The organism is Roseicyclus marinus (genome assembly GCF_036322625.1).
GTDB lineage: Bacteria > Pseudomonadota > Alphaproteobacteria > Rhodobacterales > Rhodobacteraceae > Roseicyclus > Roseicyclus marinus_A.
The window spans coordinates 2,542,927-2,597,751 of sequence record NZ_AP027266.1 but is presented as its reverse complement, the minus strand read 5'-3'; the positions used below and the strand labels follow the sequence as shown (position 1 = coordinate 2,597,751).

The following is a 54,825-nucleotide window of genomic DNA, read 5'->3' as shown; positions in this document are numbered from 1 at the left end:
ACTGCCGCGCAAAGCCCGCCTTCAGGAACGCCTTGAGGCATCCAAGCAGGTACCGCCGCCGATAGCCCGTGCCGCGCCACGGATAGTGGAACAGCGCCTTTTTCGAATAGAACCGCCGGTAATTGTTCATCACCCGGTCGAGCAACTCGTCGCGGTCCATCGCCTCGGGCTTCATGATGGGCGTGACGAAATTGTATTTCGAGAAATCGAAAATCTCGACCTTGTCGCCCAGCTCTTGATAGAGTGGCGTGAACGGCCAGGGCGTGTACATCGCCCAATTCGCCAGATCCGGCTGCCAATCCCAGGCCATCTGGTAGGTTTCTTCCAGCGTCTCCGCCGTCTCGTTGTCGAGGCCGACGATGAACTGCGCCTCGGTAAAGATATCGGCCTCCCGCAGCAGGCGGATCGCCTCCTTGTTCTCCTCGACCTTGGTTTCCTTGTTGAACTGGTCGAGCTTGAGCTGCGCCGCAGCCTCCGTCCCGAGGCTGATATGCACCAACCCCGCAGACCGGTAGAATTTCAACAGGTCGCGGTCGCGGTAGATATCCGTCACCCGCGTGTTGATCCCCCATTGCACGCGGCGTGGCAGGTCGCGCCTGATCAATTCCTCGCAGAACTGGATGAACTTGCGCCGGTTGATCGTCGGTTCCTCGTCGGCCAGGATGAAGAACCCCACGCCATGCTCGTTCACCAGCTTTTCGATCTCGTCCACCACCTTGATCGGATCGCGCACCCGGTAATCGCGCCAGAATTTCCACTGGCTGCAGAAGGAACAGGTAAAGGGGCACCCCCGCGCCATGTTGGGGATCGCGACCTTCACGCCGAGCGGCACGTAGATGTACTGGTCCCACTTCAAGAGCGACCAATCGGGCGTGATCGCATCCAGGTCCTTGACGGTCGCGGCGGCGGGTGTGGCCACGATCTCGTCGCCCTCGCGATAGGCGATGCCCTTGATCGCCGCGCGCTGATCGGGCCAGCGGCCTTCGGCATAGGCCCGGATCAGCTCGACGATGATCTCCTCGCCCTCGCCACGCACGATCACATCGACCTGCGGCGCCTCGGACAGAACCTGCTTGTACATGAAGGTCGCATGGATGCCGCCCAGGATGCGCAGCGCGTTCGGCACCACCTCCTTGGCGATCTGCAACGTTTCCTCGGCCACGTAGATCGAGGGCGTGATCGCGGTCGTGCCCACGACATCGGGCTGGATCTCGGCCAGCTTGACCCGCAAATCCTCGGGGCTGACATGATCGGTCATCGCATCGATGAAATGGATATCGGTAAAGCCCGCCGTCTTCAGCGCCCCCGCGATATAGGCGACCCAGGCGGGCGGCCAGTTGCCCGCGATTTCGGCCCCTCCCGAATGATAGTTGGGATGGATGAGACAGATTCGCATGGCCGCACTCCCGATATGTCAGGAAATTGGACCACAAATACTGTCAACTTGGATTGACACAGATCAAGTTTCCGCCCATCGCCCCGCCCTCCGGTTTTTTTCCCGGCCTGTTTTTGCTACACTGGATCCCGCAGGTTTCGGCAGGTCACAAACGCGAGGGGGAAACGCGATGTGGGACCGGGTTCTTGACCGTATGCTGCGCCAATTCTTCGTGGCCGGCGCTTTGGACATTCTCTATCCCGACGGCACATGCCGCCGCTACGGACCGGGGCAGGGGGCGGCCCTGCGCATCACCCTGACCGATCCCGCCTTGCCACGGCGGCTGGTCCTGTCCACCGAACTGGCGCTGGGCGAGGCCTATATGGACGGCACCCTCGTGATCGAGGGGGATGATCTGGACCGCTTCTTTACCTTGGTCTCGACCAATGCCGCGCAAAGCGATGCGGGCTGGCGGCGCTGGGCCTTGCGGCTCCGGCGTGCGAAACGGGTGCTTGACCAATACAACCCCGCCCATCGCGCGCGGGAAAACGTCGCCCATCACTACGACCTGTCGGGCGAGCTCTACGATCTCTTCCTCGATGCCGACCGGCAATATTCCTGCGCCTATTTCACCGATCCCTCCCTGACCCTCGAACAGGCGCAAGACGCCAAGAAACACCATATCGCGGCCAAGCTCTGCCTCTCCCCCGACATGGAGGTGTTCGAGATCGGCTGCGGCTGGGGCGGCATGGCGCTGACGCTGGCGCAAGATTACGGGGTGCGGGTGCTGGGCGTGACGCTCTCGCGCGAACAGCACAAGGTCGCGACAGAACGCGCCGCCGCCGCGGGCCTGTCCGATCGCGTCCGCTTCGAATTGCGCGATTACCGCGCGGTCCGGGGCAGCTTCGACCGGGTCTTGTCCATCGGCATGTTCGAACATGTGGGCGTGCCGCATTACCGCGAATATTTCGACGCTGTCCGCGACCGGCTGCGTCCCGATGGGGTGGCGCTGATCCACACGATCGGGCGCATCGCGCCGCCGGGGGCCACCAGCCCCTGGATCACGAAATACATCTTTCCCGGCGGCTATGTGCCCGCCCTGTCCGAAATGTCCTCGGCGGTCGAGGAGGCGGGCCTTTACCCCACCGATCTGGAAATCTGGCGGCTGCATTATGCCGAAACGCTTCGCCACTGGCATGACCGCTTTCTGGCCAATCAGGGTCGCGCCCGCGCGCTCTATGACGACCGCTTCTGCCGGATGTGGCGCTATTACCTGAAAGCCTCCGAACACACGTTCCGCCACAACCGGCAGGCGGTGTTCCAGATGCAGATCGCCCATCGCCCCGATGCGGTGCCGCTGACGCGCGATTACCTCTATCCCTCCCCCGCCACCCGCCAGATGCGCGCCGCGTAGGGTGCGCCTTTAGGCGCACCATGCCCTCTGGCCCAGATCGCGCACCGGCCAACCGCCATTCGCACCTTGCACCCGGTCTGTCCCCGTCTATAAGGCAGGCAATTTGCGCCAAGCCGTCCGGGGGTCGAGATGCCGAAGAGAACCGATATCCAATCCATCATGATCATCGGTGCGGGGCCCATCGTCATCGGACAGGCCTGCGAATTCGACTATTCCGGCGCCCAGGCCTGCAAGGCGCTGCGCGAAGAGGGTTACAGGGTCATCCTCGTCAACTCGAACCCCGCGACCATCATGACCGATCCCGGTCTGGCCGACGCCACCTATATCGAACCCATCACCCCCGAGGTCGTCGCCCGCATCATCGAAAAGGAACGCCCCGACGCGCTCCTGCCGACCATGGGCGGCCAGACCGGTCTCAACACCTCGCTCGCGCTTGAGGAAATGGGTGTGCTCGAGAAATTCGGGGTCGAGATGATCGGCGCCAAGCGCCATGCCATCGAAATGGCCGAGGACCGCAAACTCTTCCGCGAGGCGATGGACCGGATCGGCCTCGAAAACCCCAAGGCCACGATCATCTCCGCGCCCAAGCTGGCAAACGGCAAATACGACATCAAGGCCGGTCTCCAGATGGCCATCGACGCCATCGAATACGTGGGCCTGCCCGCCATCATCCGCCCCGCCTTCACCCTTGGCGGCACCGGCGGGGGCGTGGCCTACAACCGCGAGGAATACGAATACTACTGCCGCACCGGCATGGAAGCCTCGCCCGTGGCCCAGATCCTCGTCGACGAGTCGCTTCTGGGCTGGAAGGAATACGAGATGGAGGTTGTCCGCGACAAAGCCGACAACGCCATCATCGTCTGTTCCATCGAAAACGTCGATCCGATGGGCGTGCACACGGGCGACTCGATCACCGTGGCGCCCGCGCTGACGCTCACCGACAAGGAATACCAGATCATGCGCAACGGCTCGATCGCCGTCCTGCGCGAGATCGGCGTCGAAACCGGCGGCTCCAACGTGCAATGGGCGGTGAACCCCGCCGATGGCCGCATGGTCGTGATCGAGATGAACCCCCGCGTCTCCCGCTCCTCGGCGCTGGCCTCCAAGGCGACGGGCTTCCCGATTGCGAAAATCGCCGCGAAACTCGCCGTGGGCTACACGCTCGACGAACTCGACAACGACATCACCAAGGTCACGCCGGCCTCCTTCGAGCCGACCATCGACTATGTCGTCACGAAAATCCCCCGCTTCGCCTTCGAGAAATTCCCCGGCTCCGAGCCCACGCTGACCACCGCGATGAAATCCGTGGGCGAGGCGATGGCCATCGGCCGCACCTTCCACGAATCCGTGCAAAAGGCGCTGGCCAGCCTCGAGACCGGCCTCACCGGTTTCGACGAGATCGAGATCCCCGGCGCGCCCGACGAGGCCTCGATCATCAAGGCGCTCTCGCGCCAGACCCCCGACCGTTTGCGCATCATCGCCCAGGCCATGCGCCACGGTCTGTCCAATGACACGATCCAGCACGTCACCAAGTTCGACCCCTGGTTCCTGTCGCGCATCCGCGAAATCATCGACACCGAGGCACAGGTGCGCCGCGACGGCCTGCCCGTGACCGAGGAAGGCCTGCGCGCCCTCAAGATGATGGGCTTCACCGATGCCCGCCTCGCGAAACTGACGGGGCGCGAGGAAAGCAACATCCGCCGCGCCCGCCTCAATCTCGGCGTCACCGCGCAGTTCAAGCGCATCGACACCTGCGCCGCCGAATTCGAGGCGCAGACGCCCTACATGTATTCGACCTACGAACACCCCACCATGGGCGAACCCGAATGCGAGGCGCGCCCATCCGACCGCAAAAAGGTCGTGATCCTGGGCGGCGGTCCCAACCGCATCGGGCAGGGAATCGAATTCGACTATTGCTGCTGCCACGCCTGCTATGCGCTGAGCGACGTGGGCTACGAGACCATCATGGTCAACTGCAACCCCGAAACCGTGTCGACCGATTACGACACCTCCGACCGGCTCTATTTCGAACCGCTGACCTTCGAACACGTGATGGAAATCCTGCGCGTCGAACAATCACGGGGCACGCTGCATGGCGTCATCGTCCAGTTCGGCGGCCAGACGCCGCTCAAACTCGCCAATGCGCTCCATGATGCGGGCATCCCGATCCTCGGCACCACGCCCGATGCCATCGACCTCGCCGAAGACCGCGAACGCTTCCAGCAGCTCGTGCAGCGGCTCGGCCTGAAACAGCCCGAAAACGCCATCGCCACGACCGATGCACAGGCGAAAGCGGCGGCCGAGGCGCTGGGCTATCCGCTGGTCATCCGCCCCTCCTACGTCCTGGGCGGCCGCGCGATGGAAATCGTGCGCGACACGGCCCAGCTCGACCGCTACATCCGCGAGGCCGTGGTCGTCTCGGGTGACAGCCCCGTGCTCCTCGACAGCTATCTCGATGGCGCGGTCGAGGTCGATGTCGATGCGCTTTGCGACGGCGAAACCGTCCATGTCGCGGGCATCATGCAGCATATCGAAGAGGCGGGCGTCCATTCCGGCGACAGCGCCTGTTCGCTGCCGCCCCACACGCTCTCCGACGACATCCAGTCCCGGATCATCGAACAGACCAAGGCGCTGGCCCATGCGCTCAATGTCGTGGGCCTGATGAACGTGCAATTCGCGGTCAAGGATGACGAGATCTACCTGATCGAGGTGAACCCCCGCGCCTCGCGCACCGTGCCTTTCGTGGCCAAGGCGACGGATAGCGCCATCGCCTCCATCGCCGCGCGGCTCATGGCGGGCGAGAAACTGTCGGCCTTCCCGATGGCCAAGCCCCATACGCCCGTGGATGACGCAACGCCCATCATCCCCGGCGATCCCATGTCGCTCGCCTCCTACCGCACGCCGTGGTTCTCGGTGAAAGAGGCGGTGATGCCCTTTGGCCGCTTCCCCGGCGTCGACACGCTGCTCGGCCCGGAAATGCGCTCGACGGGCGAGGTCATGGGCTGGGACCGCACCTTCGCCCGCGCCTTCCTCAAGGCGCAGCTGGGCGCGGGCACCCGCCTGCCCGAGGACGGGACCGTCTTCGTCTCCATCAAGGACGCCGACAAGGGCCCGCTTCTGGTCGAGGCGGCGGAAATCCTGCGGTCCCTGGGCTTCTCGCTTCTGGCCACGCGCGGCACGGCGGATTTCCTCAAATCGCACGGCATTCCGTCCGATGTGGTGAACAAGGCCTACGAGGGCGGACGCTCCATCGTCGACATCATCAAGGATGGCGGGGTGCAACTGGTGCTCAACACGACCGAAGGCGCGCAAGCGGTGGAGGATTCACGCTCGATGCGCGCGGTGACGCTGGCCGACAAGATCCCCTATTTCACGACGCTGGCCGCCAGCCACGCCGCAGCCCTGGCCATGCGCGCCAGCCGCGAAGGCGAGCTTGCGGTGCGGTCGCTCCAGGCGTGATCCCGTAGGGTGGGTGAAACCCACCATTGCCCCGTAGGGTGGGTGCAACCCACCAATGCCCCGTAGGGTGGGTGAAACCCACCAAAGCCCCGTAAGGTGGGTAAAACCCACCACCCCCCGCGCGTCGCAGGGTGGGATCCACCCACCCTACGCCCGCAAATCTCCACCCCCGTAGGCCGGGCTTCAGCCCGGCACCCGAGCGATCCTCAAAAGCGCCGCAAACAGAGCGGAGGCGCAATTGTGCATGTGCTTACCCGGTCGTCTCATCGCAAAGCATCATATCGCCGGCGCTTCCGAAGGGCTCGCAATTCAGGCCACACTCATACATGCCATCAGTCGCGCCCGTTTGGCGGAGATAGCTTCGGGCGGCCAGTCGACAGTCTTCTAGCATGTCATATTCATCGAGGTGGACATGGGTGAGCAAGCTTGGAGCTTCCGGGTAGACCGTAGCCAGCCAACGATCCGGTGTCAGGAGCGTCCAAGCTACAGCTGTTCCAACCGCAAGCAAAAGGAGCAATGACGCTCCCCTCACTCCGGTCGCCCCTTCAGGAACCCCACCGCCCACTCCGGGTCCCCTTCCTTCCCCCGCTCGGCAAAGAACTGCGCGGCACCAACCGCGCCCACTTTCTCGGCCAGCGCCAGCGCGATGAACTGGTTCAGGGAAACGCCGTCCTTCTCGGCGAACTCCTCTGCCGCCCGCTTGAGCGACTGCGGCAGGTTCAATGACACCCTCGCCTTCATATCATCAGCCTCCGTTTCGCCTCGCCCGGTGCCAGAACGTCGACTCCGAACCTCGGCGGCACCTGTCCGAAGTCCCGCAAGTTGTGGGTGACAATGGCCTCCGCACCTGCGTTGACCGCGGCCTCCAATACCATTTCGTCCTGCGGGTCGCGTAACTGTGGCCGCCACTGGAACCCGATCTCGACCGGCACCACCACCCGCGCGACCGCGTCGAGGAACCGCCCGACCGTCGCGCGATCCAGACCGGCCTCCAGCAGGAACTCCGCCCGGCCCAACACATCCTCGTATTCGAAGAAAAGCGGCACAGAGCACATCCAGTCGAAGCGGCCCTCCAACCCCGCGATCAGGATCAGGTTGCTGGCACCGGTCCTGCTGCGGATACCCGCGACCAGCACATTGGTATCGAGCACCAGCTTCATGGCGTCATATATAGCGTAACATTACCAATGGCGCAACTCACTCCCCCAACCGCGCGTTCCGTTCCGCGCTCTCCCGCGCCGTGTCGCCCCAATCGGGCATCGGCATCCGCCCGGTCGCATTCTCCCGGAACGGTTCGATCGTCGCATCCCCGTGCAACAACCCCGACAGCTTCGCATGCATGAAGGCGCGCAGCACATCGTTCATCCGGGGTTGATAGCCCGGACCCATCGACTTGAACCATTTCACCACATCCGCGTCGAAGCGGACGGTGAGCTGCACCTTGGCGCTGTCCCGCCGGTCCGCGATCTCGTGCCAGTCGGGCGGGATGCGGCTTTCGATCCAGATGCGCGAATGCATGTCCCATTCGAACCGGCGCATCGCGTCGACGAGGTAATAGTGATGCTCCCGCTCGCGCGCATTCAGCCGTTTGTCGGTATCCGCCATTCTGCCCCCCAGACTTTCGACGGGGGCAGATTCCGACAAATCGGTTAAAATTCGCTGTAGGGGCGCTGTCGTGACAGATGCACGACAGCTTCCCTACAGGGTCACGACGGAAATCCTGCGGCGGGTCGCAGTTACCTGTGCGCCGCGTAAATCTCGACCACGCGGGCCACGGCGGCCTCCAGCGACAGCTCCTCGCTCTCGCCCGTCTTGCGGCTCGTCAGCTCGACCACACCGGCCCCCAGACCCCTTGGTCCGACCGTGATCCGCCAGGGCAGACCGATCAGGTCCATGGTCGCGAATTTCGCGCCCGCCCGTTCGGCACGGTCGTCGTAAAGCGGCTCCAACCCCTTGGCGGACAAGGCTTTGTAAAGATCCTCGCAGGCCGCGTCACAGGCCGCATCGCCCTGTTTGAGGTTCACGATCCCGACATGGAAAGGCGTCACGCCCTCGGGCCAGATGATGCCGTTCTCGTCATGGCTCGCCTCGATGATCGCGCCGACCAGACGGCTCACGCCGATCCCGTGCGAGCCCATGTGAACCGGCACCCGGCCGCCTTGGCCGTCATCGACCAGGGCGCCCATCGCATCGGAATATTTCGTCCCGAAATAGAAGATCTGGCCAACCTCGATCCCGCGCGCAACCCTTTGACGCTCCACAGGAATCTGGGCGAAAACCTCGGGGTCGTGGGTCTCGTCGGTCCGGGCGTAACGGGATGTGAACTCTTCCAGGACAGACTGGCATTGTTCGACCGAATCGTAATCGATCTCCCGGTCGCCAAAGCGCAGATCGGTGATCTCGCTGTCGTAGAACACTTCGCTCTCGCCCGTTTCGGCGAGCACAAGGAATTCGTGGGTGTCGTCGCCCCCGATCGGCCCCGAATCCGCGCGCATCGGGATCGCCTGCAGGCCCATCCGCTCGTAGCTGCGCAGGTAGCTCACCAGGTGGCGGTTATAGGCGTGAAGGGCGTCTTCCTTCGTGAGATCAAAGTTGTAGCCGTCCTTCATCAGGAACTCGCGCCCGCGCATCACGCCGAACCGCGGCCGCACCTCGTCGCGGAATTTCCACTGGATGTGATAGAGCGTCAGCGGCAGATCCTTGTAGCTGCCCACATGCGCGCGGAAGATGTCGGTGATCATCTCCTCGTTCGTCGGACCGTAGAGCATGTCGCGGTCATGCCGGTCGCGGATGCGCAGCATTTCCGGGCCATAGGCGTCGTAACGCCCCGATTCCCGCCACAGATCCGCCGATTGCAGCGTCGGCATCAGCATCGGGATATGGCCCGCGCGGATCTGTTCCTCGTGCACGATCTGCTCGATCCGCTTGAGCACCTTGTAGCCCAGCGGAAGCCAGGAATAGATGCCGGCGCTCGCCTGCTTGATCATGCCCGCGCGCAGCATCAGGCGATGGCTGACGATCTGCGCCTCGGAGGGCGTTTCCTTGAGAACGGGCAGGAAATAACGGCTCAGACGCATGGGAAACCCTTTGGCCAGATGTGTTGGCCGACGCATACGCCAAAGGGTTTCGCCTCACAAGGCGGCGATCCCCAAAGGGGTCGGCCATCCTGCGCAAAGCCCTGCAAAAAAGCCCCCGGATATCTCCGGGGGCCAGTCCAACAGGGAGGATCGGCGTGACGAGGGATCACGCCGGGGCAAGTGACCCGGAACCGAAGATCAGGACACTGAACACAACGAGCACGAGGAACACGAGGGATACTGCAAGGGTATTCAGAACACTCATTACGATGTCTCCGGTCCGGGTCACCTGCCAGAAGCTCTGCAACTGCCGTGCCAAGCCTCAGCGAACCCTAGACCGAAAAGTCCTACCGAAGTGTTACGCCCCGCCCTTGACGATGGGGACGACACCCATGGCCGTGGCAAGCGCCTTGAACCGGGCCTGCGCCACTTCGCCAAACAGGTCGCGACCCGCATCGGTGTGCAGCGTCAGGATCAGTTCCTGGCGCTTGGAGCGAAAAGCGAGCGTCCCGTGATCGGATGGATTGGCCACCGCGAACATCGCCCCGAACCGCATCGCGCGGCCAAGGATTTCGGCCTCCCGCACCTGCGCCTCGGGCAAAAGATCAAGCAGGGCAGGGTCGAACCCTGTTCCCGTCCGGCTCGATTTGTAGCGGTGCAAGAGCGCCAGACCCAGATAGACCCGTTCCGCATGGGTCATGCCGCCAAGGTTGGCGCGGGTCGCATTGTCGAAACAGACCTCGGCCCGGTAATCGGGATGCGCGCGCCAGCTGACATCATGCAACAGGCAGGCGGCGCGGATCAGGCGTTTCTTGTCGGCACGGGCGCGCGGGAACAGCGGCTCGACAAAGCGGTAGAGCTGGCGGCCAAAGCCCGGCATGCGCGCCGATTGCGCCTCGGAATGGCGGGCGGCCTCGATCAGGGGATCGCGCTTGCGCAAGGCCTCGGACATCTGTTCATACAGCAGCCCCTCGCGGATGCCGTAGGAGGATACGGCGATTTCGCGCGGCTTGAGCTTGCGCACCAGAACGCGCAGCACCTCGGCGGCATGGGGGACAAGGCGCATCCGATCCATGCTTGTGCCGGTCGAATTGCGCAAAGCCTCCAGATCCGTCTTGCCGATATACTTGATCGTGTCGAGAATGCCCTGCGGCGTCATCCGGTATTCGTGGAGCACCTTGAGCGGATAGCCGCGCCGTTCCATGTCGATGCGCGCAATCGCCCGCCAAGACCCGCCGACCAGGAACAGCCGCTCGCAGCTGTCGTCGAATTCCTGTGACAGCTTGGCGACCTCGGCCTTGATATGGGCGCGCAGCGCCTTCTTGCCGCCGGTGATGCCCATCAGCTTGAGCGGCCCCAGATCCGATGTGGCCCGGCGCCCGACCTTGCCGCTGCCCTCGAGCTCGGCCAGTTCCATGGACGATCCGCCGATGTCGCAGATCAGGCCCTCGGCCCCCGGCCACCCCAACAGCACGCCCTGCGCCGACAGCCGCGCCTCTTCGGTACCGTCGATGACGCGAATCTCGAGACCGGTTTCCCGGCGCACGGCCTCCCGGAAATCGGGACCATCCTCGGCGTCGCGCACGGCGGCTGTTGCCACCGCCAGAAGCGGCGCGACCTTCGCCGCCTCGGCCAGACGGGCAAAGCGCTTGAGCGCGACCATCGCGCGTGCCTTGCCCTCGGGGTTGAGCCGGCCGGTTTCGGAAAAGCCGGCCCCAAGCCCGCAGAGGATCTTTTCGTTGAAGAAATAGGCCGGGCTGCGGGCGGCACCGTCAAAGATCACCATGCGGACCGAATTCGATCCGATGTCGATCACGCCGACGCGTTGCAGCGATTGCGCCTCGGGCCCGTCGAAGAGCGGTACGCCGAACGGTCCCCATTCGGGGTGATGTTCGGGGCCGCCGGGCGGCGTTTCGGCGCGCATCTGCCTGACCATGCGGCCCTTTTGCACGGGCCACCCGCAGGCGTCAATCGCGCGCTTGTGCCGGTCAGTCGTGACTATGCGTCAGGTCGGGCACATCCTTGGCCCCCGCCGACCCCCGCCCGGAAAGCGAGGGGTTTTCCATGAAGAAGCGATGGCAGGAAAACGGGTTCTCGATGACGGACAGGTCGGGCCGCTGAAAACTGCCATCGGGTTGCAGCACCCAGCTTTGCGCCACATCGGCCAGATTGGCCGCCATGATCTGGCTGACGATCTGCGCCTTGACGGTGGGGTTGCGGCATTCGACCAGCGTTTCCACGCGACGGTTCAGGTTGCGGCCCATCCAGTCCGCCGAACTGATGTAGACGCGCGCCTTTTTCGACGGCAGCCCGTGGCCATTGCCGAAACAGATGATCCGCGAATGTTCGAGGAACCGGCCCACGATGGATTTCACGCGGATGTTTTCCGACAGACCCTTCACGCCGGGCCGCAGGCCGCAGATGCCGCGCACCACCAGATCGATCCGCACGCCCGCGCGGCTTGCCTCGTACAGCGCGTCGATCACATCGGGGTCGATGACGGAATTCATCTTGACCCAGACCATGGCGGGTTGGCCAGCCTTGGCATGGTCGATCTCGGCCTTGAGCCCGTCGAGGATCGTGGATTTCAGCGTCAGTGGCGAGATCGACAGGTTTTCCAGCCGCTCGGGTTCGGCATAGCCGCCGACGTAATTGAAGACCTTGGTGGCATCCCGCCCCAGCGCGTCGTCGCAGGTGAACAGGCTCAGGTCGGTGTAGATGCGCGCGGTGATCGGGTGGTAATTGCCGGTCCCGAAATGGGTATAGGTGACCAGCCGGTCGCCCTCGCGGCGCACAACGGTGCTGATCTTGGCATGCGTCTTGTAGTTGATGAAGCCGTAGATCACATGCGCGCCCGCGCGTTCCAGCTTGCGCGATTGGCGGATGTTGGCGGCCTCGTCGAAGCGGGCCTTCAGCTCGACCAGTGCCGTGACGGATTTCCCGTTTTCCGCCGCCTCGCACAGCGCGTCGACGATGGGGCTTTCGTTGGAGGTGCGATAGAGCGTCTGCTTGATCGCCACGACATTGGGATCGCGTGCCGCCTGGCTCAGAAAGCGGATCACCATGTCGAAGGTTTCATAAGGGTGGTGCAGCAGCATGTCCTTTTGCCGGATGGCCGCGAACATGTCGCCGTCATGGTCCTGCACCCGTTCGGGCACCCGCGGCGTGAAGCTGGGCCAAAGCAGGTCGGGCCGATCATCCACCACCAGTTCCTTGAGCCGGACAAGGCCGATCATCCCCTTGACCTCGACCACTTCGGTATCCTTGACGTGCAACTGGTGCACGATCTCGGCCTTGAGGTCGGCAGGCGCGCCCGCGCTGATCTGAAGCCGCACCACCTCGCCCCGGCGGCGGCGCTTGAGCGCGGTTTCGAATTCGCGCACCAGGTCTTCGGCCTCTTCCTCGACCTCCAGATCGCTGTCGCGCAAAACGCGGAACAGGCAGGATCCGGTCAATTTGTAGCCCGGAAACAGCGCCCCGATATGCAGGCGCAGCAGGTCTTCGAGCGGCAGGAACCGCATCTGCCCCTCGGGGGCGGGCAGGCGGATGAAGCGGTCGATCTGGCCGGGAATGGGCAATAGAGCCTGAAGCACACGCCCGTCCCGGTCCCGCGTCAATTGCAGCGCCAGCGCGATCCCTTCGTTCGGGATGAAGGGAAAGGGATGGGCCGGGTCGATCGCGAGCGGCGACAGAACCGGGAAAACACGGGCGAAAAACGCCTCCTCCAGGTGCTTTCGGTCGGCGGCCGTCAGTTTGGACTGGCTGACGACGCTCAGGCCATGGGTTTCCATCTCGGCCCGAAGCGCGTTCCACGCCGCCTGTTGATGCTGCATCAGGCGGCGCGCATCGGCGTTGATCAGCTTGAGCTGTTCGGCAGGTGTGCGGCCATCGGCGGCGGGGGTCATGTTGCCCTCTTGCGCGAGTTCGCGCAGGCCCGCGACGCGCACGGTATAGAATTCATCGAGATTGCCCGCCGAGATCGACACGAACCGCACCCGCTCCAGAAGCGGCACACGCGGGTTCCCTGCCTCTTCCAGTACGCGCCAGTTGAAGGCGAGCCAGCTCAATTCGCGGTTGAAGAAGCGCTGCGGCCCCGTGATCTGCGCCTCGGGCAGGGTCACGGGTTCGGGCAGGGGGGCGGTCAGAAAATCGGCGAAACTCATGCGCTTGAGCCTAGTGCGGTTCGGTGACGGTTGCGTGACACTCGGGCACCATGATGCGCCGGGGGCAAAGTGGCGTCGAGAGGCGATCGGATCACGCGCCCAGACGCGCGATCACCGCCTTGACATGGCGCAACCCCGGTTTTTGCTTTGCGGCCAGCGCCTCGGCATCGAGGGCGGCGACGAACCGTTGCACGTAATCCAGCGAACGTTCGATCCGGGGCAGGATATGGGCGACCAGCGCGGGCGTCAGCGCCATCTGCCGGTCGGCGGACAGCTTCACCAGAACGGCGGCCATGAGCGCGTCATCGGGGGGCGACAGGGTCAACTGGCCCGCCTGCTGCATCCGGCTCTGGAGGTCGGGCAGGCTCACGCCCCAACGGTTGGGCGGTGCGCGCCCCGTCACCAGCAGCGCGCAACCCCCATTGGCACAGGCATTGTGCAGGTGAAAGAGCGCCTCTTCGGCCTTGGGCAGACCTGCGATCTGGTCGGCATCCTCGACCACCAGCGCCCCGCTTTCGGCAAGGGCTGCGGGATCATGGCCGGGCATGTCCGCGCCTGCGATGATCCGCGCGCCTGTCTGGGTGGCGAAGACATGGGCCAGATGCGTCTTGCCCGACCCCGCAGGCCCGATCAGGAGCATCTTGCCCCCCGGCCAGGCGCGCCAGCCATCAAGCCCCGCAACCGCCGCCGCATTACTTTGGCAGACAAAGAAATCCGCGCGCCCCATCGCTGCCCGGAACGGCAGGTCGAGCACAAGTTGACGTGGCATCAGGCGTCGTCCCCGTCACCTTTGGCCAAGCGGCCCGCCAGCCCCTTGTAGAGCAGTCCGGCCTTGTATTGCTCGATGGCAAAGCGCACCAATACCCCGATCGCCGCCGCGACCGGCACCGCGACCAGCATGCCAACAAAGCCGAAGAGCGTGCCGAAGGCCGAAAGCGCAAAGATCAGCCAGACCGGGTGCAACCCCACCGAACTGCCCACCAGCTTGGGGGTCAGGATATTGCCCTCGACCATCTGGCCGATCTGGAAAATCGCGGCGACGGCGACGATCAGCCACCAATCCCCCCAGAACTGAAAGAGCGCCAGCCCGACCGACAGCGCCCCGCCCACCAGCGCGCCCACGTAGGGAATGAAGGTCAAAAGCCCCGCAACCAGCCCCACGACCAACCCGAATTGCAGCCCCACCACCATCAGCGCGACCGCGTAGAATGTGCCGAGGATCAGGCAAACGGTGCCCTGGCCCCGGATGAAGCTTGCCAGCGTCCGGTCGATCTGGCCGGCCAGCATCCGGATCGTATCGGCATGATCGCGCGGCAAAAGCTCGTCGATACGGGCAACCAGCCGGTCCCAGTCGAGCAGCATGTAAAAGGCCACGACCGGCACGACGACGAGAAACACCAGAAGGTTCACGACACCCGCCGCCGAGGTCAGAAGCTGTTGCAGCAACTCGCCCCCGCGCGCCTGGATCGTCTCGCCGATGGAGCCCAGCGATTGGCGCAGCGGCGAGCCATTGTCCATCAGCTGCGGAAAGCGTTCGGTCAGCCATGTCCGCAACTGGTTGAACAGGTCGGGCGCAGCCTGGATCAGATCGTTGCTCTGCTGGATCAGGAGCGGGATGATCACCAGGAGCGCAAGAATGACGACCCCGAGCAGGAAGACGAAGATGAGGACCGTCGCCAGCACCCGGCTCAGGCCCATCCGTTCCAGCCGGTCGGCGACAGGATCGAGAAAATAGGCGATGGCCGCACCGACGAGAAAGGGCAGGATCACGTTCCCGAGCGCCCAGAGCAGGAACAGTAACACCGCCGTGGCGATGCCCCAATAGGTCACTTGCTGTCGGACGGGCAGGGCCATGCGCTCTCCTGTTACTGGCCCCTAGATGCGTCACGCTGGGCCACCGGGCAAGGGGTGCCGTTCGGCAGGGTGCGGAAAACGCGTGTTTTCCGGTCGGGAAAACTGCGGTTTTCCCGACCGAAAACCTGCAGTTTTTCGCCCCTCAGGCCGCGCGTGCTGCGCGGATCAGTGACAGGATATCCTTGGCCGCATCGGGGATGTTCGTGCCGGGGCCAAAGATCGCCTTGACCCCTGCCGCCTTGAGGAAGTCGTAATCCTGCTGCGGGATCACGCCGCCACAGATCACAAGGATATCACCCGCCCCCTGCGCCTTGAGCGTCTCGATCAGCTTGGGGGCCAGTGTCTTGTGGCCTGCGGCCTGCGACGAGATGCCGATGACGTGGACATCGTTGTCGATGGCATCCTGCGCCGCTTCCTCGGGCGTCTGGAACAAGGGGCCCACATCCACGTCAAAGCCGATATCGGCAAAGGCCGTGGCGATGACCTTGGCGCCCCGGTCATGGCCGTCCTGGCCCATCTTGACCACGAGCATCCGGGGGCGGCGGCCCTCTTCCTCGGCGAATTTTTCCACGTCGGCCTGGATCGCGGCAAAGCCCGCATCGCCGTCATAGGCCGCGCCATAGACACCGGCGAGCGTCTTGACCTCGGCCCGGTGGCGGCCGAACACCTTTTCCATCGCCATGCTGATTTCCCCCACGCTGGCCCGCGCACGCGCGGCTTCGACCGCGGCCTCGAGCAGGTTGCCACCCTCTTTGGCGCGCCGTTCCAGTTCGGTCAGCGCGCTTTGGCAGGCGGCCTCGTCGCGGCCCGCGCGCACGCGCTCGAGCCGGGCGATCTGGTTGTCGCGCACCTTCATGTTGTCGATGTCGAGGATGTCGATCGGATCCTCGACCTCCTTGCGGTACTTGTTCACGCCGACGATCACCTCTTCGCCGCGGTCGATCATGGCCTGACGGCGGGCGGCGGATTCCTCGATGCGCAGCTTGGGCATGCCGGTGGCGACCGCCTTGGTCATGCCGCCCATCTCCTCGACTTCCTGCATCAGCGCCCAGGCCTGTTCGATCAGGTCGCCGGTCAGCGCCTCGACGTAATAGGAGCCCGCCAGCGGATCGACGACGCGCGTCACACCGGTTTCTTCCTGCAAGATCAGCTGGGTGTTGCGCGCGATCCTGGCCGAAAACTCGGTCGGCAGCGCGATGGCTTCGTCCAGCGCGTTGGTGTGCAGCGATTGCGTGCCGCCCAGAACCGCGCTCATCGCCTCGTAGGCGGTGCGGATCACGTTGTTGTAGGGGTCTTGTTCCTGCAAGGACACGCCCGAGGTCTGGCAATGGGTGCGCAGCATCTTGGAGCGTTCATCCTGCGCGCCGAACTCCGTCATCACCCGGTGCCACAGCGTGCGGGCCGCGCGCAGCTTGGCGATTTCCATGAAGAAATTCATGCCGATGGCGAAAAAGAACGACAGACGCCCCGCGAATTTGTCCACGTCCATGCCGGCGGCCACCGCCGCGCGGACATATTCGCGCCCGTCGGCCAGCGTATAGGCCAGCTCCTGCACCAGGTTCGCCCCCGCCTCCTGCATGTGGTAGCCGGAGATCGAGATCGAGTTGAATTTCGGCATGTTGTCCGAGGTATAGGCGATGATGTCGGAAATGATCCGCATGCTCGGCTCGGGCGGGTAGATATAGGTGTTGCGGACCATGAACTCCTTGAGGATGTCGTTCTGGATGGTCCCCGACAGCACGCGGCGGTCATGACCCTGTTCTTCGCCCGTGACGATGAAATTGGCGAGGATCGGGATGACCGCGCCATTCATGGTCATGGACACCGACACCTTGTCCAGCGGGATGCCGTCGAACAGGATCTTCATGTCCTCGACGCTGTCGATGGCGACACCGGCCTTGCCCACGTCGCCCTCGACCCTCGGGTGATCGCTGTCATAGCCGCGGTGGGTGGCCAGATCAAAGGCGACCGACACGCCCTGTTGACCTGCCGCCAGCGCCTTGCGGTAGAAGGCATTCGATTCCTCGGCGGTCGAGAAGCCGGCATATTGCCGGATCGTCCAGGGGCGGCCTGCATACATCGTGGCCTTCACCCCGCGCGTGAAGGGCGCAAAGCCGGGCAGGCTGCCCATATGCGCCAAACCTTCGGTGTCGGCCTCGGTGTAAAGCGGCTTGACCCTTATGCCTTCCAGCGTGTCCCAGCTCAGGCCCTCGGGGTCTTTGCCGCGCAGCTCCGCTGCGGCCAGGCTGCGCCAAGCGTCAAGATTGCTGTCCGTCATCGGTCGATCCTCTTTTCTGTCCTGTCAGGCGCAGGGGGCACGCCCCGGCTGCCGGTGTCGGGCTGGTCCGGTCGCTGTCGCGGACGGCCCTTCGTGCTATTGTCATGCCCTTGCGGCAGCGCTGGTCGCATCTGTCCGAAATCCTTCGCTTTCCCGGGGCGAGTGCCTATATCCGATGGGAACGGAGGATGAATGCGACCGATCTTTCTTGCCCTTGCGGCATCTCTGACCATCGCGGGCCAGACCCCCGCCCAGACCGCCAATGACACGATCGCGGCCGCCGAGACGGGCGAGACCGGGATGGACGCCATTGGCCCGTTGGAAGCCCGCGACGCGACGCTGCTCACGCTCGAGGAATTCCAGTGGGTGGCGCGGCCCATCATCATCTTTGCCGACAGCCCCAACGACCCGCGCGTCGCCGAACAACTGGCCTTGCTTGCCGCGCGTCCGGCCCCCTTGCTGGAGCGCGATGTCGTCATCCTGGTGGATACCGACCCGTCGGCGCGCTCGGCGATCCGCACGGAATTGCGCCCGCGCGGCTTTTCCATCGTGGTCATGCAAAAGGACGGTGCCGTCGGCTTCCGCCGCCCCAGCCCCCGCGACGTGCGCGAGATCATTCGGGGCATCGACAATTTCTCGTTCCGGCAAGAAGAGCTGCGGATGGGGCAATAAGACCCCATCCCATCGTCGATATGCGGCAGGCGCTTGGTCACGGCGTCACTCGAACTCCATGATCACTTCGTCCACGGCCAAGCTGTCGCCCGGTCCGCATTTGATCGCAGCGACCACGCCCTTGCGCTCGGCGCGCAGGATGTTTTCCATCTTCATCGCCTCGACGGTGCAGAGCGTCTGACCTTCCTGCACTTCCTGTCCGACCTCCACATCGATGCGGACGATCAGCCCCGGCATCGGGCACAGCAGCAGCTTGGAGGTGTCGGGCGGCAGTTTCTCGGGCATGCGCCGGGCCAGTTCCGCCTGGCGCGGGCTGCGCACATGGACCTTGAGATCCGCCCCGCGCGTCCGGATACGGAAGCCGCCGGAAATCTTGCCGACCTTCAGAACCAGCGGGCTGCCATCGACCATCAGGCGGGCAAGGCTGTCGCCCGGCGTCCAGTCCGATGTCACGCGCATCGCGCGCCCGTCGTCAAAGGTCACTGTCGATCCGTCATGGTCGGCGGCGATGACCACCGGGAAATCCACCCCCTGCAAGGTCACCATCCAATCGGTGCCGACGCGGCGCTCGTGGTTGTCCATCCGACCCGACACGCGGGTGCGGCGAATTTCGGCCACGCGGTGCATCGCGGCGGCAGCGGCGGCCACGCGGGCCAGCGACCCCTCGTCCAGCGTCACGCTCTGGAAGCCGTCGGGATATTCCTCGGCGATGAAGGCGGTGGTGATGTTGCCGCTGGCAAAGCGATCGTGGTCCATCACGGCCGACAGGAAAGGCAGGTTGTGGCCGATCCCTTCCACCTCGAACCCGTCCAGTGCCACGCGCATCGCCTCGATCGCGCCTGCGCGGTCCGGTGCCCAGGTGCAGAGCTTGGCGATCATCGGGTCGTAGAACATGCTGATCTCGCCGCCTTCGAAGACGCCGGTATCGTTGCGCACGGCGGTTGCGCCCACCGGCGCTTCGCCCTGCCATTTGCCGGTATCATGCAGGGGACCTGCCTGAACCTCGACCGGCGGGCGGTAGCGGGTCAGCCGCCCGATGGAGGGCAGGAAGTTGCGATAGGGATCTTCGGCATAAAGCCGGCTTTCCATCGCCCAGCCGGTCAGCTTGATGTCGTCTTGGGCAAAGGGCAGCTTTTCGCCCGCCGCGACGCGGATCATCTGCTCGACCAGATCGACGCCGGTGATCAGCTCGGTCACGGGATGTTCCACCTGCAACCGGGTGTTCATCTCGAGGAAATAGAAATTCCGATCCCCGTCGACGATGAATTCCACCGTGCCCGCGCTGGTGTAGCCCACGGCCTGTGCCAGTGCCACGGCCTGTTCGCCCATGGCCTTGCGCGTGGCGGCATCGAGGAAGGGGGAGGGCGCCTCTTCGATCACTTTCTGGTTGCGGCGCTGGATCGAACATTCCCGTTCGCCCAGGTAGACGCAATTGCCATGCTTGTCGGCCAGCACCTGGATTTCGATGTGGCGCGGCTGGGTGACGAATTTCTCGATGAAGATGCGGTCATCCCCGAAAGAGGATTTCGCCTCGTTCTTGGAGGCCTGGAAGCCCTCGCGGGTTTCCGTCTCGTTCCAGGCGATCCGCATCCCCTTGCCGCCGCCGCCGGCGCTGGCCTTGATCATCACCGGATAGCCGATCTGTGCCGAGATCTTCACCGCCTCGTCGGCATCCGCGATCAGGCCCATGAAACCCGGAACGGTCGAAACGCCCGCTTCGGCGGCGATCTTCTTGGAAGTGATCTTGTCGCCCATCGCCTCGATCGCGGGGCTGGGCGGGCCGACGAAGGCAACGCCCGCCGCCTCGAGCGCCTCGGCGAATTTCATGTTCTCGGACAGGAAGCCATAGCCCGGATGCACCGCCTCAGCCCCGGTTTCCTTGATCGCGGCCATGATCTTGTCGATCACGATATAGCTTTCGGATGCCGGCGGCGGGCCGATGTGGATCGCTTCATCGGCCATCTTGACGTGCAGCGCGCCGCGGTCGGCATCGGAATAGACCGCGACCGTCGCGATCCCCATCTTGCGCGCGGTCTTGATGACGCGGCAGGCGATCTCGCCCCGGTTGGCGATCAGGAGCTTCTTGAACATGGTCACTGTCCCTTCCTTGCGGGGCTTTTGCCCCGTTCTGACGCAAAGAAGGCCACCGGGGGTCTTTCGCCCCGGTGGCCTTGTGTCGTGATGTCATGGATCGGCCCGAAGGCCCGTTGGTTCAGGCTTTCAGCAAAGACCGGCGTCGTCGCACAGCGCGCCACCGGCCGCGCCGAGGATGATGCCGGTGCCGATGCTGCCGTCAAAGGCTGCGGCGGTAAGCCCACCGGCCGCCGCACCGATTCCGGCGCGTTCGAGATCCGATGTGACACAGCCCGACAGCGCAAGCGCCGCGGCAAAGAGGGTTGCGGGAATATAGGTCTTCTTGATGGCGCGCATTCTGCGTCAGCTCCTGTCGAATTGCCTCGTGCCGCGCAGGATAGGTCCAAATTGCGCGGTGAGATAGCGGGGCCCGGCCTGCCCCCGATCTGCCTGCCGGAAAAAGGCGGTCGGCGCAGCAGGCTGGCCGACCGCATCGAAGGGGAAGGGTAACACGTCTTGTCGTCGTCGACCGCCATGGAATTGGGGACAGGGGCCGACACGACGACGATGCCACGAAAACCGGCCTGCGAAAGCCGGTTTTCGGGCCCTTGGCCGCCATGCGCGCGAAACCGCGCAACCCCGTATCCCGCTGGCAAGATCATGCCGAGCCATCCTCCCAGAAACCGTCGCCTTCGAAGGCCTCCGGGAAAGAGGCGCGCGCGCGTGGCTCGTCGATCATCAAGAGCGCCTCGTAGCTTTCGGGATCGAACGGGTCTTCGGCGGGGATCACCTCGCGGCCAAAGAGCCACGACAGCCGCCCCGCATCGAGATTGCCGCGCTCGAACGGCTGGTCACCGAAAAAGAGCCACAGCGCCTCCATGAAGGCGGCATCGGCGCGACGGTCTGCGGGTTTGCGGTCGGGATAGCGTTGGCGGGCGATCAGCTTGGTCGCGCCGTCCTTGTTCGCACGGCGGATGGTGAACTGGTAATCGGTGCCGGGGAAACGGCCCGGAAAGCCACGATGCTTGATCATGCCTGCGCCCCCGCCTGATGGGGCGCGGTCCGGGCAGGCGGTGCCGCCCGCCCGGGTTCTTGGCCTTCAGCGATACTTGTTCGACACCGTGTCTTGGGTGATCGGTGCGGGTTCGATGAAGATGATCTCTTCCTGCTCGGGCGCCGGAGCGGCGCAAGCTGCGACGCCTGCCACAAGGCCCAGGGCAAGAAGAGCTTGGATGATACGTGCCATCCCGCTCTCCTTTCGTATTGGGCCGCATCCGTCAGCGGGGCGGAGGCGGCCAGAGGTGCAGCCGAAAAGTTCCGACTGGCACCAAAGATACCCCGCTCTGCACTTTCTCCACAGGGTTTTCCACAAGCCGCGCGGCGTTGTGGCCGGGTTGCATCAAACCGCCGGGGGCTTGAGGATCGTTCCGCAAGATATTGTGGAAACATCAGAAAAGCTCCCAGATACAGTCGGCCCCAAGAAGCCGGTATTGTTCGAAAACCTGCAGGATCGCCGGGTCCGGCGTGCCGCGCGCGACAGGGGCCGCCATCATCTCGACCACCACGATATCGGGCGCCGAAGAAACGCTTGCCGCAGCAGGCAGCCCCCATGTCGCGCAGGCCCAATCCATGTCGGCGCGCAACGCGAAAGGGTCGGTCAATGCCTGCGCAAGCTGCGGTGCGATCAGGCGCACCACGGCCAGGCTTTCGCCCGACCACGGGTTTTCCTCGAACACCACGGCCTCCAGCGCCACGGTCATGCCTGACGGGGTCACGACCTCGCCCACGGGCCAGGGATCGGCCAGCGCGGCCGTGGGGCCAAGCGCCAAGGCGCCGACAAGGCCGAGGGCGGGCAACATCACGGGGCCGCCCCGGCGGGTCTGCGCGCCACGCAATCGATCTCGACCAAGGCACCGACGGCGAGCGCCGTCACACCCACCGTGGTCCGCGCCGGACGGCGGTCGGCGGGGAAAAAGCTTTGGTAGGTCTCGTTGAAGGCCGCGTAATCGCGTTCGAATTCCGTCAGATAGGCCCGCATCTGCACCACGTGGGACAGGTCGAGCCCCACGCCCTTCAGCACGATTTCGAGGTTGCGCATCACGGCCCGCGTCTGCGCCACCACGCCGTCGGGCAGGGGCGCATCGGGGGCTGTGGGATCGGTCGGCATCTGGCCTGTCAAAAGAACCCAGCCATCCGCCTCGACCGCATGCGAAAACGGCGCGACGGGGCGGGGGCCACCAGTGATCATGTGAAAGATGGGGTCAGTCATGCATGGCTCCGTAGGGTGGGCAATTTGCCCACCATTCCTGATGCGGTGGGCAGATTGCCCACCCTACAGCGGAATGTTGTCGTGCTTTTTCCACGGCATCTGCTTGCGCTTGGTCCGAAGCTGCGCAAAGGCCCGGCAGACCCGTTTGCGGGTGGAGCGCGGCTGGATCACCTCGTCGATGAAGCCACGCTCGGCCGCGACGAAGGGATTGGCGAAGCGATCCTCGTATTCCTTGGTATGGGCCGCGGTCTTTTCCGCATCACCCAGATCGGCGCGATGGATGATCTCGACCGCTCCCTTGGCCCCCATCACGGCAATCTCGGATGTGGGCCAGGCATAGTTGATGTCGCCACGCAGATGTTTGGACGACATCACCACGTAAGCCCCGCCATAGGCCTTGCGGGTGATCACGGTCACCTTGGGCACCGTCGCCTCGCCATAGGCAAAGAGCAGCTTCGCGCCGTGCTTGATGACGCCGTTGTATTCCTGGCCCGTGCCGGGCAGGAAACCCGGAACATCGACAAAGGTCAGGAGCGGGATCTCGAAGCAATCACAGAACCGGACAAAGCGCGCGGCCTTGCGGGCGCTGTCGATGTCCAGAACGCCCGCCAGCATCATCGGCTGGTTGGCGACCACGCCGACCGTCTGCCCCTCGAGCCGGATGAAGCCCGTGATGATGTTCTTGGCAAAGTCTTCCTGGATCTCGTAGAAATCCCCTTCGTCCGCGACCTTCAGGATCAGTTCCTTCATGTCGTAGGGCTTGTTGGGATTGTCGGGGATCAGCGTGTCGAGGCTTTCCTCGATCCGGTCCGGGCTGTCGTAGAAGGGGCGCACGGGCGGCTTTTCGCGGTTCGAGAGCGGCAGGAAATCGACCAGCCGCCGCACTTCGGCCAGCGCCTCGACATCGTTTTCAAAGGCGGCATCGGCCACGCTCGACTTGCGGGTATGGGTGGTGGCGCCCCCAAGTTCTTCGGCGGTGACCTGTTCGTTGGTCACCGTCTTGACCACATCGGGGCCGGTCACGAACATGTAGGAGCTGTCCTTCACCATGAAGATGAAGTCGGTCATGGCCGGCGAATAGACCGCGCCGCCCGCGCAGGGGCCCATGATCATGCTGATCTGCGGCACCACGCCCGAGGCTTCGATGTTGCGCTGGAACACCTCGCCATAGGCGGCAAGGGAGGACACGCCTTCCTGGATGCGCGCGCCGCCCGAGTCGTTGATGCCGATGACGGGCGCGCCGTTCTGCATCGCCATATCCATGATCTTGCAGATCTTGGCGGCATGGGTTTCCGACACGGACCCGCCCAGAACGGTGAAATCTTGCGAAAAGACGTAGACCATGCGGCCGTTGATCGTGCCCCAGCCGGTCACGACGCCATCGCCGCGGGGCTTGGATTTCTCCATGCCGAAATCGGTGCAGCGATGGGTGACGAACATGTCGTATTCTTCGAAGGACCCTTCGTCGAGCAGCAGCTCGATGCGCTCGCGCGCGGTCAGCTTGCCCTTGGCGTGCTGCGCATCGATCCGTTTTTGGCCGCCACCCAGCCGCGCTTCGTTGCGGCGATGCTCGAGCTCTTGCAGGATGTCCTTCATCCGTCTCCCCTTCCGGCTGGTCTGGCCCCTCGTCGTGATCAGCCTTAGCGCAGGCGGGGCCGGGTTGTCGCGGACCCTAAGGCCGCAGGGGCCGCGCAGGCGAGTCCGAATGCGCATATTTGCAAATATGTTTGCCGTGCGCGGGATCATTTAGCAAAGCTGCGAATTCACCCCCGGCTCCCCCTCGCCGCAACCCCGGCGGTGGAGTACATGCGCCCATCACCCCAGCCCGAGACCCGCCATGCCGCAGATCCCCGTGCCCGTCGCCACCATCGGCCTTCTGATCCTGTCCAACATCTTCATGACCTTTGCCTGGTACGGCCATCTGAAGTTCAAGACCGCGCCGCTTCTGGCGGTGATCTTGATCAGCTGGGGCATCGCCTTTTTCGAATATCTTCTGCAGGTGCCCGCCAACCGGATCGGGCATGGCCATTTCTCCGCCGCCGAGCTCAAGACGATCCAGGAGGTCATCACCCTGACCGTCTTCGGCATCTTTTCCGTTGTCTACCTGCGCGAACCGTTGGCCTGGAACCACCTTGTGGGCTTTGCCCTGATCGCGGCGGGGGCCTTCTTCGTGTTCCACCGCTGGACCTGAGCGCACAGCCGCCCGTGCAGGCCCGCACGTCGCACGGGCTGGACCCGGGGCGCGCTTGGGCTTAATTCCGTTGCCATGGCAACAATCTCTCCGGTGCGGTTTCTCGATCGCGCGACCCCGCCCCACATCTTCACGCTGATCGTTCTGACGGGTCTCGGGGCCTTGTCGATGAACATCTTCCTGCCGTCGCTGCCGCAGATGACCGAGCATTTCGCGACGGATTACCGGCTGATGCAGCTGTCCGTCGCCCTCTATCTCGCGGTGAATGCGGCGCTCCAGGTCCTGATCGGCCCGATTTCGGATCGCTACGGGCGGCGGCCCGTCCTGCTCTGGGGGGTGGGGGTTTTCCTGATCGCTACGCTCGGCTGCCTTTTCGCCCCCAATATCGAGGTCTTTCTCTTTTTCCGCATGATCCAGGCGGTGGTCGTTGTCGGCCTCGTCCTGGGGCGGGCGGTGGTGCGCGACATGTATCCCGCCGACCAGGCCGCCAGCCAGATCGGCTATGTGACCATGGGCATGGCCGTGGTGCCGATGATCGGGCCCGCGATCGGGGGCGTGCTCGATCAAAGCTTTGGCTGGCAGGCGAATTTCTGGCTGCTGTTCGGGCTGGGGCTCTTGGTCTTGCTGCTCACGTGGCGTGATCTGGGGGAAACGGCGCGCGCGACCTCCAGCAGCTTTGGCGCGCAGGTCCGCGAATACCCGGAACTTCTGCGCTCGCGCCGGTTCTGGGGCTATTGCCTTGCCGCCGCTTTCGCCTCGGGGGCGTTCTTTGCCTATCTCGGCGGGGCACCCTATGTCGGGTCCGAGGTCTTTGGCCTGTCGCCTGCCGCCGTCGGTTTCTATTTCGGTGCGCCAGCGTTGGGGTATTTCTTCGGCAACTGGATATCGGGCAAGTTTTCGGTGCGTGCGGGCATCAACGCGATGATCCTGTGGGGAACGATCATCTCGGCGGGCGGGCTGATCGCCTCGCTGTTGCTGTTCTTGCTGGGGTTCAAGACGGCACTTGTCTTTTTCGGGTTCATGACCTTCGTGGGGCTGGGCAACGGCATGGTCCTGCCCAATGCCACCTCGGGGATGCTGTCGGTGCGGCCACATCTGGCGGGCACGGCCAGCGGTCTGGGCGGCGCGATCATGGTGGGCGGCGGCGCTGCACTTTCGGCGCTGGCGGGCATCATGCTCACCGGCGGCAACGGGGCCTATCCGCTGATCTGGATCATGCTCGTCGCCTCGGTCCTTGCCGTCCTGTCGATCCTCTACACCATCCGCCGCGAGCGCGAGGTGCAGGGCTGAGGCTTGCGCCAAGATTTGCAAAGCGTCACACTGACCTTGCAAATCAGATCGGAGGCGCGATGTCCCCCGCCAAGCTCTATGTCGGCGCCAAGCTGCGCGAGATCCGCACGCGGCTTGGCCTGACGCAAAAGGATTTCGCGGCGAAACTTGCCGTGTCGCTGCCCTATCTGAACCAGATGGAAAACAACAACCGCCCGGTCTCCACCGCCGTGGTGCTGGGCTTGGCGCAGGAATTCGGCGTCGATGTCACCGAATTGCGTGCGGGCGATGCCGAGCGGCTGGTGTCGGACATGCGCGAGGCGCTGGCCGATCCGGTCTTTGTCGATGCCACCCCGCCGCTTGCGGACCTCCGGCTTGCGGCCTCCAACGCCCCGGCACTGGCCCGTGCCTTTCTTGACCTGCACCGGGCCTATCGCCAGACGCATGAACGGCTCGCCAGTCTTGACGAGGCGCTGGGGCAGGACCGCCGCGCCGCCCCCTCCCCCTGGGAGGAGGTGCGCGATTTCTTTCATTACTGCGACAATTACATCGACGCCGTCGACCGCGCCGCCGAACGCTTTGCCGGGCAGGCGACGGGCGATCTGGCCTCGCATACCGAAACCGTTCTGGCTGCCATGGGCATCACGCTCAGGCTCGAGGCGGGGCAGGGCGTGCGCGCCTATGATCCCGCAACCCGTGTCCTGACGCTCAGCCCCCGTGCGGCACCCGAAACCCAACGCTTCCAGCTTTTGCACCAATACGCGCTCTTGGGTCAGGCCCAGCTGATCGAGGCGACGCTCGATCTGGCGCGGTTCCAATCCGACACCAGCCGGGAAATCGCGCGGATCGGCATGGCCAATTATTTCGCGGGCGCGGTGCTGATGCCCTATACCCGTTTCGCCAGCGCCGCGCGGGAAACGCGCCATGACCTCGAACGCCTCTCGATCCAGTTCGGCGCCTCCATCGAACAGGTGGCCCATCGCCTGTCCACGCTGCAAAGACCGGGGGCAAAGGGCATCCCCTTCTTCTTCGCCCGCGTCGATCAGGCGGGGACCGTGACCAAGCGCCATTCCGCGACGCGCCTGCAATTCGCCCGTTTCGGCGGGGCCTGCCCCTTGTGGAACGTGCATCAGGCCTTCGAGACACCCACCCGTTTCCTGCGCCAACTGGCCGAAACGCCGGACGGGATGCGCTATGTCATCATCGCCCGCGACGTGTCGAAATCGGGCGGGGCATGGGGCACGCCCACGCGCCGCTTCGCCATCTCGCTGGGGTGCGAGGTGAAACATGCCGCCGATCTGGTCTATGCCGACGGGCTCGACCTGGACCGCGACAGCGCGTTCCAGCCCATCGGGATATCGTGCCGGATCTGTGACCGCGCCCAATGCCACCAGCGCGCCGTGCCGCCCCTGGAGCGGCATCTGGTGGTGGACCCCAACCGGCGCGGGACGCTGCCCTACGAGATCGGGCGTTGACGCGCCCGCCCCCGGCCCCTAATCCTGACCCCATCGGCACGGAGGACACCGACCATGGAAATGCATGCAACCCGCACCATCGCGGCAGATCGGATGACGGTCTGGGCCGCGCTGAACGACCCCGAGGTGCTCAAGGCCTGCATCCCCGGCTGTTCGGAACTGACGGGTTCCCCCGAAGAGGGTTTCGCCGCCGTCGTCACGCAGAAGGTCGGCCCGGTCAAGGCGACCTTCAAGGGCGAGGTGACGCTGTCCGACGTGGTTCCGGGCGAAGGCTACACGATCTCGGGCGAGGGCAAGGGCGGTGTCGCGGGCTTTGCCAAGGGCGGCGCGGTGGTCCGTCTCAGTGATGCCGAGGGGGGCGGAACCGATCTGCATTACGATGTGGAGGCAAAGGTCGGCGGAAAGATCGCGCAGCTTGGCTCGCGTCTGGTCGACAGTTTCGCAACCCGCATGGCCGACCAGTTCTTTGAACGGTTCCAGGCCCATGTCGAAGGCCCGGCCGAAGGGTAAGCGGGTCGCGCGCGCTCGGGCGCACGACCCGAGGCATTATCAATCCTTGGACAGGATCGTCGCGATCTGATCCTTGAGCGTCATGCGTTCCTTGCGCATTTTCTGATCGGTGAAATCGTCGACCGGTTCCACCCCGCTTTCGGCCCGATGCACGGCGCGGTTCACGTCGTGATAGGCTTCGAACAGGCGCGCGAAATGCGCGTCGGTCGTTTTCAGGTCGTGGATCTTGTCGGCGTGCTGGGGGAATTCCTCGGCCAGTTCATGGGGGGTATGCGACATGCGGGTCTCCTTGCCTGTGGTCCATGTGTTCGCATGGACACTAGGCCGCCGGTCCCCCTGCGGGCTTTGAGCCAGATCAACCCGCCCCGCTCATTCCGCAGCCTCCCGGCTTTCGCCGCGCCAGGCAGAAATCAGCGCCTCCGGCCCCAGGGCATGGGCAATCGTCATCCCCTCGAAATCCTCGGGCTCGGTTTCTGCCAGCCGTCCGGGGAAGGCCAGGGTCCGCAGGCCCGCGTCGCGGGCGGCGTGCAGGGCGACAGGCGTGTCCACGATGGCCAGCGCGCGTGCCGGCCCGAGGTTCAGCGCGATCAAGGCCGCCTCCATCGCTTCGGGGTCGGGGGCCATGCGCGTCACATCCCCCCGCAAGATGGCGACATCGAAGGGCACGCCACCGCGCGCGCGCGCCGTGGCCATCAACAGCGCGCGCACGGGTTCCATGTCGGACCGGCTGACCAGCGCCAGCTTGACCCCGCCCCGCGCGGCCCAGTTCATCACCCGCGCCACGCCGGGGCGCAGCGGCACGCCCCCCGCCAGCATGGTGGCGAAATGGTTCTGATGGGTATGGTCCAGAAGATCGGCATCCACGCTCTCGCCCAGATGGGCGGCATAGCGTGCCGCCAATTGCCGGTCACCGCCCGGCCGCATCAGCTCGGCATAGGTGTCCCATGACCAGTTCCAGCTTATCCCATGCGCCCGGAACGCCGCGTTCCACGCCGCGCGGTCCAGTTCGGCGACCTCGGCCAAGGTGCCGATTCCCCCGAAGATCAGTGCTTCCAGTGTCATGTATCCCTCCGCTCTTGGCCATAGAACGCCCGATGAAGGTTAATTCGAAATGACAGAGCGCCGATCGCCGCGCTGCGGCAACGCGCTTTGATCCCCCCATGTGCGGGAGAGTGCAGCACTGCACAATTTGCAGGCGAAAGGAAAAACGCAAACTCAGGTTGCGGGTGCATCCGGCGGCGGTGTGATCGCCTTTTTGCGCCGCGCCTCGCGCCATGTCACGACGCTGATGGCCGCGATGATCATCGCGCCGCCCAGCATGACAAAGACATCCGCCGCCTCGCCAAAGATCACGACACCCAGAAGCGTCGCCCAGATCAGCTGCAGGAAGGTGACCGGTTGCGTCACCGTCAGCGGTGCCTTGGTGAAGGCCAGCGTCATCGTGTAATGCCCCGCCGTGGCGAACATCGCGGTCAGCGACAGCCAGCCCAGTTCGCGCCAGCCGATGGGGACCCAGACCGCCAGCGCATAGGGCAAAAGCACCGCAGGCACGACGACCGAGAGCATGAAAACCACGACCTCAGGTCGCGCGCGGTCCGACAGCAGCTTTGCCATGAAATAGCTGCCGGCCATGAAGACCGCGGTGAACAGCATGGCCAGATGGCCGATGTCGATCTCGCGAAAGCCGGGGCGCACGATCACCAATGTGCCCAGGAACGCCACCACAACCGCGCCGATCCGCCATGGCCCCAGCCGTTCTTTCAGAAGAACGACGGCCAAGAGCATCACGTAGATCGGGTTCAGGTAGTTCAGCGCCGTGACATCCGCGATGGGGATGCGCGCCATGGCGAAGAACCACAGGATCACGGCCACCGCATGGCACAGCCCCCGTATCCCGAACAGGGCCCAGGTCCGCCTGTCGATCACGGCGGCGCGCACGGCGGGCCACATCGGGATCAGGAACACCAGACCCAGCGCATAGCGCAAAAAGGCCGATTGCCCGGCGGGAACATGGGTGCCCACCATCTTGACGCTGGCGGTGACGGCGACAAAGCAAAGCCCGGTCAGGATCATCCAAAGGATGCCCGCAACGGGCCGCGCGGCCGGTCTTGCGGTCAGGCTGGGACTGTCGGTCGGGGCTGCCATGCACGTGACATGGCGCAGCCGTCAGGGCGTGTCCAGCGGTTCACGCACCAAGGCCAAGCTTGACCGCCAGGGCCAGCATCGTCACGCCCACGATACCGTCGAGCGCGCGCCAGGCCGCAGGCCGTGCAAAGACAGGGGCGAGCAGCCGCGCCCCGTATCCAAGTGCCACAAAGAACAGGACCGAAGCCGCAAGCGCCCCGCTGCCAAAGGCCCATCTCTCGGTCCCATAGGTCGCCGCGACCGCCCCGATCAGGCCGACCGTATCGAGATAGACATGCGGATTGGCCCAGGTCAGGACCAGCGTCGTTCCAAGCGCGGTGCGCAGGCTTTGTTCCGCCCCGTTGCCGGTGTCGAGCGCGCCTGTCTCGGTCCAGGCCGCGCGCAGGCTTCTGAGGCCGTAAATCACCAAAAACCCCGCGCCACCCCAGCGCATCGCCTCGATCGCCCAGGGCGCGCGCGTGGCGATGGCCCCAAAGCCCGCGACACCCGAAAAGATCAAGATCGCCTCGGACAGGCAGCAGACGGCCACGACCGCCCCCACATGGGCCCGCCGCAATCCCTGGCGCAGCACGAATGCGTTCTGCGCCCCGATGGCGAGGATGAGCGACAGGGACAGGGCGAAGCCTGCGACAAGGGCGGTGGTCATGGCAGCTCCATTCGCGACGCAGGTCTGGCTAAGGCGTCCAAATGCATCGGTCTAGCGCATAATTATGAATCAAGATAAGCATGACTTATGATTGACCGTGCCGCCCTCGCCGCCTTTTCCGCCGTCATCCGGGCAGGGTCCTTTGACGGGGCGGCAGCACTTCTGGGGGTTACGCAATCGGCCGTGTCGCAGCGTATCAGGGGTCTTGAGGAAAACCTCGGAACCGCGCTCATCCTGCGCACGCGCCCCGCCGCCCCGACAGATGCCGGTCGCCGCCTGATGGTCCATGCCGAGGCGCTTGGCCTTCTGGAACGGGATCTTTTGCGCGATCTGGGTCTGCCCGCGCCGGACGCGCCGCTGCGGATTGCCGTGACGGCGGATTGTCTGGCCACATGGGTCATCCCGGCGCTTGCGGCAGTCGAGGGGGTTTTGTTCGATCTGGTGGTCGACGATCAGGACCATTCCGCCGATCTCTTGCGCGCGGGCGAGGTCGCGGGTGCCATAACCGCCTCGGACAGGCCCGTGCCGGGATGCGACGCGCTGCCCTTGGGGCATCTGCGCTATATCGCTTTTGCCGCGCCCGACTTCGTGGCGCGTCATTTTCCCGATGGCGTGACGCTCGAAGCGCTCGCGCATGCGCCCGCCTTGACCTTCAACCGCAAGGACCGTCTGCAAAAGGCTTGGGCCGAGATGGCGACAGGCGCGCGGGTGATCCTGCCCACCCATTACATCGGGTCGACCCATGCCATCACCGAGGCCGGGCTGGCGGGCATGGGATGGGGCGTGAACCCCGAAACGCTTGTCGCGCCACTGATCGCTTCCGGGCGGCTTGTCGATCTGAACCCGCACGTGCGGGTCGAGACACCGTTGTCCTGGCAGGTCGCGCGCCGAGTCGCACCGGCGCTTGCCGCCGTCACCCGCGTCTTGCAGCGCGCAGCCCCTAGGACGCGTTAGGGCAGGTATTGGGTCGGGTTCACCGCCTCGAAGCCGCGCCGCACCTCGAAATGCAGGAAGGACGGCTCGCCCGGTCCGACCTCGGCGATGGTCTGGCCCTGGGTCACGCGGTCGCCGCGCGCAACGGTGATGTTGCGGATATTGGCATAGACCGTCAGCAGCCCATCGGGATGGCGCACGACAAGGATCGGGATCTGGTCGGTGTCTTGCGTGATCGCCGCCACCTCGCCGTCGCCGGCCGCACGCACGGCCGTGCCTGTCGCAGCCCCGATGTCGATGCCTTCGTTGCCGCGTCCGTAGGGACGGATGATATTGCCGGACACGGGCTGGATGAGCCGTGCCGAAGGTGCCGCTTGCGGGGTGGGTTGGGCAGGGGCCGGTGCGGGCGTTGTGCCCCGTTCGGGAAGCGTGGCCTGCTGGATCGGCTCGGGCAGCGGTGTCGCCGACGAGGGGGGCAAGGGTGCCACCGACGTTCCCGGCCGTGTCGGGCTGGAAGCCTGGGCCGAAGCCTCCTCGATCACCAGCGGGATGATCAGGTATTGCCCCTCGCGCACGGTCAGGTCCGGACCCAGCCCGTTCCATTCCGCAAGCGACCGCACCGACACGCTGTAGAGCCGCGCGATGGAATAGGCGGTTTCGCCGCGGGCCACGCGGTGGCGCACCGGTTCCGCGCCGTCCTGCACCGTGAGCGACGGATTTGTCCCCGTCGTGCCCGCGCGCGCCTCGGCGGCCTCGATCGCGCCCGAGGCGATGGCGGCGATGTCCCGGCCGCCCGGCGCCGTGCCCGGCGTCACGCGACGGGGAAGGGCGAGGATCTCGTCGGGCCGCAGCACATCGGTGGCCTGTCGCCCGTTGAACCGTGCCAGTTCCTCGGGGTCCATGCCGATGCGCGTGGCGACGCTGGCAACCGTGTCGCCCCGGCGCGCGACGGCGACCTGGTAGCTTTCATAGGTGATCAGCCCGTTGGCATCCGGTTCCGGGCGCGGTTCGGTGGTCACCGCCCCACGGGTCGAGATGCGGTCGGGGCGCAGGTCGAAATCGAGGTCCGAGGTGACACAGCCTGCAAGAACAGGCAGGCACAGGCCAAGGACGATCAGATGGGCGCGCGGCATCGCTCGGGTCTTCCTCAACTTATGGGCCGGTCTGCGTGTCGGCCTTCACCTGTTACGGCCCCGCGTTCCGGGGGTCTTGTCTTGCCTGATTGTCTACATCGAAACCGGGGCCCGGATAAACCCCATTGCGCGAAAGCGGCCATTTGCAGGCGCTCAATCGCGCGGCACACCGTCGATCAGCGGCACGAAACGCACATTCATGATCTCGTCATAGTCGAAGCCCGAGCCATCCGCGCGGCGCGTGACCTTGATCAGGCTTTGCACGGCATCCGACTGGCCCACGGGCAGGACCATGATCCCGCCCGGCTTGAGCTGCTGCAAAAGCGGCCCCGGCGGGTCCTCGGCCGCTGCCGTGACGAGAATGCGATCGAAAGGCCCCTGGTCGGGCAGGCCGAAACTGCCGTCGCCCGTTAGCACGGTGACATTGCTCAGGCCAAGAGCTGCAAAACGCGCCTCCGCCTCGCGGGTCAGGTTGCGGAAGCGGTCGATCGTGTAGACGCGGCGCGCAAGTTCCGCCAGAACCGCCGCCTGGTAGCCCGAGCCTGTCCCGATCTCGAGCACCGTATCGCGCGGCTGCACGTTCAGCGCCTGTGTCATCAGCCCCACCACCGATGGCTGGCTGATCGTCTGGCCCGACGCGATGGGCAAGGGCATGTCGTCATAGGCACGGGCCGAGAAATGCCCCTGCACGAAAGCCCCGCGGTCGACCGCCTCCATCGCTTTCAGGACACGGCTGTCGGTCACGCCCTTCTGGCGCAGCTGGAACAGGAACTGCATCTTGCGCGTGGCGTCTTCGGGCGTCATTCCAGCGCGGCCCTCAAGGCGTCGAGACGATCATGGGCGGTCAGGTCGGCGCGCATCGGCGTGACCGAGATGTAGCCCGAAAGATTGGCATGGGCGTCGCTGCCAGGTTCGGTCGGAACATCCTGCCGCCCGCCCTTGATCCAGAGAAACCGCCGCCCGTTGGGCGCGACATGGGGTTCCACCCCGAAGCGCGTCTCGCGCCGGAATCCTTGGGTCGTGACCCGCGTCCCCAGCACCCCATCGGCGGGCAGGGGCGGAAAATTCACGTTGTAGAAGACGCGGTAGTCATCCTCGTCCCAATGGCCATTGGCCAGAAGCTTGCGGATCACCGCAGCGCCATGGGTGCGGGCGGCCTCGAACCCGTTGTCGAGCGTCAGGTTCCCGGGCCCGTAATATTGCGAGAGTGCGATGGCGGGCAGGCCCTGCAGGGCCGCTTCCATCGCGCCGCCGATGGTGCCGGAATACAGCACGTTCTCGGCCGCGTTGTTGCCCCGGTTGACACCGGACAGGACCAGATCGGGCGGGCTGTCGCGCATCACGTCATAAAGACCCGCAAGCACGCAATCGGCGGGCGAGCCTTCGGCCGCGAAGCGACGGGGGGACAGTTCGGCGATCATCGTGGGATGGACATAGGAGATGCAATGCCCGACGCCCGATTGCTCGAAAGCGGGTGCGACGGTCCAGACCTCGCCTGCGGGTCCCGCGATCTCGGCGGCGATGGCTTCGAGCACCTTGAGGCCGGGGGCGTTGATGCCGTCGTCATTGGTGATGAGGATGCGCATGGGATCGTCCTGCCGGGTGTCGGGGCCTCATCCCGGGTCTAGCGGCTGGGGACCAGCGCGGCAAGCGGGAGGCGGCAGAAGGGGGCTCTGCCCCCGCCCGTTCCGGGCTCCCCCGGGATATTTTTGAAACAGAGAAGTGGGGGTCAGGCGCGCAATTGGCGAAAACCGAGCGCGAGGAGGATGAGGGCTCCGAGGCCTGCGGCAAGGCCGAAGGCGCTTGCGCCATTGGCCGCAAGGATGCCGATGAGCGCCCATGCGACGGCGATGGGATAGGTGGGCGTGCGCAGCCGCAGGGTCAGCCAAACCGAGAGCGCGAGCGCCACGCCGAGCATGACCCAGCTGAGCGCCTCGGGGCTGCCCCAGCCGTGGCCCATGACGACGGTCCCCGTCGCCACGCAGGAGGCCGCGGTGAGCCAGCCTGCGTAAAGCCCCAAGGGCAGCGCGTTCCACCCCCGGTCGCGGGCGGGCGCGCGGGCCAGCGCCCAGAGCGCGCCGCCGAGCATCAGCCAGATCAGGATCGTGGCCATGACGGGGGCGCTGAGGGCGACGGCGATCCAGCTCGCGCCGATGGCGAGGCTGATGAAAGCGCCCCAGCGGCCCCGGTCCCAATCGGGCGCGGTGTCGCGGCGGATCAGTCCGTAGCCCGCCGAGCCGAGCAGCCAGAGATAGATCACGCCCCAGATCGAAAAGGCATAGCCCGCGGGCTGGATCGGCGGATCATCCACCGGGATCGGCAGCTGCGCCGGGTTGAAGCCGGTAAAAGGCTGCGAAATCAGCGGCGAGACGACAAAGGCCAGTGCGGCGACGACGAGCAGCACCGCCTTGAGCTTGGCGCTGTCTTGCGGGTCGTCGGGATGTTCCAGATCAGTCAAGCTGTCCCTCGGGCGTGATGCGGGTCTTGCCCCCCATGTAGGGATGAAGCGCCTTGGGCAGAAGGACCGAGCCATCGGCTTGCTGGCCGTTTTCCACCACCGCGATCAGGCAGCGCCCGACGGCGAGGCCGGAGCCGTTCAGCGTGTGCAGGAATTCCGGCTTGCCGCCGCCGGTTGGGCGGAAGCGGGCGTTCATCCGGCGCGCCTGGAAATCGCCGCAGGTCGAGACGGAGCTGATCTCGCGATAGGTGTCCTGCCCCGGCAGCCAGGCTTCGATGTCATAGGTGCGGCGCGCGCCGAAGCCCATGTCGCCGGTGCAGAGCACCACGGTTCTGTAAGGAATTTCAAGGCGTTCAAGAATACCTTCGGCGCAGCCGAGCATGCGTTTCTGTTCGGCGTCGGAGTGGTCGGGATGGGTGATCGAGACCATCTCGACCTTTTCGAACTGGTGCTGGCGCAACATGCCCGCCGTGTCGCGACCGGCCGATCCGGCCTCGGAGCGGAAGCAGAGCGAATGGGCGGTGAAGCGCTTGGGCAGATCGGCCTCGTCGAGGATTTCGCCTGCGACGATATTGGTCAACGAGACTTCGGAGGTGGGGATGAGCCACCAGCCGTTCGTCGTCTCATAGCTGTCTTCGCCGAATTTGGGCAATTGGCCGGTGCCGAACATGGTTTCGGGACGCACGAGAACGGGGCCGTTCACCTCGGTCAGGCCATTCTCAAGTGTATGAATATCCAGCATGAATTGCGACAGCGCGCGGTGCAGGCGGGCCACGGCGCCTGTCAGGACGACGAAGCGCGAGCCCGAGAGTTTCGCCGCCGTCTCGAAGTCGAGACCATGGGAAACGCCCTTGATTTCAAAGTGTTCGCGGGGCTGGAAGTCGAAGGCGCGGGGGGTTCCCCACCGGTTGATCTCGACATTGTCGGCCTCGTCCGCGCCATCGGGCACGTCCTCGGCGGGCAGGTTCGGGATGGTGGCGAGAAGGTCGCGGAGGGCTGCGTCCTTGTCCTTGGCCTCATCCTCCAGCCGGGCGATTTCGTCTTTCTTTTCAGAGACAAGGGCGCGGAGGCGTTCGAATTCCGCCGCGTCGCCACGGGCCTTGGCGGCGCCCACGTCCTTGCTGGCGGTATTGCGGTCGGCCTGCGCGGTTTCGGAGGCGAGGATGCAGGCGCGGCGCGCTTCGTCGAGCGACAGGATGTCGGCGGATTGCGGGGGCAGACCCCGGCGGGCGAGGCCCGCATCGAAGGCTGCGGGATTGTCGCGGATGGCGCGGATGTCGTGCATGGGGCCCTCGTCTGGCGCTGTCTCGGGCCGGGGTATGCCAGAGCGGGGGGCGGGGGGAAAGGGGGCGGTGGTGCCGTAGGGAAAGCGTCGGGAAGCGGTAGGGAAGGCGTCGTGCATCAGGCGTTACCGATGGGCGCACGGAGAGGGGCGGTTTGGGATGGGTTGGTGCGGGGGTGTGGGGGCGGAGGGGGTGTGGGGCAAGGGTTTTTGGGGAGGGGTTTGGTGGCGTGGTGGTGGGCAGATTGCCCACCCTACGGCTGGCGCGCCTTGCCTTCGCTCCGACCCGAAAGTAGGGTGCGCCGAATTTCGACGGGGCCGCGCTGCCGCGCGCCTCATCCGCCATATCGATCCGCCAAGAAGGACCGCGTCTGACCATGGAAGCTTTCGCCCAGTTCGTCCCCCTTATCCTGATCTTCGTGATCATGTGGTTCCTGCTGATCCGTCCGCAGCAGAAGAAGGTGAAGGAGCATCAGGCGATGATCGCGGCCCTGCGCCGGGGCGACGAGATCGTGACCGCGGGCGGGCTGATCGGCAAGATCACCAAGGTCAAGGATGACGCCGAGGTCGAGGTCGAACTGTCGACCGGCGTGAAGGTGCGCGTCGTGCGCCCGACCATTTCGCAGGTCCGCTCCAAGACCGAGCCCGCCGCCGCAAACGATTGATCCCGGCAGGGGCGCCGCCGCGCGCGCCCCGTCGGACCCGGAGCTTCGGAAAGGGCCCTGAGCGATGTTGCAGATCCCGCTGTGGAACCGGCTGATGATCGTTGTCGTGGTGCTGGCGGGCCTGTCGCTCGCCATGCCCAACCTGTTCTATGACCGGGTCGAGCGGCACAATGACGCCGTGGCCGCCATCGAGGCGACGGGGGCCAGCACCGAAGCGCTGGAGGCCGACCGGGCGCTTTGGCCCGATTTCCTGCCCTCGACGCTGGTGAACCTGGGTCTCGATCTGCGGGGGGGTGCGCATCTGTTGGCCGAGGTGCAGGTCGCGGATGTCTACGAGGCGCGGATGGACGGGCTTTGGCCCGATGTCCGCGATGCGCTGCGCGATGTGCGCGACCAGGTCGGCACGATCCGGCGGCAAGATGCCCCGGCGGGCGAATTGCATGTGCGCATCAGCGAGCCTGCGGGGATCGCCGCCGCCGTCGCGGCCGTGCGCGAATTGGCCACGCCCGTCGTGGGCCTGACCGGGATCGCGGCCCCCACGCTCGAGGTGCGGGGCGAGACGGATACGGTGATCGTCACCCTGTCGGAGGCCGAGCGGCAGGCGACGGATGACCGGACCATGCAGCAATCGGTCGAGATCGTGCGCCGCCGCGTCGACGAGGCGGGCACGCGCGAACCCACGATCCAGCGGCAGGGCGCGGACCGGATCCTGATCCAGGTGCCGGGCATCGGATCGGCGCAGGAATTGAAGGATCTGATCGGGACCACGGCGCGGCTGACATTCCACCCGGTCGTCCGCCGCACCACCGATCCCGAGGCGCGTGTCGATGCGCGCGAGATCCTGTTGCCGTCGATGGACGAGCCGGGCGCGTTCTACGTGCTGGAACAGACGCCCGTGGTGACGGGGGATGATCTGGTCGACAGCCAGCCGGCCTTTGACCAACAAACCGGGCAACCGGCCGTCACCTTCCGGTTCAACCCGTCGGGCGCGCGGGATTTCGGCGATTACACGGCGGCCAATATCGGCGCGCCCTTTGCCATCGTGCTGGACAACGAGGTCGTGTCCGCCCCGGTGATCCGGTCGGCGATCACGGGCGGCTCGGGCCAGATCACGGGCAATTTCACGGTGGCGGAATCGACCGAGCTGGCCGTGTTGCTGCGCGCGGGCGCGCTGCCTGCGGAAATGGTGTTCCTGGAGGAACGGACCATCGGCCCGGAACTGGGTGCGGACAGTATCCAGGCGGGCGAGATCGCGGCGCTGGTCGCCTTTGCGGCCGTGCTGGTCTTCATGGTGTTGAGCTACGGCTTGTTCGGGGTCTTTGCCTCGGTTGCGCTGGTGTTGAACGTGGGGCTGATCTTTGGCGTCTTGAGCCTGATCGGGGCCACGCTGACCCTGCCCGGCATCGCGGGGATCGTTCTGACCATCGGCATGGCGGTGGATGCCAATGTGCTGGTCTTCGAGCGCATCCGCGAGGAATTGAAGACGGCCAAGGGCCCGGCGCGCGCCATCGAGCTGGGCTATAGCCGCGCGCTGTCGGCCATCGTCGATGCGAACCTGACGACCTTTTTGATCGCCGTGATCCTGTTCGTTCTGGGTTCGGGCCCTGTGCGGGGCTTCTCGGTCACGCTGGGGATCGGGATCATCACCTCGGTCTTCACCGCGATCTATGTCACCCGTCTGATCATCGTGACCTGGTTCGACCGGGCCCGCCCCAAGACAATCGAGGTCTGATCCCATGCGCCTGCGCCTTGTCCCCGAACAGACGAATATCGATTTCTTCAAACATGCGCGGCTGACATTTGGCGCATCGGTCGTGGCGATGGTGCTGTCCTTGGGCATCTGGTTCGCGATGGGGCTGAATTTCGGCATCGATTTCCTGGGCGGCACGACGATCCGCACGGAAAGCAGCGAGCCCGTGGATGTGGGGGCCTATCGCGCGGCGCTGGAGGCGCTGGAGCTCGGCGATGTGTCGATCACGGAGGTGTTCGACCCGACATTCGGCCCGGATGAAAACGTGGCCATGATCCGCATCCAGGCGCAGGATGGCGAGGAAAGCGTGACGCCCGCGACCATCGCGGCGGTGCAAGACGCGCTGCGGAGCGTCTATCCGGCGATGACATTTCCCAGCGTGGAATCGGTGGGGCCCAAGGTGTCGGGCGAGCTGATCCAGACCGCGATCCTGGCGGTTCTGGCCTCGCTGGGCGCGATCCTGGTCTATATCTGGCTGCGGTTCGAATGGCAGTTTTCGGTCGGCGCGGTGGCGGCGCTGATCCATGACATCGTGCTGACGATCGGGGTGTTCAGCCTGCTCCAGATCCGGTTCGACCTGGCCACCATCGCGGCGCTTTTGACCATCGTGGGCTATTCGATCAACGATACGGTGGTGATCTTTGACCGGCTGCGCGAGAACCTCATCAAGTACAAGACCCGCGCGCTGCAGGACGTGATGAACCTGTCGGCGAACGAGACGCTGAGCCGGACCCTGATGACCAGCGGCACGACGCTTTTGGCGCTTCTGGCGCTGATGGTGCTGGGGGGCGACGTGATCCGGGGCTTTGTTTTCGCCATCTTCTGGGGTGTGATCGTGGGGACCTATTCCTCGATCTTCGTGGCCAAGAACATCGTTCTGATGATCGGGGTGAAGCGGGATTGGTCCAAGCCCGACCAGAAATCGGGCACGCAGTTTTCCAACATCGATGCCTGAGGGGTTTTCGGCGGCGCTGGCGCTGCCGGGGCTTTGGGGATTGCTCGGCGCGGTGATGGTGGCGGGGCTGGTCTTCGGCTTTGCGGGCTTTGGCGCGGCGCTGGTCTTTTTGCCGGTGGCGGTGGCCTTGGTGCCGCCCGAACTGGCGGTGGCGGCTTTCTCGGTGTCGGCGCTGTCCTCGCTCGTCACGGTGGTGCCGCGCGCCTTTGGCCAGACGGACAAGCGCGCGCTGGGGCAATTGCTGCTGGCGGCGATGGTGAGCTTTCCCTTGGGGGTCTGGGTGTTGCGGGTGGGCGACGAGATCGCCATCCGCTGGGCGGTGTCGGGGGTCGTCCTGGTGACGCTGGCGGCATTGATTGCGGGCTGGCGGATGCGGGCGGCGCCGAGACCCGTGGCGCGGCTGGGGGTCGGGGCTGCGACCGGGATCGTGGGCGGGGCCACGGGCCTGACGGGGCCGGTGGTGATCCTGTTCAACCTTGGCGCCGGCGCGCCGGCGGCGGTGACGCGGGCCAATACGCTGGTCTTTCTGACCTTTTCCGCGCTTTTGTTGCTGCCGCACCTGTGGGTGCAGGGGCTGTTGCGCCCCGAGGCGCTGTGGCTGGGTCTTTTGCTGGTGCTGCCCTATGCTGTGGGCAACCGGATCGGGCAGGCGCTGTTCGATCCCGGGGCCGAGGCGATCTATCGGCGCGTGGCCTATGCGATCATCGCGGCCTCGGCGCTGGTCGGATTGCCGGTCTGGACGTGACGGAAAGGAGGCCGCGATGCGCATGAACGAGGTGACATTCGACGACAGCCGCCCGGTGGATGGCTATGGGCCGGGGTTTTTCCGCGTGGGCGGAGAGATCGTGGAGGGGGCGGTGATCATCCTGCCCTCGGGCGTGACGGTTTGGGGCGGATATGGCGATGTGGCGCGGCTGGTCGCGGCGGCAGGCGAGATCGACGTGATCTTTGTCGGCACGGGGGCCGAGATCGCGCAGATCCCGCGCGAGCTGCGGGCCGCGCTGGAGGCGGCGGGGCTGGGGGTCGAGATCGCGGCGAGCCCTGCGGCCTGCCGGACGTATAACGTGCTCTTGTCCGAGGGGCGGCGCGTGGGGTTGGCGGCGCTGCCGGTTTGAGGGGGCGGTTGGTGTGTCGGGTTTGGTGGGGGCGGTGCGCCGTGACAGGCGTTTGAGAATTGGGGTGGTGCGCCTGAAGGCGCACCCTACGGATGCCATCTCACGCGTATCGGCAGGTGGAGGGGGCTTGCCTTGAGTTTTTTGGCCAAGATGAAGGGGAGGGCGCGCATCGACCTTGATGCGGGGTTAGAGCATGTCGCGCAAAAGTGGGAACCGGTTTTGCGCTCCCCGGACATGCGACATCAAAAGGTTGGAGTGCGGCGCGTGACTGCGAATGAACGCGGGCGGGCTCTAACGGGGGAGTTGGCCTGTCGGAAGGGCAAGGCCGCCCAGGATCATCACCCGCAATTCGCGTTCGAGCTTGCGCCGGATGGCTTCGGCGAAATCGTCATGGGTTGCGGCATATTCGACGAAGGCGCCGGGGCCGCGGATGACCTCGGTCAGGAAATACTCCTCGATCCCGCGCGAGGCGCCGCCGATGGCCAGCGCGTTGACGGTGATGCCCTCGAAGGGGAAATGTTCGTAAGCCGCCGCCGGGTCGAAGCCGTCGTTGTTCATCCCGTCGCCCGAGATGTCGATGGTCTGGAAGAGGCAGGGCGGCGCGCTGGCGAAATGGCCTGCCGCATATCCCAGCGCGTAGCCGAGTGCGGTGGGGAAATCCTGGTGGCGGCGCTGTTGGCGGGCGACGCGTTCGGCGATGCGGGTCAGATCCGCCTCGGAGGTGACGAGGGTCCAGTCGAGGACCAGGTCCTGCTGGAAGCGGCCCGACCATTCGAAGATCGAGAGCGCCACGGGTCCCGGGCCGTTGAGGAAGGCCTCCACGATCTCGGGGGCGATGAGGGCCGCGGCGAGGCCCGAGGTCTGCTGGACGTATTCGGACGGATCGACCGAGGCCGAGACATCGACGCCCAGCAAAAGCGCAAGGCGGCACTGGTCCTGCGCCACGGCGGGGCCCGCCATGGCCAGCGCAAGCGCCAATGCCGCCCCGCGGATCACCAATGGCCCGTGTTGGGCATGGAGGCCCAGGGCTCGGCCGGGGCGAGCGCCTCGCCCTCTTGCAGCAATTCGATCGAGACATTGTCGGGCGAGCGGACGAAGGCCATGTAGCCGTCGCGCGGCGGGCGGTTGATGGTCACGCCATTGTCCATCAGGTGCTGGCAGACCGCGTAGATATCGCCCACCCGGTAGGCGAGATGGCCGAAATGGCGGCTGTCGGACGGCAGGCCGTCATCGCCATCCCAGTTCCAGGTCAGTTCGACCGGGCATTCGGGTTGGCCCGGAGGGGCCATGAAGACCAGCGTGAAGCGGCCCTTGTCATTGTCGGTGCGGCGCGTTTCCTCGAGCCCGAGCAGGCGGTAGAAGGCCATCGACGCCTCCAGATCCTTTACCCGGACCATCGTGTGCAGGTATTTGAGCGTCATGTTTCCTCGTCCCTTTCGTCGTGGTTGGGCACAGTCTAACGCGGGGCCGCGCGGGTGACAGCCCCGGGGGGCGGTAAATTTCCTGTGGGTAAATGCACCGCCGGTTGCCCCCTTTATCTTGCGGCATGGCGGGTCGGTGATGCAAGATGTAGGGGTTCGCCCCGCAAGAGACCCCAGACAGGAAGGAGTGGCCCCATGCCCCTCACCCAAGAAGCCCAGGCCGAGATCGACGCCGCCCGCGCCAGCGCGCGCCCCACGCTGCGCGCCGTCAGCGAGGGCATGGAGGCGCAGCTTTACACCGCCCATCCGGTTCTGGATCACGGGTTCGTCCGGGTGATCGACTACATGGGCGATGACAGCGCCATCGTGCAGGCCGCCCGCGTCAGCTACGGGGCGGGCACCAAGCATGTGTCGAATGACGAGGGGCTGATCCGCTACCTGATGCGGCATTGGCATTCGACGCCGTTCGAGATGTGCGAGGTCAAGTTCCACGTCAAATTGCCGGTTTTCGTGGCGCGGCAATGGATCCGGCACCGGACGGCCAATGTGAACGAATATTCGGCGCGGTATTCGATCCTGGACCGGGAATTCTACATCCCCGAGCCGGGTCAGCTGGCGGCGCAATCGACGGTGAACAACCAGGGCCGGGGGGCGGTGCTGGAAGGGGCGGAGGCCGCCCGGGTGCTCGAGATGCTCAAGGGCGATGCGATGCGGGCCTATGACCATTACGAGGCGATGCTGTCACAAGACGGCCAGCAGGGGCTGGCGCGCGAATTGGCGCGGATGAACCTGCCCGCCAATGTCTACACGCAATGGTATTGGAAGACCGATCTGCACAACCTGTTCCATTTCCTGCGGCTGAGGGCCGATGCCCATGCGCAGTATGAAATCCGGGTCTATGCGGAATTGATGTGCAAGCTGGTGGCCGATTGGGTGCCGCTGGCCTATGCGGCATTCGCCGATTACCGGATGGGCGGCGTGTCGGTCAGCGCCAAGGGGGTCGAGGTGATCCGGCGGCGCCTGGCGGGGGAGGCCGTGACGCAGGAGACATCGGGCATGAGCAAGGGGGAATGGCGGGAGTTCGTGGAGGTGTTTGGGTGAGGGGTGTCAATTGAACCCAAGTAGCTCAGAAATGGGTTCCATAAGCGGAACAGGTGTCTTGTTTAGCGGTTCGTAGGGTTTTGCTGTGCGTATTTCAGGACAAGAGCTGATTTCAAGAAACACCGCCGCAGCGCATTTCCGGCTGATGGCTTTCGCTGCAACCATGTTTGCAGTGGGATGCTTTGACTTGAACGATGAAAGCTGGAGCTTGGGCTTACGCGACTTGACGCCCGATCAGGTCTGGTGGGTTGCCGTTGGACTTCTGATTTACGCATTTGCATCTTATGCGCTGCACCTCTTTGGCGATTTGATTTTTTTCTTCAACTGGGTCTCAGAGGGTAAAATAGTCGACAGCGGTTGGGATACCGTGGGAGACCGGATTTCAGTATTTGACGTGTGGAAGAGAAGTGCCGAGCAAGCGGCCCACGCGGAGCAAAAGCTTGTGGGAAATTTATCGGGCACATGTGATGCGCCTGCCGATGTAAAGGCCCTTGAAGAGGCTGCTCAGCAGTTTCTTAGTGCAACGCAGAGTTTGAAAAGGGCCTTCTCCGACGTTCACAAGGGCTATCGGCGCATTTCACGGGCAGGCTATGCGATAGTCGGTTTTTGGTATGTTTTAACTCCAATAGTGGCGATTGGTTTGGCCACTCGTTATTTCATTTTGTTACCGTAGGGTGGGTGCAACCCACCATGGTGGGCAAAATGCCCACCCTACATCCCCGCCCGGGCCGAACAGCGTCGGCAGGACGCCGGACCATCGCCGACCCGCCCCCCGGGGCGGCAATTTGGTGACGCGGGCGCGCGGGTCAGGGGGCTTCCGGGTTTGGCGCCATAAAGCGCGCGGTCCGGGCGTCGGATCGTCGCCCCGCGGGTCGGCGATGGGTCGGGGGGCTTGTGGGGGGCGTGTGGTGGGGCGTTTGGTGGGTTTCACCCACCCTACCGGATGGCAGGCGTAGGGTGGGGTTCTACCCCACCATGGTGGGCAAAATGCCCACCCTACGGGGCGGGTGGTGCGCCTGAAGGCGCACCCTACCCTTCGGGATGAGAGCGGGGGTTTTGCGGGGCGCGTGGGGCCGCGAAACGGGAAAGGTGCGCCGGGGGGCGCACCCTCTGTCTGTCTTGGGGAAATACCCGGCCTCAGCCGATCTTTTGCAACTCCACCGCCGATTCGCGGCCGTCGCGGCCGGCGCGCAGCTCGTAGCTGAGCTTGGTGTTGTCGGGCAGGTCGGTCATGCCGGCGCGCTCGACAGCGGAGATGTGGACGAACACGTCCTTTCCGCCATCATCGGGGGCGATGAAGCCGAACCCCTTGGTGGTGTTGAACCATTTCACGGTGCCAGTGGGCATCGGTCTGTCTTTCCTTCTCAAGTCCACAGGAGCCCGGGGGGTACATCCGCCCGGGCGCGGAGACAGGATACGCGTCTTGCACCTCCCCCCCACATGGGAAAGCATGGCGTGCGTTATGTAAAAAACAAGCGGCGCGGGCGGGGGCGGGGGGCTGTCCCGGCCGGTTTTCGCGCAGGGCGTGTGGGCCTGCGCCGCGGATGCTGAAAAAGAGGGCGGAATGAAGATCTATGGGCTGAAGACCTGCGATACCTGCCGGGCGGCGGTGAAGGCCTTGGCGGGGCAGGGGGCGGTTTTGGTGGATATCCGGGCCGAGCCGCTCGATCCCGCGACGCGGGCAAGGTTCCTGGCGGAATTCGGGGAGGCGCTGGTCAATCGCCGCTCGACCACGTGGAAGGGCCTGTCCGAGGCCGAGCGCGCGGGCGCGCCCGAGGATCTTCTGGCGGCCCATCCCGCGCTGATGAAGCGGCCCGTGATCGCGGCGGGGGGTAAGCTTTACCTTGGCTGGGATGCGGGTGTCAGGGCGGCGCTGGGCGTCTGACGGCGGGCAAGCCAGGCGTCGAGCGACAGGGGGCCTGCGCCCTTCAGCACCAGGAGGATCAGGGGAAAGACCCAGAAGGCGCGGATGTCGATCAGCCCATCGGCGTGGCGGTCGAAGAATTGGCCAAGTGCCGCGCCATGGCCGGTCACGTCGACCCATGTCTGGACGAGGACAAAGCCCGTCATGCCAAGCGCTGCGAGCCGCGTGAACAGCCCCACGGCGATCAGGATCGGCAGAAGAAATTCGCTCCAGGTGCCCAACAGGACCACGCTGCGCGCCAGCGGGCCGAGCGCCGAGGGGTCATAGCCCACGGCCTCGACCGCGCGGGGCAGGATCTGGACATAGGCGCCCGGCTCGAGCCGGAAGAGGCCCGTGAACCCCTCGCCCAGCTTGGTCAGGCCCGCGTTCCAGTAATAGAGAAACAGCGCGGCCACGAAGAGAAACCGCGCGAGCGTCGGCAGAAGCACCGGGGCGAGATGGGTTTCGAGCGCGGTGAAGATGCGGGCATGGAGCGCGACAAGTCTCTGCATGGGAGGCGGTCCTTTCGGGGGGCGTCAGGCGTCGAGGGTCAACGCGCCGGAGGTGAAGAAAAGCGTGAGCAGCGCCGCGATATCGGCTTTGGGGTGATCGGCCAGCGTGCGGGTCATCGCCTCGGAGAGGGTCAGCCGCCCCTTGAGCGCGCGGGCGAGCGTCAGGCCGCCCGGCGGCAGGAGATGCGGGACCGGGTCGAAGCGACGCCGCGCGATCAGCACATCCTGCGGTTCCGTAGGTGGCTGGGGCGCATCGGGATCGGTGTTGAACCGCCAGATCCCGTGGACCGGGTGGCGGGAAGACAGGACGAGCGTGGCAGGGGCCAGCCGGGGGCGCTGTGCCAGAACCGTGGCAGGCTCCATGCCGCCCGTGTCGAGGGGCGCGGCATCGGCGGCGTGGTAGGATTGGCGCAGCCCCAGGTCGAGGCGCGCGACATCGGGCAGATAGGCCAGGTGCGCCACGGGGCCGAAGCGGGCGAGAAAGCCGGGAAAGGATGTGCCGTAAAGCGCAAGGCGGGGATCGGTGGGGGGATTGGCGCGCAGGTAGACGCCTGCCATCGCCTTGAAGAATTCATCCCCCACGAGTTTGCGCACGGTGGGAAAGCCGGTTTCCAGCGCCTCGGTCAGGGAAACGGCGACATTGTTGCGGTAGACATCGAAGCGTTTGCCCGCAGGCCCGCCGAAGGGGTTCACCAGCCCCTCGGGCGTGAGGCACGCAGGATCGAGAATGGCCGCGGCAAAGCCTGACTGGTGGGTCATCTGGCCGCCCCCACCGGGGTCAGGATGGCGGCTGCGCGGGCGGCCTCGGCCATCAGTTCGGGGAGGGGGGGCACGTCATTGTCCCATTCGATGAGCGTGGGGCGGGGGCCGCCCTGCGCGATCACATGGGCGTAGAGCGTCCAGACCGGATCGACCACGGCGCGGCCATGGCTGTCGATCAGAAGCGGGCGACCGTGGTCATCGGTATCCTCGTCATGGCCGCCGAGGTGGATTTCGCCCACGGCATCGAGCGGGAAGGCGTCGATATAGGCGCGCGCATCCCACCCCTGGTTCGTGGCCGAGACGAAGACATTGTTGACGTCAAGGAGGAGGCCGCAGCCGGTGCGCCGCGCGATCTCGGACAGGAATGTCACCTCGTCCATCGTGCTGTCGGCAAAGGCGAGATAGGTGGAGGGGTTCTCAAGCAGCATGCGGCGGCCCAACGCCTCTTGCACCGCGTCGATATGGTCGCAGACGCGGGCCAGTGTGGCGGATGTGTAGGGCAGGGGCAGAAGATCGTTCAGAAAGCCCGCATCATGCGTCGACCAGGCGAGATGTTCGGAGAAACTGGCGGGTTGCAGCCAGTCGCAGAGGTGGGCGAGGCGGGCGAGATGGTCGGCATCGAGCGGCCCTTCGCCGCCGATCGACAGGCCCACGCCATGGACCGAGACGGGGAAATGGTCCGCCAGGGCGCGCAGTTGCGCGAGCGGGCGGCCGCCTGCGCCCAGGTAATTCTCGGCATGGATTTCCAGCCATGCGACGGGGCCGGGATCGGCCATCAGCCCGGTGAAATGCTGCGCCTTGTAGCCGATGCCTGCAGCGACGGGCAGGGTGCGGGGGCGGAGGTGTCGAGCATGGTTTGCCTGTGATCCGTGAGGGGGGATCCCGCGGTTCCGGCCGCGGGATCCGGGAGAGCGAGGTGTTATGCGGGCAGGTCGCGGTCGAGCGCTTCGAGGGAGCCCATCCGGCCGCCTTCGACTTCCATCGTGGCGCAGGTGCCTGCGGGCACGAAGGTCCAGGCGTTGCCCTGGAAATCGACGGTCGAGGTGCCGGCGCAGGTCGTGCCGGGGCCAGCGGCGCAATCATTCTCGCCGGCAAGCGAGATGCCGTAGCATTTTTCCTGCTCCTGGGCCTGGGCCTCGGTCATGCCGGTGGCGGTGACGGCGGCGGCGACGGCCCCCAGCAGGGCGAAGGATTTGGTTGCGGTGGTCATTGTGAAAAGGCTCCCGATTTTCGGTTCACTTGTGATTGCATTACGGCCGCCGTTCGACCGGCGGACAAGCTGACCTTGCGCAGGCAGAGCGATCACGCGCCAATCACGGCCCCGTTGCCCACGCAGCCGTGAGAGGGCGCGAGACCTGCGTGATCAGGGCGCCCTTAAAAAAGTAAATGAAAACAGCGCGTTGTGATCTGGCATGGCGCGGATCGGCGCAATTTTCACGTGGCAGTCACGGGATTGGCTGCGCGATTGTTTCAAGCGATGGCCATGGCGGGCCATCACGGGGCGCTCAGGTGATGCGGCGGGCGAGGGCCGGAAAGGCCAGCATCAGGAGGGCAAGGCAGCCAAAGGCCACGGCAAGGCTGCTGATCTCGGCCACGAATCCGACCAGCGCCGGACCAAGCAAGATGCCCGCATAGCCCGTGGTGGTCACAGCCGCGACGGCAAGACCCGGGGCCATGCCCGGTTGCCGCGCCGCGAGGCTGAAGACCACGGGCACGAGATTGGCGCAGCCAAGCCCGATCAGGACAAAGCCCAGCAAGGCAACCCAGGTCATGCCGGGGGCAAGCGTCAGGGCGATGCCCGCGATGGCCGTGAGCCCGCCGAGGATCAGGACAAGCCTTTGGCCCAGGGCGGCCACGATCCTGTCGCCCGTCAGCCGCGCGATGGTCATCGCGACCGAGAACAGCATGTAGCCAAGGCCCGCGCCTGCAGGCTCCATCAGGTTGCGCGCCACGATCAGGAGCGCGCCCCAGTCGAGCACCGCACCCTCCACCAGGAAGGTGATCGCGGCCAGAAGCGCCAGGAGAAGAACCGGACCGCGCGGCAGCGCCAGTTTCGGCGGCTCGCCCGCCGCCCGGCGCAGGAAGCGTGGTGTCGCCACGGCCATCATCGCCAATGCCAGCGCGCTGGCCGCCAGCCCTGCCGCAAGCGGTGTCGCCCCGATCCAGAGCAGCGCGGTGACGCCCCCCGCGCCAAGGATGCCGCCGACGCTCCACATCGCGTGAAAGCCCGACATCATGGGCCGCGCGGCGCGGGTTTCGACCTCGGCTGCGTGGACGTTCATGGCGACATCGATGGTGCCAAGCGCCGCGCCGAAAAACGCGAGCGCCACGGCCAGAACCGGCACCGAGGGCGCGAGGACCAGCAGCGGCAGGAGCGCCACCAGGCCATAGCCCCCCAGAAGGATCATGGGCCGTGCCCCCATCCGCGCGCTGAGATAGCCGGTCAGGGGCATGGCCACGATGGACCCGAGCCCGAGGCAGAGAAGCAGAAGGCCGAAGACCCCTTCGGTCGCGCCGACCTGTGTCTTGGCGAAAGGGATGAGCGGGGCCCAGGAGGCCATGACGAAACCCGCCGCCAGAAAGGCCAGCCGCGTGGCCAACGCTGCGCGGGGGAGCGGGGTTGTGTGGGGGGGCATGGGGGCGGCTTTCGTGCTGGCCTGCGGCGGGGCGGCTTACTCGAAGCTTTCGCCGGGGTCGACGCCCCAGATGCCGCTGACCTCGACCCAGCCGCGAAAGCCCGCAACCTCCATCTCGCACCAATCGCCGTGGCATTCGCGCAAGCTGCCGATCACGCCGCGTTCGGCCTCGGCCCGGATCATCGAGCTTGTGTCGGGGCGTTGGTAGAGGGGCAGGCGCGCGGCCTCGACGATGGCGGTGCGTTCGCCCGACAGAAGCGTGTAATGGACCCAGCCGCCCACCCCGTCGCGGTCGACCACGCGCCGCCAATGGCCATGTTCGGCCACGATCATCACGGGCATGTCGCGGCGCTGGAACACCCAGTCGATGCGGTGGCTGCGCGAGGGGCCGCGCCTTGCATTCGCCTCGGCCGCCTTGATCGAGACGTAGCGCGGGAGGGGAAAGCCCGTGACCGGACCCACGGTTGGGTCATGCGGTGCCGAGGCGGGGGCGGGATCGGCTGCGGCCAGCGCAAGGGCCGTTTCGAGGGCGGGTGCCGCGTTGGTATCGGGGGCGGGTGCCGTCGCCTGGGGCGCGGGCGTGTCGGCCGGCGCAAGGCCGAGAGGGCGCGGGACGGGGGTGATCTGCGGCACCTCGGCCATGGCGGCGCTGCCGATCGCAAGGATCACGGCCATGCCTGCGACCCGAAGGCCACGCCGGTTCATCGTCTTGCGCATCCCGCCTGTCCTGCCCTTGCCTGTCCGGGCTGCCGCCCGGTCTGTCTGCCCGTCTGCCGCCCCTTGTCGGTCGGGGCGTGTTTTTTCCCGGTGCGTCGGAACGCCCGAGCCGGGGCTGCGGCGGCCCTGCCGCTTGCGCGCCCGGTTCGGACCTGAGAGTGTCACGTCAAACGCCCGAATGCCAGAAGAGGGAAGGGTCCGATGCCAGCTCAGCGGTTGAGTGTTGTCGTGACGCGACGGTTGCCCGAGATCGTCGAGACGCGGATGACCGAATTGTTCGATGTCCGCCTGCGCGAGGAAGACACGCCGATGTCGCGCGCCGATCTGGTGGCCGCGATGGCGCAGGCCGATGTGGTGGTGCCCTGCATCGCCGACCGGATCGACGGCACGATGCTGGCGCAGGCCGGCGACAGGTTGAAACTGATCGCCAATTACGGGGCGGGGGTCGACCACATCGACGTGGCGACCGCGCGCCAGCGGGGCGTCCTGGTGTCGAACACGCCGGGCGTGATGACCGATGACACGGCCGACATGGCGATGGCGCTGATCCTGGCCGTTCTGCGCCGCCTGCCCGAGGGGATGGCGGTGATGCAATCGGGCAATTGGGACGGCTGGGCGCCCACCGCCTTCATGGGGGGGCGCGTCGCGGGCAAGAGGCTCGGCATCCTGGGGATGGGGCGGATCGGTCAGGCGGTCGCGCGGCGGGCCCATGCCTTTGGCATGCAGGTGCACTACCACAACCGTCGCAGGCTGCATCCCGATACCGAAGCGGCGCTGGAGGCGACGTGGTGGGAAAGCCTCGACCAGATGATTTCCCGGATGGATGTGATCAGCGTGAATTGTCCGCACACGCCCTCGACCTTTCACCTGATGAATGCGCGCCGGCTCAAGCTGATGAAGCCGCAGGCGGTGATCGTGAACACCTCGCGCGGGGAGGTCATCGACGAGAATGCGCTGACGCGGATGCTGCGCGCGGGCGAGATCGCGGGGGCGGGGCTCGACGTGTTCGAGAAGGGCCGCGAGGTGAACCCGCGCCTGCGCGAATTGCCCAACGTCGTGCTTTTGCCGCATATGGGATCGGCCACGCGCGAGGGGCGGATCGAGATGGGCGAGAAGGTGATCATCAACATCAAGACCTTCGCCGACGGGCACAGGCCGCCGGATCTGGTGGTGCCGAGCATGTTGTGAGGGGGGATGGCTGTAACGATTACTGCGCGAATTTGGGAAGTTGCGGATGCTTTGACGGCGGGAGCAACAAATCCAGCGTCACGGGCGGATGTCGTGGCAGCCTGCGTGGCTGAGGGTATCAACAAGTCGACGGCCAACACGCAATACGGCCATTGGAAGCGCAAACGATTTCCCGACCTGCGAAAGGTCACAACCTCGACCGTGGCATTGATCGGCGAATCCTCCCTCCAGATCCGACCTGATCGAGACTGGTCATACTTGCTGCGCCGTGGCTTCGAGTATGTCGGCGATTTCAAGTTGGATGAGGAGGGCAAGCCGGTATTGGACGAAACCCCGCCTTCACGTCCCGGTGTTTACGCCATCGTACGCGACCAGAGCGTGGTCTATATCGGAATAAGCAACCGAACCTTGAGAGCCCGCATGAACGACTACCGGCGTGGTCACGAAAGGCAGCGGACATCCAGCCGAATAAATGCCCAGTTGCGAGGGGAACTTATGAAAGGCGTTCGGCTTCGCCTTTTATGCGCTACACCTGAAGCGTCGACTTGGAACGGTTTACCTGTGAACACGTCAGCGGGGCTCGAACTTGGTCTGATTTCCTTCCTGAAACCTGAATGGAACATGCAGGGGCGCGGTTAGTGTCAGACAGCTGAACGGTCCCACGCCCGGAACAGCCGCGCCAGCGGCCCGGGCAGCGGATGGCCGCCCCCCGGCCAGCCGCTTTGGTGACGCCAGCGCGCGGATCGAGGTCATCCGGATGTGGCGCGATAAAGGGAAGACCCCTGATGGCGCAGCGGCAGTCCGCGGCCACCCGCCGCCCTCCGGTGGTCTGGTCCGTGCCTTTCGTCCACCCCCACCCCTTGCCACCATCCCCACCCCTTGCCACGACCCCCGCCCCATGCCACCCATCCCCCCATGACCCATGACTTTCTCATCATCGGCGGTGGCATTGCGGGGCTGTCGGCGGGTGCGCATCTGGCCGCGCTGGGCAAGGTTTTGCTGCTGGAGGCGGAACCCGCGCTCGCCTATCACGCCTCGGGCCGGTCGGCCGCGCTATACGAGGCGCAATACGGAAAACCCACCACCATCGCGCTCAACCTCGCCTCCCGCGCGGATCACGAGACGCTGGATGGCGGGGTCCTCAGCCCGCGGGGCCTGATGCTTCTGGCCGGTCCGGGCGAGGAGGATCTTTTTGCCCATGACGCAGGCCAGATGGGGCTCGAGGTGATTTCCCCCGCCGAGGCGGCGGCGCTGGTTCCCGCCCTGAACCCGCAGGCCATCACGGGCGCGGCGGTCCATGACGATGCCTGGGACATCGATACAGACCGGCTGATCCAGCATTACGCGCGGGTCATCCGCAGCCATGGCGGCAGGGTCCAGACCGGCGCATCCGTCACCGCCATCACCCGCCACGCCACCGGCTGGCAGGTCACTGCCGCCGGACAGACGCATGAGGCGCGCATCCTCGTGAATGCGGCAGGGGCCTGGGCGGATGCCATCGCGGCCATGGCCGGGGTCGCGCCCATCGGGCTGACGCCGCTCCGCCGGTCGGTGGCACGCGTGCCCGCGCCCACGGGCCATGACGTGGCCCGCTGGCCCATGCTGCTGGGCGCGGGCGAACATTGGTATGCCAAACCCGATGCGGGCCAGATGATCGTGTCCCCCGCCGACGAAGACCCGGTCGAGGCCCCCCATGACGCCTGGCCCGAGGACATGCGCCTGGCCGAAGGGATCGCGAGCTACCAACATTTCGTGACCGAGGAGGTGACGCGCCTGACAGCAAGCTGGGCGGGCCTCAGGACCTTCGCCCCCGACCGCACGCTGGTTCTGGGCCCCGATCCCGAAAGCCCGGGTTTCGTCTGGGTGGCCGGGCAGGGCGGCTACGGGTTCCAGACCGCGCCTGCCGCCGCGCGTCTGGTGGCCGATCTGGTCGCGGGGCGCGCGCCGGTCCTGCCCGAAGCCATCGTCGCGGCCCTGTCGCCCGTGCGGTTCCGGTAGATGGCCGCCATGCCCCGCAGCATCCGCCCACGGCCCGCGCCATGATCCGCAAGCTCGATCTTCCCGATGGGGGCGGTGAGGGGCTTGGCGATGCGCGGCTTTCGGCCCCGTCCGCCCTGCGCAACCGCGACCTGATCGCCGCCGAACTGGTGCGGCTTGCACCCGCGCGGGGGCGCGCGCTCGAAATCGCCTCGGGCACGGGGGAACATGTGGTGGTCTTTGCCGAGGCCTGTCCCGGCCTGACATGGCAGCCGACCGAACCGGATGCTCTGCGCCGCGCCTCCATCGCGGCCTGGACGGCGGCGGCGGGTCTGTCCAACATCCTGCCCCCCCTTCCGCTCGATGCGGCACGGCCCGGCTGGGCGGCCGCGCATGGCCCCGCCGACCTGGTGGTTCTCGTGAACCTGTTGCACCTGATCTCCGGGCCCGAGGCGGAAACGCTGCTGACGGAGGTTGCGGCAAGCCTTGCGCCATCGGGGATCTTCGCGCTTTACGGCCCTTTCCTGCGCGACGGGGAGGCGACGAGCGACGGCGACGCCGCCTTTCACGCAAGCCTCAGGGCGCAGGATTCTACCATCGGCTACAAGGATGTGATCGACACCTGCGCGACGCTGGTCCGCGCAGGTCTGCGCCATGTCGAGACGGTGGCGATGCCCGCCAACAACCTGCTTCTGGTCTTCGAACGGGCGGCCTGAGCCGTCTCACCCATCTTGCCGGATGCGGGCATTGGTCGGGTCATGGGGGCTGTCCTCCACCACCACGGCATCCCACAGCTCGCGGAACATGCGCACCTTGAGCCTGGTGCCCACGGCGGTCAGATCGGGGCGCACATAGCCCATGCCGATCTGCTTGCCGAAGGCGACGGAATAGCCGCCCGAGGTGAGCCGCCCGATCTTTTCCCCGTCCAGCACAAGCGCCTCGCGGCCCCAGGGGTCGGCATCGGCGGGCCCGTCGATCAGAAGCGTGACGCAAGCCGCCCGCAGCCCCGTGGCCTGCATCCGGTCCTTGCCGGTGAAGTCCTTGTCCAGATCGACGAACCGGTCGAGCCCGGCTTCGAGCGGGGTCGCGTCGCGCCCCAATTCGGTGCCGAAGGCGCGATAGCTCTTCTCCTGCCGGAGCCAGTTCTGCGCCCGCGCGCCCACGGGTTTCAACCCGTGCTGTTCGCCCGCACGCATCAGCTGGTCCCAGAGATAGGTCTGCATCTCGATCGGATGGTGCAATTCCCAGCCCAATTCGCCGGTATAGGCCACCCGGATCGCGCGCACAGGGCACATGCCCAGCTCGATGTTGCGCATCGACAGCCAGGGGAAGCGCTTGTTGCCCAGAACCGTGTCGGGATCGGCATCCTTGACGAGCTCTTTGAGCACGTCGCGCGATTTCGGCCCCGCGATGGCAAAGACGCCCCATTGCGTGGTCACGTCGTGGA

The 54,825-nt window shown here is 65.6% G+C and carries 56 protein-coding genes (2 of these 56 cut by a window edge); 20 read left to right on the top strand and 36 right to left on the bottom strand.

Annotated elements, in window-relative coordinates; translation table 11 throughout:
• Positions 1-1,396 carry the 5' portion of a magnesium-protoporphyrin IX monomethyl ester anaerobic oxidative cyclase gene (bchE, locus tag AABA51_RS12390; protein WP_338272220.1) on the bottom strand. 275 nt of this gene lie to the left of the window's left edge, so the window shows 1,396 of its 1,671 coding nt (coding positions 1-1,396); its start codon is at positions 1,394-1,396; its stop codon lies beyond the left edge, outside the window.
• A gap of 169 nt (positions 1,397-1,565) precedes the next feature.
• Between bchE and AABA51_RS12385 the strand changes: the two genes are divergently transcribed.
• Together AABA51_RS12385 and carB are read left to right on the top strand one after the other, a co-directional pair.
• Positions 1,566-2,789, top strand: a complete 1,224-nt coding sequence (locus AABA51_RS12385; protein WP_338272219.1) for an SAM-dependent methyltransferase — start codon at positions 1,566-1,568, stop codon at positions 2,787-2,789.
• A 129-nt stretch (positions 2,790-2,918) separates the two neighbouring features.
• Entirely contained in the window at positions 2,919-6,248 is a 3,330-nt protein-coding gene (carB, locus tag AABA51_RS12380) for a carbamoyl-phosphate synthase large subunit (protein ID WP_338272218.1), read from the top strand.
• Between the two features lie 528 nt (positions 6,249-6,776).
• On the opposite strand, the gene AABA51_RS12375 is transcribed toward carB, so the two are convergent.
• The 9 genes from AABA51_RS12375 to scpA form a co-directional block, all read right to left on the bottom strand.
• The gene (locus AABA51_RS12375) at positions 6,777-6,989 is read right to left on the bottom strand and encodes a hypothetical protein (RefSeq protein WP_338272217.1); all 213 of its coding nucleotides are present in this window, start codon (positions 6,987-6,989) and stop codon (positions 6,777-6,779) included.
• The gene (locus AABA51_RS12370) at positions 6,986-7,408 is read right to left on the bottom strand and encodes a putative toxin-antitoxin system toxin component, PIN family (protein WP_338272216.1); all 423 of its coding nucleotides are present in this window, start codon (positions 7,406-7,408) and stop codon (positions 6,986-6,988) included. The genes AABA51_RS12375 and AABA51_RS12370 overlap by 4 nt, the downstream gene beginning before the upstream one ends.
• Before the next feature lie 37 nt (positions 7,409-7,445).
• On the bottom strand, positions 7,446-7,853 hold the full coding sequence (locus AABA51_RS12365; RefSeq protein WP_338272214.1) for a BrnA antitoxin family protein: 408 nt from the start codon (positions 7,851-7,853) through the stop codon (positions 7,446-7,448).
• Positions 7,854-7,984: 131 nt separating this feature from the next.
• Positions 7,985-9,325: a proline--tRNA ligase gene (proS, locus tag AABA51_RS12360; RefSeq protein ID WP_338272213.1), complete on the bottom strand. Its 1,341-nt coding sequence runs from the start codon at positions 9,323-9,325 to the stop codon at positions 7,985-7,987.
• 358 nt (positions 9,326-9,683) lie between these two features.
• Positions 9,684-11,261, bottom strand: coding sequence for a Ppx/GppA family phosphatase (locus AABA51_RS12355; RefSeq protein ID WP_338272212.1), 1,578 nt, complete (start codon positions 11,259-11,261; stop codon positions 9,684-9,686).
• A gap of 52 nt (positions 11,262-11,313) precedes the next feature.
• Positions 11,314-13,488 (bottom strand): RNA degradosome polyphosphate kinase, encoded by a 2,175-nt coding sequence (locus tag AABA51_RS12350; protein WP_338272211.1) that lies wholly within the window; start codon positions 13,486-13,488, stop codon positions 11,314-11,316.
• Between the two features lie 91 nt (positions 13,489-13,579).
• Positions 13,580-14,257 (bottom strand): DnaA ATPase domain-containing protein, encoded by a 678-nt coding sequence (locus tag AABA51_RS12345; RefSeq protein ID WP_338272210.1) that lies wholly within the window; start codon positions 14,255-14,257, stop codon positions 13,580-13,582.
• Positions 14,257-15,342 (bottom strand): AI-2E family transporter, encoded by a 1,086-nt coding sequence (locus AABA51_RS12340; protein WP_338272209.1) that lies wholly within the window; start codon positions 15,340-15,342, stop codon positions 14,257-14,259. Before AABA51_RS12340 ends, AABA51_RS12345 begins: the two co-directional genes overlap by 1 nt.
• Before the next feature lie 142 nt (positions 15,343-15,484).
• The gene (gene scpA, locus AABA51_RS12335; RefSeq protein ID WP_338272208.1) at positions 15,485-17,620 is read right to left on the bottom strand and encodes a methylmalonyl-CoA mutase; all 2,136 of its coding nucleotides are present in this window, start codon (positions 17,618-17,620) and stop codon (positions 15,485-15,487) included.
• Between the two features lie 192 nt (positions 17,621-17,812).
• Here scpA and AABA51_RS12330 point away from each other — a divergent pair, with 192 nt between their 5' ends.
• The gene (locus AABA51_RS12330; protein WP_338272207.1) at positions 17,813-18,292 is read left to right on the top strand and encodes a DUF4174 domain-containing protein; all 480 of its coding nucleotides are present in this window, start codon (positions 17,813-17,815) and stop codon (positions 18,290-18,292) included.
• Between the two features lie 45 nt (positions 18,293-18,337).
• Here AABA51_RS12330 and AABA51_RS12325 read toward each other — a convergent pair whose 3' ends face one another.
• The 7 genes from AABA51_RS12325 to AABA51_RS12295 form a co-directional block, all read right to left on the bottom strand.
• Positions 18,338-20,383 (bottom strand): acetyl/propionyl/methylcrotonyl-CoA carboxylase subunit alpha, encoded by a 2,046-nt coding sequence (locus tag AABA51_RS12325; RefSeq protein WP_338276567.1) that lies wholly within the window; start codon positions 20,381-20,383, stop codon positions 18,338-18,340.
• 129 nt (positions 20,384-20,512) lie between these two features.
• Positions 20,513-20,722: a hypothetical protein gene (locus AABA51_RS12320; RefSeq protein ID WP_338272206.1), complete on the bottom strand. Its 210-nt coding sequence runs from the start codon at positions 20,720-20,722 to the stop codon at positions 20,513-20,515.
• Positions 20,723-21,023: 301 nt separating this feature from the next.
• Positions 21,024-21,398 (bottom strand): hypothetical protein, encoded by a 375-nt coding sequence (locus AABA51_RS12315; RefSeq protein ID WP_338272205.1) that lies wholly within the window; start codon positions 21,396-21,398, stop codon positions 21,024-21,026.
• A 66-nt stretch (positions 21,399-21,464) separates the two neighbouring features.
• A complete protein-coding gene (locus AABA51_RS12310; protein ID WP_338272204.1) occupies positions 21,465-21,611 on the bottom strand; it encodes a hypothetical protein in 147 nt (48 codons plus the stop codon).
• Positions 21,612-21,813: 202 nt separating this feature from the next.
• On the bottom strand, positions 21,814-22,224 hold the full coding sequence (locus tag AABA51_RS12305) for a DUF6497 family protein (RefSeq protein WP_338272203.1): 411 nt from the start codon (positions 22,222-22,224) through the stop codon (positions 21,814-21,816).
• A complete protein-coding gene (locus AABA51_RS12300) occupies positions 22,224-22,634 on the bottom strand; it encodes a RidA family protein (protein ID WP_338272202.1) in 411 nt (136 codons plus the stop codon). The genes AABA51_RS12305 and AABA51_RS12300 overlap by 1 nt, the downstream gene beginning before the upstream one ends.
• A gap of 63 nt (positions 22,635-22,697) precedes the next feature.
• The gene (locus tag AABA51_RS12295) at positions 22,698-24,230 is read right to left on the bottom strand and encodes an acyl-CoA carboxylase subunit beta (protein WP_338272201.1); all 1,533 of its coding nucleotides are present in this window, start codon (positions 24,228-24,230) and stop codon (positions 22,698-22,700) included.
• Positions 24,231-24,471: 241 nt separating this feature from the next.
• Between AABA51_RS12295 and AABA51_RS12290 the strand changes: the two genes are divergently transcribed.
• From AABA51_RS12290 to AABA51_RS12275, 4 genes are all read left to right on the top strand, one after another.
• Complete coding sequence (locus tag AABA51_RS12290; protein WP_338272200.1) at positions 24,472-24,825, top strand: DMT family protein; 354 nt, start codon at positions 24,472-24,474, stop codon at positions 24,823-24,825.
• A gap of 75 nt (positions 24,826-24,900) precedes the next feature.
• Complete coding sequence (locus AABA51_RS12285) at positions 24,901-26,115, top strand: multidrug effflux MFS transporter (RefSeq protein ID WP_338272199.1); 1,215 nt, start codon at positions 24,901-24,903, stop codon at positions 26,113-26,115.
• A gap of 59 nt (positions 26,116-26,174) precedes the next feature.
• Complete coding sequence (locus AABA51_RS12280; RefSeq protein WP_338272198.1) at positions 26,175-27,569, top strand: helix-turn-helix domain-containing protein; 1,395 nt, start codon at positions 26,175-26,177, stop codon at positions 27,567-27,569.
• A gap of 54 nt (positions 27,570-27,623) precedes the next feature.
• Entirely contained in the window at positions 27,624-28,079 is a 456-nt protein-coding gene (locus AABA51_RS12275) for a CoxG family protein (protein ID WP_338272196.1), read from the top strand.
• Between the two features lie 39 nt (positions 28,080-28,118).
• On the opposite strand, the gene AABA51_RS12270 is transcribed toward AABA51_RS12275, so the two are convergent.
• The 4 genes from AABA51_RS12270 to AABA51_RS12255 form a co-directional block, all read right to left on the bottom strand.
• On the bottom strand, positions 28,119-28,358 hold the full coding sequence (locus tag AABA51_RS12270) for a YdcH family protein (RefSeq protein ID WP_338272194.1): 240 nt from the start codon (positions 28,356-28,358) through the stop codon (positions 28,119-28,121).
• A gap of 90 nt (positions 28,359-28,448) precedes the next feature.
• Positions 28,449-29,141 carry an HAD family hydrolase gene (locus AABA51_RS12265; RefSeq protein WP_338272193.1) on the bottom strand — a complete coding sequence of 231 codons (693 nt, stop codon included), beginning with the start codon at positions 29,139-29,141 and terminating at the stop codon, positions 28,449-28,451.
• A gap of 153 nt (positions 29,142-29,294) precedes the next feature.
• Positions 29,295-30,224 carry a DMT family transporter gene (locus AABA51_RS12260; protein ID WP_338272192.1) on the bottom strand — a complete coding sequence of 310 codons (930 nt, stop codon included), beginning with the start codon at positions 30,222-30,224 and terminating at the stop codon, positions 29,295-29,297.
• Between the two features lie 40 nt (positions 30,225-30,264).
• Positions 30,265-30,870: a LysE/ArgO family amino acid transporter gene (locus AABA51_RS12255; protein ID WP_338272191.1), complete on the bottom strand. Its 606-nt coding sequence runs from the start codon at positions 30,868-30,870 to the stop codon at positions 30,265-30,267.
• Positions 30,871-30,957: 87 nt separating this feature from the next.
• On the opposite strand from AABA51_RS12255, the gene AABA51_RS12250 reads away from it, so the two are divergent.
• Positions 30,958-31,824: a LysR family transcriptional regulator ArgP gene (locus AABA51_RS12250; protein ID WP_338272189.1), complete on the top strand. Its 867-nt coding sequence runs from the start codon at positions 30,958-30,960 to the stop codon at positions 31,822-31,824.
• Here AABA51_RS12250 and AABA51_RS12245 read toward each other — a convergent pair.
• From AABA51_RS12245 to serS, 5 genes are all read right to left on the bottom strand, one after another.
• Positions 31,821-32,936 (bottom strand): peptidoglycan DD-metalloendopeptidase family protein, encoded by a 1,116-nt coding sequence (locus AABA51_RS12245; RefSeq protein WP_338272187.1) that lies wholly within the window; start codon positions 32,934-32,936, stop codon positions 31,821-31,823. The genes AABA51_RS12250 and AABA51_RS12245 overlap by 4 nt on opposite strands.
• Before the next feature lie 153 nt (positions 32,937-33,089).
• Positions 33,090-33,740, bottom strand: a complete 651-nt coding sequence (locus AABA51_RS12240; protein WP_338272186.1) for a protein-L-isoaspartate(D-aspartate) O-methyltransferase — start codon at positions 33,738-33,740, stop codon at positions 33,090-33,092.
• The gene (gene surE, locus AABA51_RS12235; protein WP_338272185.1) at positions 33,737-34,522 is read right to left on the bottom strand and encodes a 5'/3'-nucleotidase SurE; all 786 of its coding nucleotides are present in this window, start codon (positions 34,520-34,522) and stop codon (positions 33,737-33,739) included. Before surE ends, AABA51_RS12240 begins: the two co-directional genes overlap by 4 nt.
• Before the next feature lie 143 nt (positions 34,523-34,665).
• Complete coding sequence (locus tag AABA51_RS12230) at positions 34,666-35,394, bottom strand: hypothetical protein (protein ID WP_338272184.1); 729 nt, start codon at positions 35,392-35,394, stop codon at positions 34,666-34,668.
• Positions 35,387-36,679 carry a serine--tRNA ligase gene (gene serS / locus AABA51_RS12225; RefSeq protein ID WP_338272182.1) on the bottom strand — a complete coding sequence of 431 codons (1,293 nt, stop codon included), beginning with the start codon at positions 36,677-36,679 and terminating at the stop codon, positions 35,387-35,389. The genes AABA51_RS12230 and serS overlap by 8 nt, the downstream gene beginning before the upstream one ends.
• Positions 36,680-37,053: 374 nt before the next feature.
• Here serS and yajC point away from each other — a divergent pair, with 374 nt between their 5' ends.
• The 5 genes from yajC (at position 37,054) to AABA51_RS12200 (ending at position 41,161) form a co-directional block, all read left to right on the top strand.
• A complete protein-coding gene (gene yajC / locus AABA51_RS12220) occupies positions 37,054-37,341 on the top strand; it encodes a preprotein translocase subunit YajC (protein WP_338272181.1) in 288 nt (95 codons plus the stop codon).
• Positions 37,342-37,405: 64 nt separating this feature from the next.
• Positions 37,406-39,073 (top strand): protein translocase subunit SecD, encoded by a 1,668-nt coding sequence (secD, locus tag AABA51_RS12215; protein WP_338272180.1) that lies wholly within the window; start codon positions 37,406-37,408, stop codon positions 39,071-39,073.
• 4 nt (positions 39,074-39,077) lie between these two features.
• Positions 39,078-40,046, top strand: a complete 969-nt coding sequence (secF, locus tag AABA51_RS12210) for a protein translocase subunit SecF (RefSeq protein WP_338272179.1) — start codon at positions 39,078-39,080, stop codon at positions 40,044-40,046.
• Positions 40,039-40,791: a sulfite exporter TauE/SafE family protein gene (locus tag AABA51_RS12205; protein ID WP_338272178.1), complete on the top strand. Its 753-nt coding sequence runs from the start codon at positions 40,039-40,041 to the stop codon at positions 40,789-40,791. The genes secF and AABA51_RS12205 overlap by 8 nt, the downstream gene beginning before the upstream one ends.
• 16 nt (positions 40,792-40,807) lie before the next feature.
• Positions 40,808-41,161 carry an Mth938-like domain-containing protein gene (locus tag AABA51_RS12200; RefSeq protein WP_338272177.1) on the top strand — a complete coding sequence of 118 codons (354 nt, stop codon included), beginning with the start codon at positions 40,808-40,810 and terminating at the stop codon, positions 41,159-41,161.
• Positions 41,162-41,452: 291 nt separating this feature from the next.
• On the opposite strand, the gene AABA51_RS12195 is transcribed toward AABA51_RS12200, so the two are convergent.
• Both AABA51_RS12195 and AABA51_RS12190 read right to left on the bottom strand, forming a co-directional pair.
• Positions 41,453-42,157, bottom strand: a complete 705-nt coding sequence (locus tag AABA51_RS12195) for a DUF1194 domain-containing protein (RefSeq protein WP_338272175.1) — start codon at positions 42,155-42,157, stop codon at positions 41,453-41,455.
• The gene (locus AABA51_RS12190; RefSeq protein ID WP_338272174.1) at positions 42,154-42,582 is read right to left on the bottom strand and encodes a VOC family protein; all 429 of its coding nucleotides are present in this window, start codon (positions 42,580-42,582) and stop codon (positions 42,154-42,156) included. The genes AABA51_RS12195 and AABA51_RS12190 overlap by 4 nt, the downstream gene beginning before the upstream one ends.
• 195 nt (positions 42,583-42,777) lie before the next feature.
• Between AABA51_RS12190 and thyX the strand changes: the two genes are divergently transcribed.
• Both thyX and AABA51_RS12180 read left to right on the top strand, forming a co-directional pair.
• Positions 42,778-43,683, top strand: a complete 906-nt coding sequence (gene thyX / locus AABA51_RS12185; protein ID WP_338272172.1) for an FAD-dependent thymidylate synthase — start codon at positions 42,778-42,780, stop codon at positions 43,681-43,683.
• Positions 43,684-43,828: 145 nt separating this feature from the next.
• The gene (locus AABA51_RS12180; RefSeq protein WP_338272171.1) at positions 43,829-44,356 is read left to right on the top strand and encodes a hypothetical protein; all 528 of its coding nucleotides are present in this window, start codon (positions 43,829-43,831) and stop codon (positions 44,354-44,356) included.
• Between the two features lie 464 nt (positions 44,357-44,820).
• On the opposite strand, the gene AABA51_RS12175 is transcribed toward AABA51_RS12180, so the two are convergent.
• A complete protein-coding gene (locus tag AABA51_RS12175; protein WP_277826700.1) occupies positions 44,821-45,030 on the bottom strand; it encodes a cold-shock protein in 210 nt (69 codons plus the stop codon).
• Between the two features lie 217 nt (positions 45,031-45,247).
• Here AABA51_RS12175 and AABA51_RS12170 point away from each other — a divergent pair, with 217 nt between their 5' ends.
• Positions 45,248-45,568, top strand: a complete 321-nt coding sequence (locus AABA51_RS12170; RefSeq protein ID WP_338272170.1) for an arsenate reductase family protein — start codon at positions 45,248-45,250, stop codon at positions 45,566-45,568.
• On the opposite strand, the gene AABA51_RS12165 is transcribed toward AABA51_RS12170, so the two are convergent.
• The 6 genes from AABA51_RS12165 to AABA51_RS12140 form a co-directional block, all read right to left on the bottom strand.
• Positions 45,523-46,098, bottom strand: a complete 576-nt coding sequence (locus AABA51_RS12165; RefSeq protein WP_338272168.1) for a DoxX family protein — start codon at positions 46,096-46,098, stop codon at positions 45,523-45,525. The two genes, AABA51_RS12170 and AABA51_RS12165, sit on opposite strands and share 46 nt — an antisense overlap.
• Positions 46,099-46,122: 24 nt before the next feature.
• Positions 46,123-46,857: a DNA-binding domain-containing protein gene (locus tag AABA51_RS12160; protein ID WP_338272167.1), complete on the bottom strand. Its 735-nt coding sequence runs from the start codon at positions 46,855-46,857 to the stop codon at positions 46,123-46,125.
• Positions 46,854-47,687, bottom strand: a complete 834-nt coding sequence (locus AABA51_RS12155; RefSeq protein ID WP_425328843.1) for a DUF692 domain-containing protein — start codon at positions 47,685-47,687, stop codon at positions 46,854-46,856. Before AABA51_RS12155 ends, AABA51_RS12160 begins: the two co-directional genes overlap by 4 nt.
• A 92-nt stretch (positions 47,688-47,779) precedes the next feature.
• Positions 47,780-48,070 carry a DUF2282 domain-containing protein gene (locus tag AABA51_RS12150; RefSeq protein WP_338272165.1) on the bottom strand — a complete coding sequence of 97 codons (291 nt, stop codon included), beginning with the start codon at positions 48,068-48,070 and terminating at the stop codon, positions 47,780-47,782.
• A 295-nt stretch (positions 48,071-48,365) separates the two neighbouring features.
• A complete protein-coding gene (locus tag AABA51_RS12145) occupies positions 48,366-49,496 on the bottom strand; it encodes an MFS transporter (RefSeq protein WP_338272164.1) in 1,131 nt (376 codons plus the stop codon).
• Between the two features lie 36 nt (positions 49,497-49,532).
• Positions 49,533-50,213, bottom strand: coding sequence for an SH3 domain-containing protein (locus tag AABA51_RS12140; RefSeq protein ID WP_338272163.1), 681 nt, complete (start codon positions 50,211-50,213; stop codon positions 49,533-49,535).
• Positions 50,214-50,414: 201 nt separating this feature from the next.
• On the opposite strand from AABA51_RS12140, the gene AABA51_RS12135 reads away from it, so the two are divergent.
• The 4 genes from AABA51_RS12135 (at position 50,415) to AABA51_RS12120 (ending at position 54,094) form a co-directional block, all read left to right on the top strand.
• Positions 50,415-51,401 (top strand): 2-hydroxyacid dehydrogenase, encoded by a 987-nt coding sequence (locus AABA51_RS12135; RefSeq protein WP_338272162.1) that lies wholly within the window; start codon positions 50,415-50,417, stop codon positions 51,399-51,401.
• 6 nt (positions 51,402-51,407) lie between these two features.
• Positions 51,408-52,040, top strand: coding sequence for a GIY-YIG nuclease family protein (locus AABA51_RS12130; protein ID WP_338272161.1), 633 nt, complete (start codon positions 51,408-51,410; stop codon positions 52,038-52,040).
• 276 nt (positions 52,041-52,316) lie between these two features.
• Positions 52,317-53,399 (top strand): NAD(P)/FAD-dependent oxidoreductase, encoded by a 1,083-nt coding sequence (locus AABA51_RS12125; protein ID WP_338272160.1) that lies wholly within the window; start codon positions 52,317-52,319, stop codon positions 53,397-53,399.
• A 41-nt stretch (positions 53,400-53,440) separates the two neighbouring features.
• On the top strand, positions 53,441-54,094 hold the full coding sequence (locus AABA51_RS12120) for a DUF938 domain-containing protein (RefSeq protein WP_338272159.1): 654 nt from the start codon (positions 53,441-53,443) through the stop codon (positions 54,092-54,094).
• 6 nt (positions 54,095-54,100) lie between these two features.
• Here the strand turns inward: AABA51_RS12120 and AABA51_RS12115 are convergent, their stop codons facing one another.
• A protein-coding gene (locus AABA51_RS12115; RefSeq protein WP_338272158.1) for a GcvT family protein crosses the window boundary here: on the bottom strand, positions 54,101-54,825 show its 3' portion. The gene runs 1,780 nt beyond the window's last position; 725 of the gene's 2,505 nt are visible here — the last part of the coding sequence; its start codon lies off the right edge, out of view; its stop codon occupies positions 54,101-54,103.

Excerpts from the sequence above, each read along its gene's own strand:
- AABA51_RS12190 (WP_338272174.1), bottom strand. The coding sequence starts at position 42,582 with ATGACGCTCAAATACCTGCACACGATGGTCCGGGTAAAGGATCTGGAG.
- carB (WP_338272218.1), top strand. The coding sequence starts at position 2,919 with ATGCCGAAGAGAACCGATATCCAATCCATCATGATCATCGGTGCGGGG.
- proS (WP_338272213.1), bottom strand. The coding sequence starts at position 9,325 with ATGCGTCTGAGCCGTTATTTCCTGCCCGTTCTCAAGGAAACGCCCTCC.
- AABA51_RS12145 (WP_338272164.1), bottom strand. The coding sequence starts at position 49,496 with ATGCCCCCCCACACAACCCCGCTCCCCCGCGCAGCGTTGGCCACGCGG.
- AABA51_RS12350 (WP_338272211.1), bottom strand. The coding sequence starts at position 13,488 with ATGAGTTTCGCCGATTTTCTGACCGCCCCCCTGCCCGAACCCGTGACC.
- AABA51_RS12270 (WP_338272194.1), bottom strand. The coding sequence starts at position 28,358 with ATGTCGCATACCCCCCATGAACTGGCCGAGGAATTCCCCCAGCACGCC.
- AABA51_RS12265 (WP_338272193.1), bottom strand. The coding sequence starts at position 29,141 with ATGACACTGGAAGCACTGATCTTCGGGGGAATCGGCACCTTGGCCGAG.
- AABA51_RS12305 (WP_338272203.1), bottom strand. The coding sequence starts at position 22,224 with ATGTTGCCCGCCCTCGGCCTTGTCGGCGCCTTGGCGCTTGGCCCCACG.
- AABA51_RS12180 (WP_338272171.1), top strand. The coding sequence starts at position 43,829 with ATGGCTTTCGCTGCAACCATGTTTGCAGTGGGATGCTTTGACTTGAAC.
- AABA51_RS12280 (WP_338272198.1), top strand. The coding sequence starts at position 26,175 with ATGTCCCCCGCCAAGCTCTATGTCGGCGCCAAGCTGCGCGAGATCCGC.
- AABA51_RS12295 (WP_338272201.1), bottom strand. The coding sequence starts at position 24,230 with ATGAAGGACATCCTGCAAGAGCTCGAGCATCGCCGCAACGAAGCGCGG.
- AABA51_RS12250 (WP_338272189.1), top strand. The coding sequence starts at position 30,958 with ATGATTGACCGTGCCGCCCTCGCCGCCTTTTCCGCCGTCATCCGGGCA.
- AABA51_RS12165 (WP_338272168.1), bottom strand. The coding sequence starts at position 46,098 with ATGCAGAGACTTGTCGCGCTCCATGCCCGCATCTTCACCGCGCTCGAA.
- scpA (WP_338272208.1), bottom strand. The coding sequence starts at position 17,620 with ATGACGGACAGCAATCTTGACGCTTGGCGCAGCCTGGCCGCAGCGGAG.
- AABA51_RS12340 (WP_338272209.1), bottom strand. The coding sequence starts at position 15,342 with ATGGCCCTGCCCGTCCGACAGCAAGTGACCTATTGGGGCATCGCCACG.
- AABA51_RS12355 (WP_338272212.1), bottom strand. The coding sequence starts at position 11,261 with ATGGTCAGGCAGATGCGCGCCGAAACGCCGCCCGGCGGCCCCGAACAT.
- AABA51_RS12330 (WP_338272207.1), top strand. The coding sequence starts at position 17,813 with ATGCGACCGATCTTTCTTGCCCTTGCGGCATCTCTGACCATCGCGGGC.
- AABA51_RS12205 (WP_338272178.1), top strand. The coding sequence starts at position 40,039 with ATGCCTGAGGGGTTTTCGGCGGCGCTGGCGCTGCCGGGGCTTTGGGGA.
- thyX (WP_338272172.1), top strand. The coding sequence starts at position 42,778 with ATGCCCCTCACCCAAGAAGCCCAGGCCGAGATCGACGCCGCCCGCGCC.
- AABA51_RS12365 (WP_338272214.1), bottom strand. The coding sequence starts at position 7,853 with ATGGCGGATACCGACAAACGGCTGAATGCGCGCGAGCGGGAGCATCAC.
- AABA51_RS12325 (WP_338276567.1), bottom strand. The coding sequence starts at position 20,383 with ATGTTCAAGAAGCTCCTGATCGCCAACCGGGGCGAGATCGCCTGCCGC.
- AABA51_RS12370 (WP_338272216.1), bottom strand. The coding sequence starts at position 7,408 with ATGAAGCTGGTGCTCGATACCAATGTGCTGGTCGCGGGTATCCGCAGC.
- AABA51_RS12170 (WP_338272170.1), top strand. The coding sequence starts at position 45,248 with ATGAAGATCTATGGGCTGAAGACCTGCGATACCTGCCGGGCGGCGGTG.
- AABA51_RS12245 (WP_338272187.1), bottom strand. The coding sequence starts at position 32,936 with ATGCCGCGCGCCCATCTGATCGTCCTTGGCCTGTGCCTGCCTGTTCTT.
- AABA51_RS12300 (WP_338272202.1), bottom strand. The coding sequence starts at position 22,634 with ATGACTGACCCCATCTTTCACATGATCACTGGTGGCCCCCGCCCCGTC.
- AABA51_RS12345 (WP_338272210.1), bottom strand. The coding sequence starts at position 14,257 with ATGCCACGTCAACTTGTGCTCGACCTGCCGTTCCGGGCAGCGATGGGG.
- surE (WP_338272185.1), bottom strand. The coding sequence starts at position 34,522 with ATGCGCATCCTCATCACCAATGACGACGGCATCAACGCCCCCGGCCTC.
- AABA51_RS12320 (WP_338272206.1), bottom strand. The coding sequence starts at position 20,722 with ATGCGCGCCATCAAGAAGACCTATATTCCCGCAACCCTCTTTGCCGCG.
- AABA51_RS12120 (WP_338272159.1), top strand. The coding sequence starts at position 53,441 with ATGATCCGCAAGCTCGATCTTCCCGATGGGGGCGGTGAGGGGCTTGGC.
- AABA51_RS12125 (WP_338272160.1), top strand. The coding sequence starts at position 52,317 with ATGACCCATGACTTTCTCATCATCGGCGGTGGCATTGCGGGGCTGTCG.
- AABA51_RS12135 (WP_338272162.1), top strand. The coding sequence starts at position 50,415 with ATGCCAGCTCAGCGGTTGAGTGTTGTCGTGACGCGACGGTTGCCCGAG.
- AABA51_RS12150 (WP_338272165.1), bottom strand. The coding sequence starts at position 48,070 with ATGACCACCGCAACCAAATCCTTCGCCCTGCTGGGGGCCGTCGCCGCC.
- AABA51_RS12140 (WP_338272163.1), bottom strand. The coding sequence starts at position 50,213 with ATGCGCAAGACGATGAACCGGCGTGGCCTTCGGGTCGCAGGCATGGCC.
- AABA51_RS12130 (WP_338272161.1), top strand. The coding sequence starts at position 51,408 with ATGGCTGTAACGATTACTGCGCGAATTTGGGAAGTTGCGGATGCTTTG.
- serS (WP_338272182.1), bottom strand. The coding sequence starts at position 36,679 with ATGCACGACATCCGCGCCATCCGCGACAATCCCGCAGCCTTCGATGCG.
- AABA51_RS12385 (WP_338272219.1), top strand. The coding sequence starts at position 1,566 with ATGTGGGACCGGGTTCTTGACCGTATGCTGCGCCAATTCTTCGTGGCC.
- AABA51_RS12175 (WP_277826700.1), bottom strand. The coding sequence starts at position 45,030 with ATGCCCACTGGCACCGTGAAATGGTTCAACACCACCAAGGGGTTCGGC.
- AABA51_RS12285 (WP_338272199.1), top strand. The coding sequence starts at position 24,901 with ATGGCAACAATCTCTCCGGTGCGGTTTCTCGATCGCGCGACCCCGCCC.
- AABA51_RS12315 (WP_338272205.1), bottom strand. The coding sequence starts at position 21,398 with ATGATCAAGCATCGTGGCTTTCCGGGCCGTTTCCCCGGCACCGATTAC.
- AABA51_RS12290 (WP_338272200.1), top strand. The coding sequence starts at position 24,472 with ATGCCGCAGATCCCCGTGCCCGTCGCCACCATCGGCCTTCTGATCCTG.
- AABA51_RS12200 (WP_338272177.1), top strand. The coding sequence starts at position 40,808 with ATGCGCATGAACGAGGTGACATTCGACGACAGCCGCCCGGTGGATGGC.
- AABA51_RS12310 (WP_338272204.1), bottom strand. The coding sequence starts at position 21,611 with ATGGCACGTATCATCCAAGCTCTTCTTGCCCTGGGCCTTGTGGCAGGC.
- AABA51_RS12275 (WP_338272196.1), top strand. The coding sequence starts at position 27,624 with ATGGAAATGCATGCAACCCGCACCATCGCGGCAGATCGGATGACGGTC.
- yajC (WP_338272181.1), top strand. The coding sequence starts at position 37,054 with ATGGAAGCTTTCGCCCAGTTCGTCCCCCTTATCCTGATCTTCGTGATC.
- AABA51_RS12375 (WP_338272217.1), bottom strand. The coding sequence starts at position 6,989 with ATGAAGGCGAGGGTGTCATTGAACCTGCCGCAGTCGCTCAAGCGGGCG.
- secF (WP_338272179.1), top strand. The coding sequence starts at position 39,078 with ATGCGCCTGCGCCTTGTCCCCGAACAGACGAATATCGATTTCTTCAAA.
- AABA51_RS12160 (WP_338272167.1), bottom strand. The coding sequence starts at position 46,857 with ATGACCCACCAGTCAGGCTTTGCCGCGGCCATTCTCGATCCTGCGTGC.
- AABA51_RS12260 (WP_338272192.1), bottom strand. The coding sequence starts at position 30,224 with ATGGCAGCCCCGACCGACAGTCCCAGCCTGACCGCAAGACCGGCCGCG.
- AABA51_RS12240 (WP_338272186.1), bottom strand. The coding sequence starts at position 33,740 with ATGACGCCCGAAGACGCCACGCGCAAGATGCAGTTCCTGTTCCAGCTG.
- AABA51_RS12255 (WP_338272191.1), bottom strand. The coding sequence starts at position 30,870 with ATGACCACCGCCCTTGTCGCAGGCTTCGCCCTGTCCCTGTCGCTCATC.
- secD (WP_338272180.1), top strand. The coding sequence starts at position 37,406 with ATGTTGCAGATCCCGCTGTGGAACCGGCTGATGATCGTTGTCGTGGTG.